Source organism: Bacillus sp. J41TS8, from assembly GCF_018333035.1.
Lineage (GTDB): Bacteria > Bacillota > Bacilli > Bacillales > Bacillaceae > Bacillus > Bacillus paralicheniformis.
Genome location: NZ_BORF01000002.1, coordinates 114,469 through 172,139 on the forward strand (window position 1 = coordinate 114,469; position 57,671 = coordinate 172,139).

Annotated in this window: 58 protein-coding genes (2 of these 58 only partly in view); 48 read left to right on the top strand and 10 right to left on the bottom strand. The window is 47.1% G+C overall.

The genetic code is table 11. The annotated features are described in order from the left end of the window. A protein-coding gene (gene typA / locus KI350_RS04055; protein ID WP_003181446.1) for a translational GTPase TypA crosses the window boundary here: on the top strand, positions 1 to 62 show its final stretch. The gene continues 1,777 nt to the left of window position 1, outside the view; only the last 62 of its 1,839 coding nucleotides appear in the window; the start codon falls outside the window, past its left edge; its stop codon occupies positions 60 to 62. A 57-nt stretch (positions 63 to 119) separates the two neighbouring features. Continuing rightward, positions 120 to 440, top strand: coding sequence for a YlaH-like family protein (locus tag KI350_RS04060; protein WP_003181448.1), 321 nt, complete (start codon positions 120 to 122; stop codon positions 438 to 440). Between the two features lie 21 nt (positions 441 to 461). Here the strand turns inward: KI350_RS04060 and KI350_RS04065 are convergent, their stop codons facing one another. From KI350_RS04065 to KI350_RS04080, 4 genes are all read right to left on the bottom strand, one after another. Further along, positions 462 to 968 (bottom strand): MarR family transcriptional regulator, encoded by a 507-nt coding sequence (locus KI350_RS04065; protein ID WP_016885783.1) that lies wholly within the window; start codon positions 966 to 968, stop codon positions 462 to 464. Between the two features lie 88 nt (positions 969 to 1,056). Then, positions 1,057 to 2,538 (bottom strand): monooxygenase, encoded by a 1,482-nt coding sequence (locus KI350_RS04070; protein ID WP_212930439.1) that lies wholly within the window; start codon positions 2,536 to 2,538, stop codon positions 1,057 to 1,059. 137 nt (positions 2,539 to 2,675) lie between these two features. Further along, positions 2,676 to 2,882 carry a YlaI family protein gene (locus KI350_RS04075; protein WP_003181456.1) on the bottom strand — a complete coding sequence of 69 codons (207 nt, stop codon included), beginning with the start codon at positions 2,880 to 2,882 and terminating at the stop codon, positions 2,676 to 2,678. A gap of 120 nt (positions 2,883 to 3,002) precedes the next feature. Beyond that, complete coding sequence (locus tag KI350_RS04080) at positions 3,003 to 3,617, bottom strand: YhcN/YlaJ family sporulation lipoprotein (protein ID WP_003181458.1); 615 nt, start codon at positions 3,615 to 3,617, stop codon at positions 3,003 to 3,005. Between the two features lie 155 nt (positions 3,618 to 3,772). Between KI350_RS04080 and KI350_RS04085 the strand changes: the two genes are divergently transcribed. After that, positions 3,773 to 5,101: a PhoH family protein gene (locus KI350_RS04085; RefSeq protein WP_212930440.1), complete on the top strand. Its 1,329-nt coding sequence runs from the start codon at positions 3,773 to 3,775 to the stop codon at positions 5,099 to 5,101. 143 nt (positions 5,102 to 5,244) lie between these two features. Here KI350_RS04085 and KI350_RS04090 read toward each other — a convergent pair whose 3' ends face one another. Next, positions 5,245 to 5,727, bottom strand: coding sequence for a hypothetical protein (locus KI350_RS04090; protein WP_003181462.1), 483 nt, complete (start codon positions 5,725 to 5,727; stop codon positions 5,245 to 5,247). A gap of 118 nt (positions 5,728 to 5,845) precedes the next feature. Here KI350_RS04090 and glsA point away from each other — a divergent pair, with 118 nt between their 5' ends. The 4 genes from glsA to pyc all read left to right on the top strand — a co-directional run bounded on the left by glsA (position 5,846) and on the right by pyc (position 12,253). Beyond that, positions 5,846 to 6,775 carry a glutaminase A gene (gene glsA, locus KI350_RS04095; RefSeq protein ID WP_003181464.1) on the top strand — a complete coding sequence of 310 codons (930 nt, stop codon included), beginning with the start codon at positions 5,846 to 5,848 and terminating at the stop codon, positions 6,773 to 6,775. A 132-nt stretch (positions 6,776 to 6,907) separates the two neighbouring features. Further along, positions 6,908 to 7,189: an Fpa/YlaN family protein gene (locus KI350_RS04100; protein ID WP_003181465.1), complete on the top strand. Its 282-nt coding sequence runs from the start codon at positions 6,908 to 6,910 to the stop codon at positions 7,187 to 7,189. A gap of 330 nt (positions 7,190 to 7,519) precedes the next feature. Continuing rightward, complete coding sequence (locus tag KI350_RS04105; protein ID WP_003181467.1) at positions 7,520 to 8,731, top strand: FtsW/RodA/SpoVE family cell cycle protein; 1,212 nt, start codon at positions 7,520 to 7,522, stop codon at positions 8,729 to 8,731. 78 nt (positions 8,732 to 8,809) lie between these two features. Next, on the top strand, positions 8,810 to 12,253 hold the full coding sequence (gene pyc, locus KI350_RS04110) for a pyruvate carboxylase (protein WP_212930441.1): 3,444 nt from the start codon (positions 8,810 to 8,812) through the stop codon (positions 12,251 to 12,253). An 81-nt stretch (positions 12,254 to 12,334) separates the two neighbouring features. Here the strand turns inward: pyc and KI350_RS04115 are convergent, their stop codons facing one another. Further along, on the bottom strand, positions 12,335 to 13,243 hold the full coding sequence (locus tag KI350_RS04115; protein ID WP_020451271.1) for a COX15/CtaA family protein: 909 nt from the start codon (positions 13,241 to 13,243) through the stop codon (positions 12,335 to 12,337). A 402-nt stretch (positions 13,244 to 13,645) separates the two neighbouring features. Here KI350_RS04115 and cyoE point away from each other — a divergent pair, with 402 nt between their 5' ends. From cyoE to ctaG, 6 genes are all read left to right on the top strand, one after another. Continuing rightward, positions 13,646 to 14,572: a heme o synthase gene (cyoE, locus tag KI350_RS04120; RefSeq protein ID WP_020451272.1), complete on the top strand. Its 927-nt coding sequence runs from the start codon at positions 13,646 to 13,648 to the stop codon at positions 14,570 to 14,572. Positions 14,573 to 14,850: 278 nt separating this feature from the next. Then, positions 14,851 to 15,918 carry a cytochrome c oxidase subunit II gene (gene coxB / locus KI350_RS04125; RefSeq protein ID WP_065644062.1) on the top strand — a complete coding sequence of 356 codons (1,068 nt, stop codon included), beginning with the start codon at positions 14,851 to 14,853 and terminating at the stop codon, positions 15,916 to 15,918. A gap of 32 nt (positions 15,919 to 15,950) precedes the next feature. Then, on the top strand, positions 15,951 to 17,819 hold the full coding sequence (ctaD, locus tag KI350_RS04130; RefSeq protein WP_023857264.1) for a cytochrome c oxidase subunit I: 1,869 nt from the start codon (positions 15,951 to 15,953) through the stop codon (positions 17,817 to 17,819). Then, positions 17,819 to 18,442, top strand: a complete 624-nt coding sequence (ctaE, locus tag KI350_RS04135) for a cytochrome c oxidase subunit III (protein ID WP_020451275.1) — start codon at positions 17,819 to 17,821, stop codon at positions 18,440 to 18,442. Before ctaD ends, ctaE begins: the two co-directional genes overlap by 1 nt. A gap of 2 nt (positions 18,443 to 18,444) precedes the next feature. Continuing rightward, positions 18,445 to 18,774, top strand: a complete 330-nt coding sequence (ctaF, locus tag KI350_RS04140) for a cytochrome c oxidase subunit IVB (RefSeq protein ID WP_020451276.1) — start codon at positions 18,445 to 18,447, stop codon at positions 18,772 to 18,774. A gap of 34 nt (positions 18,775 to 18,808) precedes the next feature. Next, the gene (gene ctaG, locus KI350_RS04145; RefSeq protein ID WP_025811368.1) at positions 18,809 to 19,708 is read left to right on the top strand and encodes a cytochrome c oxidase assembly factor CtaG; all 900 of its coding nucleotides are present in this window, start codon (positions 18,809 to 18,811) and stop codon (positions 19,706 to 19,708) included. Positions 19,709 to 19,764: 56 nt separating this feature from the next. On the opposite strand, the gene KI350_RS04150 is transcribed toward ctaG, so the two are convergent. Beyond that, positions 19,765 to 20,124 carry a YugN family protein gene (locus KI350_RS04150; RefSeq protein ID WP_020451278.1) on the bottom strand — a complete coding sequence of 120 codons (360 nt, stop codon included), beginning with the start codon at positions 20,122 to 20,124 and terminating at the stop codon, positions 19,765 to 19,767. A gap of 168 nt (positions 20,125 to 20,292) precedes the next feature. Here KI350_RS04150 and KI350_RS04155 point away from each other — a divergent pair, with 168 nt between their 5' ends. The 10 genes from KI350_RS04155 to coaD all read left to right on the top strand — a co-directional run bounded on the left by KI350_RS04155 (position 20,293) and on the right by coaD (position 25,172). Further along, a complete protein-coding gene (locus KI350_RS04155) occupies positions 20,293 to 20,739 on the top strand; it encodes a CBS domain-containing protein (RefSeq protein WP_023857262.1) in 447 nt (148 codons plus the stop codon). 141 nt (positions 20,740 to 20,880) lie between these two features. Continuing rightward, on the top strand, positions 20,881 to 21,924 hold the full coding sequence (locus KI350_RS04160) for a CAP domain-containing protein (protein WP_020451280.1): 1,044 nt from the start codon (positions 20,881 to 20,883) through the stop codon (positions 21,922 to 21,924). A 178-nt stretch (positions 21,925 to 22,102) separates the two neighbouring features. Next, a complete protein-coding gene (ylbD, locus tag KI350_RS04165) occupies positions 22,103 to 22,501 on the top strand; it encodes a YlbD family protein (protein WP_020451281.1) in 399 nt (132 codons plus the stop codon). 14 nt (positions 22,502 to 22,515) lie between these two features. After that, positions 22,516 to 22,755, top strand: coding sequence for a YlbE-like family protein (locus KI350_RS04170; RefSeq protein WP_020451282.1), 240 nt, complete (start codon positions 22,516 to 22,518; stop codon positions 22,753 to 22,755). Positions 22,756 to 22,833: 78 nt separating this feature from the next. Then, the gene (locus KI350_RS23185; RefSeq protein ID WP_256163750.1) at positions 22,834 to 22,962 is read left to right on the top strand and encodes a hypothetical protein; all 129 of its coding nucleotides are present in this window, start codon (positions 22,834 to 22,836) and stop codon (positions 22,960 to 22,962) included. A gap of 72 nt (positions 22,963 to 23,034) precedes the next feature. Further along, a complete protein-coding gene (gene ricF / locus KI350_RS04175; protein ID WP_020451283.1) occupies positions 23,035 to 23,484 on the top strand; it encodes a regulatory iron-sulfur-containing complex subunit RicF in 450 nt (149 codons plus the stop codon). A 70-nt stretch (positions 23,485 to 23,554) separates the two neighbouring features. Further along, positions 23,555 to 23,827, top strand: a complete 273-nt coding sequence (locus KI350_RS04180) for a YlbG family protein (protein ID WP_009328559.1) — start codon at positions 23,555 to 23,557, stop codon at positions 23,825 to 23,827. Between the two features lie 108 nt (positions 23,828 to 23,935). Beyond that, entirely contained in the window at positions 23,936 to 24,070 is a 135-nt protein-coding gene (locus KI350_RS23190) for a hypothetical protein (RefSeq protein WP_256163752.1), read from the top strand. 48 nt (positions 24,071 to 24,118) lie between these two features. After that, positions 24,119 to 24,685, top strand: coding sequence for a 16S rRNA (guanine(966)-N(2))-methyltransferase RsmD (gene rsmD / locus KI350_RS04185; RefSeq protein WP_020451284.1), 567 nt, complete (start codon positions 24,119 to 24,121; stop codon positions 24,683 to 24,685). After that, entirely contained in the window at positions 24,678 to 25,172 is a 495-nt protein-coding gene (gene coaD / locus KI350_RS04190) for a pantetheine-phosphate adenylyltransferase (RefSeq protein WP_020451285.1), read from the top strand. Before rsmD ends, coaD begins: the two co-directional genes overlap by 8 nt. An 8-nt stretch (positions 25,173 to 25,180) precedes the next feature. Here coaD and ylbJ read toward each other — a convergent pair whose 3' ends face one another. Then, on the bottom strand, positions 25,181 to 26,401 hold the full coding sequence (ylbJ, locus tag KI350_RS04195; protein WP_023857258.1) for a sporulation integral membrane protein YlbJ: 1,221 nt from the start codon (positions 26,399 to 26,401) through the stop codon (positions 25,181 to 25,183). A gap of 322 nt (positions 26,402 to 26,723) precedes the next feature. Here ylbJ and KI350_RS04200 point away from each other — a divergent pair, with 322 nt between their 5' ends. Then, a complete protein-coding gene (locus tag KI350_RS04200) occupies positions 26,724 to 27,746 on the top strand; it encodes a SepM family pheromone-processing serine protease (RefSeq protein WP_020451287.1) in 1,023 nt (340 codons plus the stop codon). Positions 27,747 to 27,765: 19 nt separating this feature from the next. Here KI350_RS04200 and KI350_RS04205 read toward each other — a convergent pair whose 3' ends face one another. Next, entirely contained in the window at positions 27,766 to 29,016 is a 1,251-nt protein-coding gene (locus KI350_RS04205; RefSeq protein ID WP_065644063.1) for a nucleotidyltransferase, read from the bottom strand. A gap of 217 nt (positions 29,017 to 29,233) precedes the next feature. Here KI350_RS04205 and KI350_RS04210 point away from each other — a divergent pair, with 217 nt between their 5' ends. The 3 genes from KI350_RS04210 to gerR all read left to right on the top strand — a co-directional run bounded on the left by KI350_RS04210 (position 29,234) and on the right by gerR (position 30,698). Further along, the gene (locus KI350_RS04210) at positions 29,234 to 29,749 is read left to right on the top strand and encodes a YceD family protein (RefSeq protein ID WP_065644064.1); all 516 of its coding nucleotides are present in this window, start codon (positions 29,234 to 29,236) and stop codon (positions 29,747 to 29,749) included. A 23-nt stretch (positions 29,750 to 29,772) separates the two neighbouring features. After that, positions 29,773 to 29,946 carry a 50S ribosomal protein L32 gene (gene rpmF / locus KI350_RS04215; protein ID WP_003181522.1) on the top strand — a complete coding sequence of 58 codons (174 nt, stop codon included), beginning with the start codon at positions 29,773 to 29,775 and terminating at the stop codon, positions 29,944 to 29,946. 146 nt (positions 29,947 to 30,092) lie between these two features. Next, entirely contained in the window at positions 30,093 to 30,698 is a 606-nt protein-coding gene (gerR, locus tag KI350_RS04220) for a sporulation-specific transcriptional regulator GerR (protein ID WP_020451290.1), read from the top strand. Between the two features lie 36 nt (positions 30,699 to 30,734). Here the strand turns inward: gerR and KI350_RS04225 are convergent, their stop codons facing one another. Continuing rightward, positions 30,735 to 31,214, bottom strand: a complete 480-nt coding sequence (locus KI350_RS04225) for an N-acetyltransferase (protein ID WP_020451291.1) — start codon at positions 31,212 to 31,214, stop codon at positions 30,735 to 30,737. Between the two features lie 182 nt (positions 31,215 to 31,396). On the opposite strand from KI350_RS04225, the gene KI350_RS04230 reads away from it, so the two are divergent. From KI350_RS04230 to KI350_RS04330, 21 genes are all read left to right on the top strand, one after another. Next, a complete protein-coding gene (locus KI350_RS04230; RefSeq protein WP_026579764.1) occupies positions 31,397 to 32,284 on the top strand; it encodes a 2-dehydropantoate 2-reductase in 888 nt (295 codons plus the stop codon). A 78-nt stretch (positions 32,285 to 32,362) separates the two neighbouring features. Continuing rightward, positions 32,363 to 33,979, top strand: a complete 1,617-nt coding sequence (gene bshC / locus KI350_RS04235; RefSeq protein ID WP_020451293.1) for a bacillithiol biosynthesis cysteine-adding enzyme BshC — start codon at positions 32,363 to 32,365, stop codon at positions 33,977 to 33,979. A gap of 125 nt (positions 33,980 to 34,104) precedes the next feature. Further along, positions 34,105 to 34,536, top strand: a complete 432-nt coding sequence (gene mraZ / locus KI350_RS04240) for a division/cell wall cluster transcriptional repressor MraZ (protein WP_009328555.1) — start codon at positions 34,105 to 34,107, stop codon at positions 34,534 to 34,536. Between the two features lie 66 nt (positions 34,537 to 34,602). Continuing rightward, positions 34,603 to 35,541 carry a 16S rRNA (cytosine(1402)-N(4))-methyltransferase RsmH gene (rsmH, locus tag KI350_RS04245; RefSeq protein ID WP_020451294.1) on the top strand — a complete coding sequence of 313 codons (939 nt, stop codon included), beginning with the start codon at positions 34,603 to 34,605 and terminating at the stop codon, positions 35,539 to 35,541. 31 nt (positions 35,542 to 35,572) lie between these two features. Further along, complete coding sequence (ftsL, locus tag KI350_RS04250; RefSeq protein WP_020451295.1) at positions 35,573 to 35,926, top strand: cell division protein FtsL; 354 nt, start codon at positions 35,573 to 35,575, stop codon at positions 35,924 to 35,926. A 6-nt stretch (positions 35,927 to 35,932) separates the two neighbouring features. Beyond that, positions 35,933 to 38,068, top strand: coding sequence for a penicillin-binding protein (locus tag KI350_RS04255; protein WP_020451296.1), 2,136 nt, complete (start codon positions 35,933 to 35,935; stop codon positions 38,066 to 38,068). Between the two features lie 145 nt (positions 38,069 to 38,213). Further along, positions 38,214 to 40,148 carry a stage V sporulation protein D gene (locus tag KI350_RS04260; RefSeq protein ID WP_212930442.1) on the top strand — a complete coding sequence of 645 codons (1,935 nt, stop codon included), beginning with the start codon at positions 38,214 to 38,216 and terminating at the stop codon, positions 40,146 to 40,148. 195 nt (positions 40,149 to 40,343) lie between these two features. Next, positions 40,344 to 41,810 (top strand): UDP-N-acetylmuramoyl-L-alanyl-D-glutamate--2,6-diaminopimelate ligase, encoded by a 1,467-nt coding sequence (locus KI350_RS04265; RefSeq protein ID WP_021837458.1) that lies wholly within the window; start codon positions 40,344 to 40,346, stop codon positions 41,808 to 41,810. A gap of 127 nt (positions 41,811 to 41,937) precedes the next feature. Then, on the top strand, positions 41,938 to 42,912 hold the full coding sequence (mraY, locus tag KI350_RS04270; RefSeq protein ID WP_020451299.1) for a phospho-N-acetylmuramoyl-pentapeptide-transferase: 975 nt from the start codon (positions 41,938 to 41,940) through the stop codon (positions 42,910 to 42,912). Then, entirely contained in the window at positions 42,913 to 44,268 is a 1,356-nt protein-coding gene (murD, locus tag KI350_RS04275; RefSeq protein ID WP_003181544.1) for a UDP-N-acetylmuramoyl-L-alanine--D-glutamate ligase, read from the top strand. A 52-nt stretch (positions 44,269 to 44,320) separates the two neighbouring features. Beyond that, positions 44,321 to 45,421: a stage V sporulation protein E gene (spoVE, locus tag KI350_RS04280; protein WP_003181546.1), complete on the top strand. Its 1,101-nt coding sequence runs from the start codon at positions 44,321 to 44,323 to the stop codon at positions 45,419 to 45,421. Positions 45,422 to 45,492: 71 nt separating this feature from the next. Then, entirely contained in the window at positions 45,493 to 46,593 is a 1,101-nt protein-coding gene (gene murG / locus KI350_RS04285) for an undecaprenyldiphospho-muramoylpentapeptide beta-N-acetylglucosaminyltransferase (protein ID WP_003181548.1), read from the top strand. A 28-nt stretch (positions 46,594 to 46,621) separates the two neighbouring features. Beyond that, positions 46,622 to 47,533, top strand: a complete 912-nt coding sequence (gene murB, locus KI350_RS04290; protein WP_003181550.1) for a UDP-N-acetylmuramate dehydrogenase — start codon at positions 46,622 to 46,624, stop codon at positions 47,531 to 47,533. A 205-nt stretch (positions 47,534 to 47,738) separates the two neighbouring features. Then, positions 47,739 to 48,527, top strand: coding sequence for a cell division protein FtsQ/DivIB (locus KI350_RS04295; RefSeq protein WP_003181552.1), 789 nt, complete (start codon positions 47,739 to 47,741; stop codon positions 48,525 to 48,527). Then, positions 48,524 to 49,216: a DUF881 domain-containing protein gene (locus KI350_RS04300; protein ID WP_003181554.1), complete on the top strand. Its 693-nt coding sequence runs from the start codon at positions 48,524 to 48,526 to the stop codon at positions 49,214 to 49,216. The genes KI350_RS04295 and KI350_RS04300 overlap by 4 nt, the downstream gene beginning before the upstream one ends. A gap of 25 nt (positions 49,217 to 49,241) precedes the next feature. Further along, the gene (locus KI350_RS04305) at positions 49,242 to 49,967 is read left to right on the top strand and encodes a DUF881 domain-containing protein (protein WP_003181557.1); all 726 of its coding nucleotides are present in this window, start codon (positions 49,242 to 49,244) and stop codon (positions 49,965 to 49,967) included. Continuing rightward, positions 49,967 to 50,320 carry a small basic family protein gene (locus KI350_RS04310; RefSeq protein ID WP_003181559.1) on the top strand — a complete coding sequence of 118 codons (354 nt, stop codon included), beginning with the start codon at positions 49,967 to 49,969 and terminating at the stop codon, positions 50,318 to 50,320. The genes KI350_RS04305 and KI350_RS04310 overlap by 1 nt, the downstream gene beginning before the upstream one ends. Positions 50,321 to 50,503: 183 nt before the next feature. Continuing rightward, positions 50,504 to 51,802 carry a cell division protein FtsA gene (ftsA, locus tag KI350_RS04315; protein WP_003181562.1) on the top strand — a complete coding sequence of 433 codons (1,299 nt, stop codon included), beginning with the start codon at positions 50,504 to 50,506 and terminating at the stop codon, positions 51,800 to 51,802. Positions 51,803 to 51,836: 34 nt separating this feature from the next. Further along, positions 51,837 to 52,970, top strand: coding sequence for a cell division protein FtsZ (ftsZ, locus tag KI350_RS04320; RefSeq protein WP_003181563.1), 1,134 nt, complete (start codon positions 51,837 to 51,839; stop codon positions 52,968 to 52,970). A 379-nt stretch (positions 52,971 to 53,349) separates the two neighbouring features. Beyond that, positions 53,350 to 54,858, top strand: coding sequence for a S8 family serine peptidase (locus KI350_RS04325; protein ID WP_003181566.1), 1,509 nt, complete (start codon positions 53,350 to 53,352; stop codon positions 54,856 to 54,858). 190 nt (positions 54,859 to 55,048) lie between these two features. After that, on the top strand, positions 55,049 to 57,671 hold the 5' portion of the coding sequence (locus KI350_RS04330) for a S8 family peptidase (RefSeq protein ID WP_212930443.1). Its footprint extends 1,676 nt past the window's final position; only the first 2,623 of its 4,299 coding nucleotides appear in the window; its start codon is at positions 55,049 to 55,051; its stop codon lies beyond the right edge, outside the window.

Below are 57,671 nucleotides of genomic sequence, written 5' to 3' on the forward strand. Positions count from 1 at the left end.
TTCTCGACAAAAACGAACGCGAAAAAGCAGCGAAAAAGAAAAAGCTGGCAGGATTGTCGTAATATTTGCAGAACCTAAAAAAAGAGCAACCCAACTAAGCAAAGGGGAGGGGAATCTTTTTGACTGATGTAAGTGAACGGCTGTCGTTTTTTGCCGCTCTCTATAAAGTGGACCAGAATCCCGAGGCGGGAATGTGGTGGCTTTATGCCACCATCTTCGTCCTGTCTGCGGTCGTCTTTAAACTGGGTTTCGCCAAACGGCTGCCGCTGTTGAAAACGGCGATCATTTACTTTTTTCTGGCATTAGGCTGTACGTTTTTAACTTTTTTCGGCGTTTTTCTGCCGGTTGGAGAAGGGCTGATCGTAGCTGTTTTAATCCTTTCGATTTATAAAATCCGCCTGCACCGTTCGAAAAAAGAGCAGACGGGGGCGAATACGTAGAAAAGACATAGCCTTCTTCGGCTATGTCTTTTCTGTATCCGCGAGAAAATCCGCCGTTAATAAGTCCCGAAACAAAGCCCTGGCAAAAAGGATCTCATCAGATGAATACCGGCTTAAAAATCGTTTAAATCTTTGTTCGATTTTATCGTGCTCCCGCTGGTGAAGGTGATGGATGCTTCTCCCTTTATGGCTTAAACGGAAGTAGATTTCTTTTTTATTATCGCTGAGCTGTGTTTTGCTGACGAGCCCTTTTTCGGTCAGCTTTGCGGTGATCCTTGAGACCGTCGCTTTTGAAAATTCCATCTTCTCGGAAATCGAGGTGACGTTGATCGGTTCGTGGTCGCCAATGCAGCTGATCGTATGGATGTCAGACATATTGAGTCTCATTTCAGCTCCGAATTCGCGCTCCATCTTTTTCATTTCTGCGGAGATGCGCTCTTTCATGACGGTTTCTTGCTGCTCCTGCTGATGAATGAGCCTGATGTACAGGTCAAATATTTCTTGTTTGGCGTGTGTTAAATGTTCCATGCAGAAAACCGGCTCCTTTAATCGATTATTCTGCTTTGATTATACCATTTTGTTACGCGTGAAACAAAATGGTTAAACAGATTGCAGATTAAGCGTTTCCGCACCAGCGGCGGATTCCATCGGCAATCAATTGCTCCGCGTTTTCCAGGGATTCGTCCACAGCCCAGGCTATGTGGCCGTCGGGGCGGATCAGCGCTGCTTTTACGCCATTCCATTCAGGCCGTCCGTCAATCGCTTTCAGTTGCATAAGCCGGACATGAGGCAGTCTGGAAAATTCCTTCGGTTCTTTTCCGAATGCTGCTAATAAGAAACGTCCATCGCGGTGAAATGTGTAAAGTCGTTTGACAGTACCATCTGAAAGGGTCAGGTCAATATCGGGCAGGCGTTTACCGTTCAGCTCATGTTCAGGCATTTTTTCATCTGCATCATACTGCACGCTGAGCGCTGCAATTTGTTCTGCCAGATAGCGATTGACGTCTGAAAATCCGAGTATGCTGGATAGCAATTCACGGAGGTACAGCCCTTCACGCGTAAAATCAAACAGCTTTGTTTGGATTTGTGTATTGACGATCAGCGCTTTGCCGACAGGGTGTCTTTCATGATGGTAACTGTCAAGCAGCCAGCCGGGACACCGTCCGTTGATCTTTGCTGCGAGCTTCCAGCCAAGGTTCATCGCATCTTGAAGCCCGACATTTAAACCTTGTCCACCTGCGGGAAAATGTATATGCGCGGCATCTCCAGCTAAAAAAATTCTGCCGGAACGGTAATGCTCCGCCAACTTGCTGGCATTTCCGAAGCGGGACATCCAAACCGGGCTGTTAATTCCAAAGTCCGTACCGCAAATGCGGCTGAGTTCTTTTTTTAATTCTTCCAGTGTGACGGGCTCGTGAAGCAAAGCTTGGGGCATATGCGGCGCCGTTATGAGGACGCGGAAAATGCCGCCGTCTAAAGGCACGATCACAACGCCGCCTTCACGGTTCACGCAAGTATAGAAATGCGATTCCGGCGGATTTTCAAGCGACACATCACCAAGCATTGCGGTGATATTCGCATCAGTTCCGGAAAAAGCGATGCGCGCCTGCTTGCGGATGGTACTTCCGGCCCCGTCAGCACCGACGATATAGGAAGCGGTTAGTAAGGACAGGCCGTCCGGACCCTGGACGACAAGCTCGGCGGTGTCTTCATGCTCGCGGACAGCGAGAACTTCATGACCGCGAAGGATGCAGACACCGAGATTCCTCGCGTGTTCCTCAAGCACCTTCTCAGTTTCGTACTGGGGGATGAACAGTGTAAAATTGGCTCGCGTGTCAAGCGCAGAAAAATCCAATCCAGTCTTCAGACCTGCAAAGTGCCCCGAACCGAGCGGCTTGCCAATTTCCTTAAATCGTTCTCCAAGCCCCCTCATTTCAAGTATTTCGATTGAGCGAGGATGCAGTGTGAGCGCTTTTGAGAATGGAGAAGGCTCATTCAGCCGTTCGACAATACAGGTCCGGACGCCGGCCAAAGCCAGCTCGGAAGCCGTCAGCAGACCGACGGGGCCGCCGCCTGCAATCAATACATCAAAATCCATGATCAATCACTCCTTTTTTGTTGCATATGAAACAATTTTAAAATACTACAAATGAAAATTTTTATCAACTATATTCTGTTATTTTGTTACTTATGTAACAAAAAGAGATAAAAAAAGCATGGAGCTTGTCCATGCTTTTATGACTTGATCTGCTCTTTATCTTTTCTGTGCGGATATAACTTAAAACGGCCGGTTTTCATCCGGTTTTCGGTTTTGATTTTAATTCTTTCGCTGCATTCATGGCACATATAGGTATGTATCGGCCGGTTTCGGAGACGTTTGGCAATGAGTGTGTCGTCATCGATTTTTTCGATTTTGTCACACAATGAACACTTTACCCTCACTTGATTCACCTCGCTTACGATCCATTATACCTTAATCGATCTGACAAATAAATTTTCTCTATTAGAAAAAAGGAAAAAGCCTGTACCGTCAAGAAAACAGTGGCACAGGCTTTTTTAAAGTTATTGCTGCCGATTTTTCATATGTTTGTTCGATTGATTATTCTGCTTCTTTTCGAGTTGTTTTTGGTTTCTCTCATTCAGCTGGTCGTTGTTGGATTTTGTAGGATTTGTTTGCTGGTTGTCTGTTGCGTCGTTCGGCACTTCAGGAAGGACGCGCCCGACAATGGCTGCCAGCTCATCGAGAATCCCTTTGACAGGACGTCCCGCTTGAATTTCTCTGCCCATTGCCCGCAGGCGGTTTACAGTGTCGGGATCCGCGACAACGGCGGCGTTTGCTCCATAAGGGTCATTCTGCAGAGCTTCAGCGACCGAATACTTAATGGATTCGACTTTGCTGCGTTCCAAATTGTCTTTCACATCAATTCCGACGACGGAGAGCCTGCCTAGCACGACGGCGGTCGCATCATTGACACCCGGAACGCTTTCGGTGATCTTTACAAGGCGCCGTGAGATGGCTTGTCCGTCTTCGCGGTTCACCGGCTCCTGGGCGCTGTTTTTTACATGAATCGGTCTGTTGCCGGGAAGCTCATTTGCTTCATTTCGGGCATTATTTTGAATGCCGCAGGCTGAAAGCAGCATAACGGTTTGAATTAGGATCAAAAAAAAGATTCGCACTTGAGGTTGCCTCCTTAAAAATGCTTTCATTAATTTTTATTGTTGAATTAACCTTCTATCTTTATTCACAAAAACATATATTTTAGCGGGCGCTCCATCAGCTTTTAACCCAAATGAAAATAAAAGGCTAAAAATCCTGATCAGGAGGCGGAAGATTGAGTAAAATTTATGTGCTAGATACGAATGTGTTATTGCAGGATCCGAATTCAATCTTTTCTTTTGAAGATAACGAGGTCGTCATCCCGGCTGTCGTATTGGAGGAAGTCGATTCAAAGAAACGTTACATGGATGAAATTGGGAGGAATGCAAGGCGCGTATCTAAATTGATAGATGATTTGCGTTTAAAAGGAAAGCTGTATGAAAATGTTCCTCTCCCTAACGGAGGAAGCTTGAGAATGGAGCTTAACCATCGCTCTTTTCAGCAGCTTCAGGAAATCTTTATCGAAAAAACTAGCGACAACCGGATTTTAGCCGTAGCGAAAAACCTCAGCCTTGAAGAAGAAACGAAAGAAGGCGGCAGACCGGTTATTCTTGTCAGCAAAGATATGCTGATCCGCGTCAAAGCCGATGCCATCGGGTTGATGTCAGAGGATTTTTTGCACGACAGGGTTGTCGACAATGATGATATATACAGCGGTTATACGGACGTGTACATTCGCTCGGATCAGATGAATTCATTTTTTGAACATCATTATTTGCAGCTTGACGAAATCAGCGAGGAGCCGCTGTGTCCGAACCAGTTTGTCGTCATGAAGGACGCGCTCGGCGGATCATCTTCTGCGGTTGGAATCGTAGATCAAAGCGGAAAAGCCGTTAAAAAGCTTGTTTTTGACCAGGAGCAGGTTTGGGGCATCCGTTCCCGAAACGTACAGCAGACGATGGCGTTGGAACTTCTATTAAGACAAGATATTCCGCTTGTCACCCTGATCGGAAAAGCCGGCACAGGAAAAACACTGCTTGCGCTGGCAGCCGGATTGCTGCAGACAGAGGATCTGGGGAATTTTAAAAAACTTGTTGTCACAAGGCCGATCGTTCCTGTCGGAAAAGATCTCGGCTATCTTCCGGGTGAAAAAGAAGAAAAACTTCGACCGTGGGTCCAGCCTATTTTTGATAACCTGGAATACTTGTTCAATGCAAAAAAACCGGGGGAACTTGATGATATTTTGGCGGGGATGGGCTCCATTCAAGTCGAAGCCCTTACTTATATAAGGGGCAGAAGCATTCCCGACCAATTCATCATCATTGATGAGGCCCAAAATCTGACCAAGCATGAAGTCAAAACGCTTCTGACACGCGTCGGGGAAGGCAGCAAAATCGTATTGATGGGAGATACCGAACAGATCGATCATCCTTATTTGGATGCGATGAACAACGGCCTGGCCTATGTAGTAGAGCGCTTTAAAGATCAAAAAATTTCCGGAAACGTGAAGCTTTTAAAAGGAGAGCGCTCCCGGCTTGCAAGGCTTGCAGCAGACCTGCTGTAAATAAAAAAACCGGGCTTTTAACCCGGGTTTCAACTTGCATGGCACGCCGGCCGGGTCGTCTGCAAAAGCCGAAAACCCGGCCGGGAAAAGAAGAGGCGGAGTTTTTTCCCCGCCTCCGGCGCACCCGTTACAGTGTTGCCGCTTTAAATAATGTGAATTTCTTTTACTCGTTTCACAGGATTCATCTTGTTAGAACCGTCGGGAAAATAAACGTGTACAGGCCCGTCTTCGCCAAGCGGCTTGCCTTTGTTGCTGAAGCAGAGAATCATGCCGCCCGCTTCTTCAATTGGAACGGAAACGTCTTCACCTTCCGTTTTGAAGAGGCATTTGACGGCGGAGCCTGACACCTCCGCGTTTTTCAAAAAAGGCTCAAGCTTGATTCCGAAAGTGCCGTCAAGCAATTTTTCCTTTTCATACTTTTTCTCTGATTTCAGCGTCGGCGGCGATACAGCACCTTCTCTGATTTGCCGTTCCCGGTCAATCACAAGGTCGTCATCTTCATCCTGTACCTCTCCGAAATGTGAAAAGAACTGCTCGAGATCGAATTTTCGGTCATCAAAAATCCAGACGCTCGGATCGAGCGTAATCGGATACTTTACATTTCCTGTGATCGTTACAATGCTCATGTCTCTACCACTCCCTCACAAAAAATTATAAGCGCTTTCTTTCGAATTGTCACTTCTCATAACAAAAGCCCTCTCCGGGAAAGATAACAGCAATGACGCTCGGATGGAGGGAAAAAACTTGAATTGCCGGCATAATGAGGAGCTCGAATATTTTGTCACAGAAGCGAAAAAAGTGACGGACAAAGGAAAGGTTGCATCTTACATACCGGCTTTGGCCGAATTATCGGAGGACGATTTATCGGCGGCGGTCTACTTTACCGACGGGACTTGTATATCAGCGGGGGATGTGGAAAAAGCATTCACTCTGCAAAGCATATCAAAAGTATTGTCGCTTGCCCTCGTTCTGATCGATCACGGACCGGAAAAAGTGTTTCATTACGTAGGACAAGAGCCGACTGGCGATCCGTTTAACTCCATCATCAAGCTTGAAACCGTCAACCCGGGGAAGCCGCTGAATCCGATGATAAACGCAGGAGCATTGGTGGTCACAAGCATGATTAAAGGAGAGACGAACGCTGATAAGATCGGGAGACTGCTTGATTTTATTAAAAAACTTGCAAACAACCGGAGCATTACCGTTTGCGGGAAGGTCGCCGAATCTGAATTTGAAACCTCGATGGTCAACAGGGCGATGTGCTATTACATGAAAGAGCACGGCATTTTTCAGGCTGAGGTTGAGGATGTTATGGATGTTTATACAAAACAGTGCGCCATTGAAATGAACAGCCTGGACCTGGCAAAAATCGGCTCTGTTTTTGCTTTGAACGGCAAGCATCCCGAAACGGGAGAACAAATCATACCGAAGGATATCGCGAGAATTTGCAAGACATTTATGGTGACATGCGGAATGTATAATGCCAGCGGCGAATTCGCAATCAAAATCGGAATTCCCGCCAAAAGCGGGGTTTCAGGGGGCATCATGGGGCTATCCCCATACCGTTTCGGCATCGGCATCTTCGGGCCTTCGCTCGATGAAAAGGGAAACAGCATTGCCGGAATCCGGCTTTTAGAGCTATTATCTGCGAATTACAGCTTAAGCATTTTTTAAAACGTTAGCGGAAGCTTAAAAAGCGAGTCTTTGAAATACGGCGAAAGGACAGAAATAGCTTGCTTTTTTTCGGCTGAGGCTTTATCATAAATAGAAGAATTAGGTACTCGCCTGGGGAACGGAGGGATACTTTTGGCGTCTGAGATTGTAGTCGACCATCGTGAAAAAGCACTTGCTCTGTTAAAACGTGATGCTGATAAAATCTTAAAGCTGATTCAAGTGCAAATGGACAACTTAACGATGCCTCAATGTCCTCTTTATGAAGAGGTTTTAGATACACAAATGTTCGGACTCTCTAGAGAAATTGATTTTGCTGTCCGCCTTGGATTAGTGGATGAAGAAGAGGGGAAAGAACTGCTTTACAGGCTGGAGCGTGAATTGTCTGCATTACATGATGCATTTACAAAAAAATAAATGAACACCTCAGAAGAATCTTTCTGTCTGAGTCAGCTTGTCGACGACGTTTCGATAGAAACAAACTGCCGGCAGGCTTTTTTTATTATGGAATGAGAAAGAAAACGCCAGTTGATGAAGGAATGGCCGCTGTTCACGCCGAATAAACGAAGACGCATGATTTGCCGATAAAAAAATAGAATGGCAGTCTTGGAACAGACGGACTTTTCTTTCTGAGGAGATTCGAAGTCTTATGAAAAGGGTATCTTTCGTGCTTTTTAAGAAAGTGTAGTAAAATAACGAAGGAACTACCACAAACACATTTTGAAGGCAAGTAAGGAAGAGGATAATATGATAAAAAGAATGCTCAAATCCTATGATTATTCATTAATCTTCGCTGTATTCCTGCTGTGCGGGTTCGGGCTCGTCATGGTGTACAGTTCAAGCATGATCACGGCCGTGACAAGGTACGGACAAAACAGCAGCTACTTTTTTGACAGGCAGCTGATGTTTTTGGCGCTCGGAACCGTCATATTTTTATGCGCGGCGCTTTTTCCGTATAAGGCTTTTGCCAATCAAAAATTCCAAAAGTTTTTGCTGCTCATTTCCGTCGTCGCTTTGTTCGGGCTGTTTGTTGTCGGACATGTGGCCGGGAATGCCCAAAGCTGGTTCAGGGTTTCGAATTACGGCATCCAGCCGGGGGAGTTTGTCAAGCTGACCGTCATCTTGTATCTTTCTTCCGTCTACGCCAAAAAGCAAAGCTATATTGACAACTTGGGAGCCGGAATCGCCCCTCCTGCGATCATCACGCTCTTCATTTGCGCCTTGGTCGCTGCTCAGCCGGATGTGGGAACGGCCTTTATCATCGCTTTAATCGCATTGTGCATCATTTTGTGCTCGGGATTCAGCGGCAAAACGCTGTTAAAGCTCGTGCTTTTGGCCGGGATTGTCCTTGTGCTCGTCAGCCCGCTCATTTATTTCAACTGGGACAGCATTTTAACAGAAGGACGGATGAAGCGGTTTGAAAGCTATCAAAACCCGTTTAAAGATGCGGGAGATTCGGGCTTTCAAGTCGTCAACTCCTACTTGGCGATCGGTTCCGGGGGACTGTTCGGCCTGGGCCTCGGCGAGAGCGTCCAGAAGTATGGGTATCTGCCTGAAACGCACACCGATTTTATTATGGCGATCATCGCCGAGGAGCTCGGTATTTTCGGTGTCCTTTTTGTCGTGCTGCTGCTTTCTTTCATCGTTTTAAAAGGGTTTTATATAGCGAGGAAATGCGATGATCCGTTTGGAAGCCTGCTCGCGATCGGCATATCGAGCATGATCGCCATCCAGTCTTTCGTGAACCTGGGCGGCATATCCGGCTTGATTCCTTTGACAGGGGTGACGCTTCCGTTTATCAGCTACGGAGGGTCATCGCTCATTCTGCTGATGGCAAGCGCGGGGATATTGGTGAACATCAGCATGTTTAATGAATATTTTGATCGGTTCAAACGAAAACAGCCTGTCAATACTACAAAAACGAAAGAAAATCAATATAAAAAAAGTATAAATTTTTAAAAAACTAAGCGTGTACAATGACCATCCGATTCATTTAGAATAGATACATACTTATAACAGCGGATGAGGGGGAACGACATGTCACAACAGTCTATTCAAAAAGTTCTTGTTGCAAACAGAGGGGAAATCGCTATCCGCGTATTTCGGGCCTGCACAGAACTGAATATCCGTACGGTAGCGATCTATTCTAAAGAAGACAGCGGATCTTACCACAGATACAAAGCCGATGAAGCATACCTGGTCGGCGAAGGGAAAAAGCCGATTGACGCTTATCTTGATATTGAAGGCATCATCGAGATTGCAAAACGCAACCATGTGGATGCCATCCATCCAGGCTACGGCTTCCTGTCGGAAAACATTCAGTTTGCTAAGCGGTGTGAAGAGGAAGGCATCATCTTTATCGGACCGACCTCCGAGCACCTCGATATGTTTGGAGACAAAGTAAAAGCCCGCGAACAAGCTGAAAAAGCTGGAATTCCGGTCATACCGGGGAGCGACGGACCAGTGGCGGATATAGCGGAAGTGAAACAATTTGCGGAAAAGTTCGGATATCCGTTTATCATTAAAGCGTCGCTTGGCGGCGGCGGGCGCGGCATGCGGATCGTCAGGGACGAATCGGAGCTGGAGGAGTCCTATAATAGGGCGAAATCAGAGGCGAAAGCGGCCTTTGGCAATGATGAAGTTTATGTCGAAAAGCTGATTGAAAAGCCGAAGCACATTGAAGTTCAAGTCATCGGAGATAAAGAAGGGAACGTGGTTCACCTTTACGACCGCGACTGCTCTGTGCAAAGGCGTCATCAAAAGGTCATCGAAGTGGCGCCGAGCGTTTCGCTTTCTGAATCCCTCCGGGAAAAGATTTGCGATGCTGCCGTTAAGCTTGCGAAGAATGTTGAATATGTCAATGCCGGTACAGTCGAATTTTTAGTTGCGAACGATGAGTTTTTCTTTATTGAAGTGAACCCGCGTGTTCAGGTGGAGCATACCATTACGGAAATGGTAACGGGCGTCGATATCGTTCAGACGCAAATCCTGATCGCTGCCGGTCTCAGTCTGGGCAGCAGCGAAATCAGCATTCCGAACCAGGATGCCATCACGCTGCACGGATATGCGATCCAGTCAAGGGTTACGACTGAAGACCCGTCAAACAATTTCATGCCTGACACAGGCAAAATCATGGCATATCGCTCAGGCGGCGGTTTCGGGGTGAGGCTTGATACCGGAAACAGTTTTCAGGGCGCTGTCATTACGCCTTATTATGACTCGCTGCTTGTTAAGCTTTCAACCTGGGCTCTGACGTTTGAACAGGCGGCGGCCAAAATGGTCCGCAACCTACAGGAATTCAGGATCAGGGGAATCAAAACGAATATTCCTTTCCTTGAAAACGTGGCGAAACACGAAAAATTTCTCACAGGGCAATACGACACGTCTTTTATTGATACAACGCCGGAACTCTTTGTCTTTCCTAAGCAGAGAGACCGCGGAACAAAAATGCTGACGTATATCGGGAACGTAACGGTCAACGGCTTCCCGGGCATTGATAAAAAGAAGAAGCCGGAGTTCGACAAACCCCAGATCGTCAAAACGGATGTCGATCAGCCGATCGCGAGCGGAACAAAACAGATTCTTGATGAACGCGGAGCTGAAGGGCTCGTCAAATGGGTGAAAGATCAAGAGGAAGTGCTTCTCACTGATACGACGTTCCGCGATGCCCATCAGTCACTGCTTGCGACAAGATTCAGAACGCATGATTTGGAGAAAATCGCCAATCCGACAGCTGCGCTCTGGCCTGAGCTTTTCAGCCTTGAAATGTGGGGCGGCGCCACTTTTGATGTCGCTTACCGTTTCTTGAAAGAAGACCCGTGGAAAAGGCTTGAGAAGCTGCGGAAGGAAATTCCGAATACGATGTTTCAAATGCTGTTGAGATCTTCGAATGCCGTCGGGTATACAAACTACCCTGACAACCTGATTAAAAAGTTTGTCAGCGAATCCGCTGCGGCCGGAATCGATGTATTCCGCATTTTTGACAGCTTGAACTGGGTTAAAGGGATGACGCTCGCCATTGATGCAGTGCGCGAGTCGGGCAAACTTGCCGAAGCCGCGATCTGCTATACCGGAGACATTCTCGATCCGAACAGAACAAAATATAACCTTGAATATTATACGTCAATGGCAAAAGAGCTTGAATCAGCGGGGGCGCATATTCTCGGCATTAAAGATATGGCCGGCCTGCTGAGACCTCAAGCAGCATACGAACTGGTGTCAGCTTTGAAAGAGACGATCGATATTCCGATCCACTTGCATACACACGACACGAGCGGCAACGGTATTTTTATGTACGCGAAGGCGATAGAAGCAGGCGTCGACATCGTCGACGTAGCGGTCAGCTCTATGGCGGGCCTGACATCACAGCCAAGCGCAAGCTCGCTTTATCATGCGCTTGAAGGCGATAAACGCCGTCCGCAGCTGAATGTCGATGCGGTAGAGTCGCTGTCTCAATATTGGGAGTCTGTCAGAAAATACTACAGCGAGTTTGAGAGCGGCATGAACGCGCCTCATACCGAAATTTACAAGCATGAAATGCCTGGCGGCCAATACAGCAACCTTCAGCAGCAGGCTAAGGGAGTCGGCCTCGGTGACCGCTGGAATGAAGTGAAAGAAATGTACAGCCGGGTCAACCACCTGTTCGGGGACATCGTAAAGGTTACGCCGTCATCTAAAGTCGTCGGGGATATGGCGCTTTACATGGTGCAAAATAACCTGACGGAAGATGATATTTACGAAAGAGGAGAATCACTCGATTTTCCTGACTCAGTAGTCGAGCTTTTTAAAGGGTATATCGGCCAGCCTCACGGCGGATTCCCTGAGAAATTGCAAAAGCTGATTTTGAAAGGGCAGGAGCCGATTACAGTGCGCCCTGGAGAACTTCTCGAACCCGTTTCGTTTGACGATATAAAAGCGGAGTTTAAGGAAACGCATGATCTGGAGCTTTCCGATCAGGATGCTGTTGCATATGCGCTTTATCCGAAAGTGTTTACCGAGTATGTTAAGACAGCGGAACTGTACGGGGACATCTCAGTGCTTGATACACCGACCTTCTTCTACGGCATGACGCTCGGCGAAGAAATCGAAGTCGAGATCGAAAGAGGGAAAACGCTGATCGTCAAACTTGTCTCTATCGGCGAACCGCGTCCTGATGCAACGAGAGTCGTCTACTTTGAACTGAACGGCCAGCCTCGCGAAGTGGTCATTAAAGACGAAAGCATTAAATCGTCCGTTCATCAAAAGGTGAAAGCCGACCGTTCAAACCCGAATCACATCGCGGCGTCCATGCCGGGAACGGTGATTAAGCTTCTTGTAAGCAAAGGGGACCAAGTGAAGAAGGGCGATCATTTAATGATCAATGAAGCGATGAAAATGGAAACGACCGTCCAGGCTCCGTTTTCAGGAACTGTTGAAAACATTCACGTGACAAACGGAGAAGCCATTCAAACCGGCGACCTCCTCATTGAGCTTAAAAAATAAAAACGCGGCCGCTGACTTTTGTCGGCGGCCTTTTTTTATGAAAAAATCCCCCGCAACAGGCGGGGGATCAACCGTTTATTGTTATTTTTGCGCCTGTCTGCGATAGCGCGCAACAAGCAGCAGGAAGTAGCAAAGGATTCCGAACAGGCAGGAAATGAAGAAAGCGTGGGCGAGTGCAAATCCCAAATCCAGCCTGCTGTAGACAACCGCAATTCCTGAGGCAGCCTGAAGGATAATCAGGATCAGGGAAATCATCCAGCCCCAATAAATGCGTTTTTGATTTTTATACTGTTTGGCCGCATGTATCGCTGCCGCAATGATCCAAGCGAACAGAAGAAGCGCCGCAGCCCTGTGTCCCATCTGCACCCATTCGTGAAACTTCCCTGGGAGCCAGCCGTTTTGTGTGCTGCACATCGGAAAGTCAAGGCACGCAAGGCTTGACTTCGTATGCCGGACATATGCGCCTGTATAAACGACGACATATGTGTATATAATGATTCCTATCATATGAAACTGCATGGTTTTTCCTATATAAAACGATTCGGCTTTCTGCTTGCTGTCAGCTTCAAACACGAGGAGCGTCAACAGCAGAACAGATGCAAAGGAAATAAGCGAGATTCCGAAGTGCAAAGCCATGATCAGGGCCGAAGACCCGAAGACGACCGCCGCAGCGCCCAGGAGCGCCTGAAGAATGAGGAAGACGACCGACATCACCGCGAGAAATTTCGTTTCCCTGATATGGCCGATTTTTTTCCATGTCCAAATGGCGAGAGCCAGCACAAGGACGCCGGATGTGCCGCTGACAAACCTGTGGCTCCATTCGATAATCGATTCAAGGGTTAGAGCCGGGAATATGCTTCCGTTGCAAAGCGGCCAAGATCTGCCGCAGCCCATTCCCGAACCCGTCTTTGTGACGAGGGCGCCGCCGATCAGCACGAAAAGCATGGCGATAGTTGTGATAATTCCCAAGCCTTTTAATGCTTTATTCATAAATTCAATTCTCCTTTTTTAATGCAAACTGACTAATAAAAAGATATTTACCACCTTCAAGTGTAAGCGAATTGATGTTCTGCTGCAATTCATAATGATTATTGTTCACAAAAATGCAATAGAAGGCGTTCACATTTTTATTGGTTTTGAAGACTTGATAATTGTGGCTTCGTTTGATAGAACTATATTAGAATGACAGTGGTTTTCCGCTCTTGTTCACAACTTTTCCTTCATCTGTAAAGAAAGTCATAAAAAGTTCACAAATATAAACCGGTTTGTCGATTAATATTTAATAGGCTGTTTTTTTCCAACCGGTAATCTTGTATGATAGAGTTGTAGGTTTTTTATGAATATACCGCTTCTCTTGACGTGATGAAGGTTTGAGTAAGGGGGGTTAGTATTATGGCTGAAACAAGAATTACAGCTGATACAGCAATGAATGGACAAATAGAAGAGACGACAGCATGGAAAGATTTCCTCGCCCTTATCAAAGTCGGGATTGTTTACTCGAACCTGATAACAACTTTTACGGGCTTGTGGCTCGCTTTTTACTTTTCAAATCTGAGCTTTCTAGGAAACCTTGATATCGTGCTGTTCACTTTAGCGGGATCCTCGCTTATTATCGCAGGATCATGCGTCATCAACAACTATTATGACCGTGATATTGACCAGCTCATGCAGCGGACGAGAACAAGGCCGACGGTGACTGGTAAAATCCAGCCTTCACAGGCATTGTGGTTCGGCATTCTGCTGACTGCGCTCGGTTTTATCATGCTGCTGATGACCAATCTGACAACTGCCGCAGTAGGCTTTGTCGGCGTCTTTACGTACGTGTTTCTATACACGATGTGGTCAAAGCGCCGCTATACCGTTAATACGATTATCGGAAGTGTGTCAGGGGCTGTTCCTCCTTTGATCGGATGGACCGCTGTCCAAGGCTCCATCGGAGTTGAGGCATGGGTGCTGTTTTTAATCATGTTTATTTGGCAGATTCCCCACTTTCTGGCGCTTGCGATTAAGAAAACGGAGGAATACAGAGCTGCAAATATACCGATGCTGCCTGTTGTACACGGTTTTGAAGTGACGAAAAGGCAAATCATCATTTGGATTGCCTGCTTAATGCCGCTGCCGTTTTTCCTGGGCGGACTCGGACTGCCGATCGTCATTTTGGGAACGGTACTCAATATCGGCTGGCTCGTTTGCGGTCTGGTCGGTTACAGAAGCAAAAATATCATGAAGTGGGCAACGCTCATGTTTGTATATTCATTAAATTACTTGACCATATTCTTCGTTGCCATGGTCGTATTCACACTTTTTAAAATTGGATAGAACTCTATAATTCATCACATTGAAGGCTGTCACTTAACACTTCAAACAGACAACAATCATGTAAAAGCCGCCTTATCGATTTTTTTCGATTATGTTTAACAAGGCGGCTTTACGTTCATACATAGATGGTATTTTGAGTAAAAAACCTCATTATTTAAGAAATGAGGAAATGTAAGTGCTTTAATTTAAGTGGGGAGTCAGATGAATGAATAGGTGTCCTATAAACGTTTGAACAGTGAAAGTTTCAAAAGGATTGATTGAAAAGGGGTTGGGAAGAAATGTTAAAGAAATGGCGTCTGATGTCGCTGTTCACTATTTTGGCGCTCGTTTTAGCAGGGTGCGGAGAACCGTTCATATCAACGCTGCAGCCGGCGGGCGAGGTGGCTGATCAGCAGTATTTCCTAATGATTCTCAGCACGCTGATCATGGTTGTTGTTGTAGTGGTGGTAAGTTTCATTTTCGTATTTGTCATCGTCAGGTACAGAAGATCTAAGCTCGGTGATGACCACATCCCGAAACAGGTTGAAGGAAACCGCAATTTAGAAATTTTATGGACTGTTATTCCAATTCTTCTCCTTCTTATCCTGGTTGTTCCTGTTGTCGCACAGACCTTTGATCTTGCTGATACAAAACCGATGGATAAGAAAAACAGGGATCCGGAGAAGGCGCTGGTCGTCAATGTCCGGGCGAACCTTTACTGGTGGGAATTCGAATATCCTGACTACGGCGTGGTGACGAGCCAGGAGCTGGTCGTGCCGACCGATGAACGCGTTTACTTTAAGCTGAAAGCTTCCGATGTCAAACATTCATTCTGGGTTCCTTCAGTCGGGGGTAAGATTGATACGAACACAGACAATGAAAACAAATTCTTCTTAACGTTCGATTCAAAACGCGCTGAAAAAGCCGGAGACTATTTCTACGGGAAATGCGCCGAGCTCTGCGGACCTTCCCATGCTTTAATGGACTTTAAAGTTAAAGCGGTTTCGAAGGATGAGTTCAAGGAATGGATGAGCGATATGGAAAACTATAAAGTGGGGGCGAAAACCGATCTCGCTGTTGAAGGAGAAAAAGTGTTCAAAGAGAAAAACTGCCTGAGCTGTCATGCGACCGATTCAAAAGATCAAAGGGCGGAAGCGGCCAGAACGGCTCCGAACCTCGCGACTTTTGGAGACCGGTCGACGATCGCCGGTGTGAAGGAATTCAGCGATGAAAACTTGAGAGCGTGGCTCAAGGATCCTGAAAGCATAAAACCGGGCAACAAAATGACCGGCACATACCCTGATTTGAGCGACAAGGAACTTGATGCACTGACTGAATATTTAAAGGGGTTAAAAACGGAAGACTAACGCTTCAAAGGGAGAATGAGGGAGGTTACATTGTGAGTACGCTTAAGAAAAAGCAAGGTTTTGGGGCTGTATTATGGGACTATTTAACGACTGTCGATCATAAAAAGATTGCCATCCTTTATTTGCTGGGCGGCGGGTTCTTCTTTGTGCTCGGCGGAATCGAAGCGATGCTGATCAGGGTTCAGCTGATGATACCGAACAATGACATCATGAGCGGCGGAGTCTACAATGAGATCATGACGATGCACGGTACAACGATGATTTTCCTGGCAGCGATGCCGCTTTTGTTCGCACTGATGAACGCCGTCGTTCCGCTGCAGATAGGCGCGAGGGATGTTGCGTTTCCATTTTTGAACTCGCTCGGCTTCTGGCTGTTCCTTTTCGGCGGCATCTTTCTGAATTTAAGCTGGTTTTTGGGAGGGGCACCCGATGCCGGCTGGACGTCTTACGCGTCGCTTTCCCTTCATTCCGAAGGGCACGGGATCGATTTCTATGTTCTCGGTCTGCAAATTGCCGGGATCGGTACGCTGATTGCTGGAATTAACTTTCTCGCGACGATTATCAATATGAGGGCGCCGGGCATGACATACATGAGGCTGCCGCTTTTCACATGGACGACATTCGTCGCTTCGGCTTTGATTTTATTCGCGTTCCCGCCGCTGACCGTAGGCATCGCGCTCTTGATGCTGGACCGGTTGTTCGGAACGAGCTTTTTCAATCCGGAATTAGGCGGTAATACGATCATTTGGGAGCATCTGTTCTGGATCTTCGGACACCCTGAAGTTTATATTCTCGTACTCCCGGCGTTCGGAATCTTTTCGGAAATCATTCCGGTTTTTGCGAGAAAAAGGCTGTTCGGTTATTCTTCAATGGTATTTGCGACCGTATTGATCGGCTTTTTAGGCTTCATGGTTTGGGCCCACCATATGTTTACAACGGGACTCGGGCCTGTGGCGAACGCCATTTTTGCGGTGGCGACGATGGCCATTGCCGTCCCGACCGGAATTAAAATCTTCAACTGGCTGCTCACGGCTTGGGGCGGGAGCATTAAGTTTACAACGCCGATGCTTTATGCGATTTCTTTTATCCCGTCGTTTGTCATGGGCGGGGTGACAGGTGTCATGCTTGCTGCTGCACCGGCTGACTATCAGTTCCACGACACGTACTTTGTCGTGGCTCACTTCCATTACGTCATCATCGGTGGAGTGGTGTTTGCCATCCTCGCCGGCGCTCATTACTGGTGGCCGAAAATGTTCGGGAAAATGCTGAGCGAAGCGTTGGGCAAAATAACATTTGTGCTCTTTTTCATCGGGTTCCATCTGACTTTCTTCATCCAGCATTGGCTCGGGTTGTGGGGAATGCCGAGACGCGTGTTCACATACTTGCCGAATCAGGGATTTGACATGGCGAACTTAATCAGTTCAATCGGAGCTGTGTTTATGGCGGCTGCGGTCATCATACTCGTGATCAATATTATCGTGACGACTGCCAAAGGGGAAAAAGTCGGCAGCGATCCTTGGCATGACGGAAGAACGCTTGAGTGGGCCGTTTCTTCACCGCCTCCTGAATACAACTTTAAACAGCTGCCTCTGGTTAGAGGCCTTGATGCTTTATGGATCGAAAAAAGAGCCGGCAAGCAGTCAATGACCGCCGCGGAGCCGCTTCAGGACGTCCATATGCCAAACGGATCGATTCTCCCGTTCATCATGTCACTCGGGCTGTTTATATCGGCTTTCGGCTTCATGTACCGGACGGAATTTGCCTGGGGGCTGCCTGTCATTCTGATTGGATTAGGAATCACATTATTTATGATGCTTCTCCGGTCTGTAATTGATGACCACGGGTATCATATTCATAAAGAAGATCTGATGGATGATGACGACAAAGGGGTGAAGGCATAATGCATACAGAAGAGAAATTAACGGCTGAAACCTTCCCGGCTTCTCCTGAAAAAGCTACATTAGAAGGAAAAAATAAGTTTATCGGCTTTTGGCTATTTCTCGGAGGAGAGACGGTTCTTTTCGCGTCTCTCTTCGCAACATACCTTGCGCTGAAGAATTCGAATGCAGGAGGGCCGAAAACGACTGAGATGTTTGACATGGGGCTGGTCTTTCTGGCGACAATGCTCCTTTTAACGAGCAGTTTAACGAGCGTATATGCCATGTATCATATGAAGAACTTTGCTTTTAAAAAGATGCAGGTTTGGCTCGGAATCACTGTTCTGCTCGGTGCAGGCTTCCTGGCGCTTGAAATATATGAATTCACCCATTATATTCACGAATATGGGTTCACCATTCAAAGCTCGGCTCTCGGCTCCGCTTTTTATACGCTAGTCGGCACGCACGGTGCGCACGTTACGTTCGGGCTGCTCTGGATTCTTTCTTTGATGATCAGAAATGCGCGCCGCGGATTAAGCCTTTACAACGCGCCGAAGTTTTTTGTCGCAAGCCTCTATTGGCATTTTATCGACGTTGTCTGGGTGTTTATCTTTACCGTTGTATACTTGATGGGGATGGTGGGATAAAAATGGTGAATAACGAAAACAGAGGGAATCCCAAAACAGATCTTGCCTACCGCAAAAAGAAAAACGCGGAGGACATGAGATATCAGGTTATTTCATTCGGTTTGATGATCGGCTTGACCCTTGTCGCTTTTTTAACGGTCGCCTCAGATGCAGGCGTATGGTTTACGGTGCCGTTCATTCTGCTGCTGGCCGTCATTCAGGTTGCATTTCAGCTGTACTACTTCATGCATATGAGTCAGCGGGGGCATGAAGCGCCGACTTTGTTCCTTTATTCGGGCGTTTTGGTCGCTTTTGTTACCGTTTTGGCTTTTGTGACGCTTATCTGGTGGTAATCGAACCGACATACAGAAAGGAGGATGCCTCATGTTGGGCAGCCTTGAAATATTCGGTTTTCGCGCCCTGTGGAGCCCCTATTTCCTAGGGGCTGTCGTTTTCATAACCGTCCTTTACTTTTTTCTGATGAAACGATTTGGATCAGAAGAAGAGCGGGCATCCAGGAAAGAAATCGGTTTATTCGTGACAGCGATGTTTCTTTTATACGCGTCTAAAGGCAGTCCGATTGATTTGCTGGGACATATTATGTTCAGCGCGCATATGGCGCAAATGGCGGTTTTGTATTTGATCGTACCGCCTTTGATCATCCTTGGCATACCGCCTTGGTTTTGGAAAAAGGTCATTTTTCTGCCGGTCGTCAAGCCGCTGTTCCGGTTTTTTTCAAAACCATTGATCGCGATTATCGTGTTTAACGGTTTATTTTCGATGTATCACATTCCTTTGGTGTTTGATTTTATTAAGACAGATGCCGTTTATCATGCCGTCATTACGGTGCTGATCTTCATTGCGGCGTTTTTCATGTGGTGGCCGCTCGTTCACAAGGTCGAGGAGCTTCCGCAAATGAACGGACTTTTGAAACTCGGCTACATTATGGCTGACGGCATTTTGCTGACACCGGCGTGCGCGCTGATCATGTTCAGCGATACGACCCTGTATTCGACATATTCAGATCCTTCCGCATGGGCGGAGGCAATGAAACTGTGCGTTCCTCTCGATACGCTGAGCGGAATGACGCTTACAGGTCCGGAAATGTTCAGCAGCATGCCTGTTCTGGAAGATCAGCAGCTTGGCGCGATCGTCATGAAAATCTTACAGGAAATCGTGTACGGGACATTTTTGGCGATTATCTTTTTCGGATGGGCGAGGAAGGAAAGAGCCAAAGACGAAAAGGAACTGGAAGAAGAACGATACTCGCCGTCTACGGTTCATTAAGATGAAAAAAGGGTACAGCCTCATCAGAGGGGCTGTACCCTTTTTATGTACGTCTGCTACACTTCAAGCGCTGAAACTTTTTCTTTGATTGAATTCAGCACCGTCTTGCTTGTTTTGAGGAGCTGCGGCGGGAAATGTTCGTTTTCACCGTATTCCACTCCATGCGGATAATAATATTTGCCCAGAAGCGGTGTCATCAGTTTGATGACCGCGCGCCGGGCGCCCACATCGCCTTCGACGGCATATCCGAACACGCGGAGGTAGTACCTGCCTTCCACCATATCGAATTTGCGGTCATATGTGACGCGTTCATAATCCCATTGGCCAGCTCTTACGAACCCTTCGTTTTCCATGATGTCGTCTAACCGGTTAAGGTCAGCAGTCAAGCCTTCGATACCGGATTCTTCAAATTTCATCCCGTAAAACCCCCTTTAAAAAATTACCTTTACTGACAATCATAGTATGAAAGCGTTAAACTTTCAATCCTGGCTTTAGCCGATATATAAATATTTTTATGAACAGTATGAATCGCGGGCGGCTTGACGACAATATGAACAAACGAAAGACAAGAGGAGGTCTTCTGATTGACACGTGTGAAAGATATTATGACAAAGGAAATATTATATTGTACAGTTCTTGATAATGTGTACGAGGCTGCCGTGAAAATGAAAGACGGAAATGTCGGAGCGATTCCGGTTGTGCTTGATGACGGTTTGGAACTGGTTGGGATCGTTACTGACCGGGATTTGGTGCTGCGGGGGATCGCCGTTAAAAAACCAAATTCGCAAAAAATTACAAATGTCATGACGACGGATCTCATTACGGTAAGTGAAGACGATTCAATTGAAAAAGCGGTTGATCTCATGGGAGATTATCAGATCAGGAGGGTCCCGGTTACACGGGGAAAGACGCTTGCGGGCATCATTACGCTAGGCGATGTTTCAACCCACAAAAAATCAAACCGGCAGGCTGGCGACGCGCTGACATTTATATCGGAAAACGAAGAGAGGCCTGGAGATTTTCTTCATTAAAACATATTTTGTCGCACATCTTAATAGGCTGTATTATCATTGAAAATTCATGTCAGTTCTGTTTAAATGACACTAAAGGCAAGTTTTTGATGCGGTGCGCCGTTTTATGGATAGATTGATCCGTCAGTCGGAGGTGAAAGTTTGAAAAATATATTAAGAGCGATTGTGATCCTTCTCATCGTTGCGGCTTCATACACCCTGTTTATTCAATACGGTTCAACACCTGAGAAAATTGTGAAGGAAGACAAGCCGCAAGTCTCAAACGAGGATGCGAAAAAAGAGAAATCCTTGAACATTCCCGATTCCGGCTTGCTTTCTTTTATCGGAGAGTCGGCTGAGACGATCGAAAAGAAACTGGGTAAACCGGACAGGGTCGATCCTTCAGCATATGATTATGAATGGTGGGTCTATAGCCAAGGGGCAAAACAGTACGTTCAAATCGGCTTGCTTGGCGGCAAGGCCGTGACATTGTTTGCGACAGGCGACGGGTTGAACACCGCTCCGTTTAAAATTGGACGGCCGTCAAGGGAAGTTTTCAAAACCGCCCAGATCGCCCCGTATGTCAATGTTCAATATAAAGGCAGTTCATACCGTTTCGAATTTTCTGAGGAAGACATGAATACAAGGCCGACGGTGAAAGTCGGAGACATTTATGTTCAGCTGTATATGGATAAATTCGAGGGGACGCTGTCAAGCATCAGGGCATTTGATGCGCCGACTTTCATCAAGCAAAGGCCGTATGAAGTTGTCTACAGAGGCACCCTGATTGAACCTCAAGCATTGACAGAATCGGATTGGAAAAAAATCGAGAAAGCAAATGAGAAGCAGATCTTTGATTTGACGAATGTCATCCGCGCAAGACACGGTCTTTCCCAGCTCTCTTGGGATGAAGGCGTATCAAAAGTGGCATACGGCCACAGCAGCGACATGAAAGAGCACCATTATTTCTCCCATGTGTCAGAAACAGAAGGCACGCTCAAAGACAGGCTGGAAAAAGGGAAAGTGAACTTTGAGCAGGCGGGGGAAAATATCGCGCTCAACTATGTCGACGGGCCTGCGGCGGTTGAAGGCTGGTTAAACAGCGAAGGACACAGAAAAGCGCTGTTAAATGCCGACTATACTCATCTCGGAGTCGGGGTGGACGAGAAATATTATACGCAGAACTTTATTAAAGAATGGCACTAGAGCCCGGGATCATACCCGGGTTTTTAGTTTTTAGAGAAAACCATGAAACTTTTAATGTTTGGTCTGCTGCTCACTCTTCCGCACGGACTCCTATAAAAAGAGGAATTTTTAGGCGAACACATTTTGCCGGGGCGGATTACACTATAGCAGGCATATGTTTTCGGAGGGGGTGTAGACGTTGGCAAATCAAAACGCGCAATCATCCATTGATGAATTTAAGCAATTTATTAAACGGCATCCTAAGTTGATTTCCGAAGTCCGGAAACAAGAAAAAAGCTGGCAGGAAGTATATGAAAACTGGGTTTTGCTCGGGGAAGACGATTCGATTTGGGATCCGTACAGGGAAAAAGAAGCTTCGGCAGAAAAGGAGCCTTCTGCTGGCGGCAAAAACGATTTCATTTCAAAAATGGTGACGGCCGTCCGAAAGATGGATGCCAATCAAATGAATGAGCAGATCAATAAAATGAGCCAGTCTATTTCTTCGCTGCAAAGCTTGCTCAGCCAGTTTTCGGGCGGAAGCCAAAAACAGCAGAATCAAAGCGGCGGCGAGCATCCGTTTTCTTTCCGAAAAGATTAGGGAAGGAGTCAGACATGCGTAAAGAAGTGCAAGAGTATGTGTTCGCTGATGAAGAGCGCCGCCGGTTCATCCGTGAGCAGCCGGTCTGGTACCGCAAGCTTTCGCGGAATCCGAATGACTTGTCAGCCTTTCATCTCGATATGATGAACTTTTATGAAAAAACGATTCCTCACAGGGTCAACCAGCTATCGGGCGGCATTCAGATGGCCCAGATGATGCTTCAAATGTTTCATGCGATGCGCACTCAGGATTAATTTAAAGCCTGAGTCTTTTTTTTATGATGATAAATCGCGTCATTCTGGCAAAGCTAGGTGTAAAGGAGTTGATCTGTGATGAAAAAGTGCTGGCTTGTAATCATGTTGTGCCTCTTGCTGGCCGGCTGCGCCACCCATAAACCAAAACCCAAGGGCGTTTCAGAATGGCGCGATGCAGCTTGTGCAAGCGAAGTTTTTGGAAAATAATAGTTTGGAGGCGGCACAGACATTTTTGAAAACGGCTGTTTTGTGATACACTATAGCTGGAGGTGCATGTCTATGTTTGCCACAATGGAATCGTTGCGGCTACAAAATGAAGCATATGATTTGGCCAACATGATTCTTCAATCAGAGGCGGCTGAACATTACAGAAAATGCTACAAGCGTCTCCGCGAAGATGAAGAGGCCGGACGTATTATCGCTTCGTTTACGAAAATAAAAGAACAGTATGAGGATGTGCAGCGCTTTGGCAAGTATCATCCTGATTATAAAGAGATATCCAAGAAAATGAGGGAAATCAAACGGGAGCTTGACCTTCACGATACAGTAGCCGAATTTAAAAAGGCGGAAACCGAGCTGCAATCTATCCTAGATGAAGTCAGCGTGGAAATCGGTCAGGCTGTATCAAAACATATCAAAGTACCGACTGGAAACCCTTATTTTGATAATCTTTCATCTTGCGGCGGCGGCTGCGGGTCAGGCGGAAGCTGCGGCTGTAAAGTTTCCTGATGAGGCTCGGTCGCCCCGAGTCTCGTTTTTTTTAGAACTTCATGCACAGAGCGACAGGCAGGTGAACAATTTGGAAATCAGGCGTCAAGGCTTAATCGTTTGGCTGCACTCCTTGAAGCAGGCGAAAATGCTCAGGAAATTCGGAAATGTTCATTACGTTTCAAAGCGGCTGAAATATGTAGTGGTTTATTGCAATATGGAAGATGCCGAAAGAATCATCGCTAAAATACGTTCGTACTCTTTTGTCAAACAGGTGGATCTTTCATACAAACCGTTCTTGAAAATGGAGTTTGAATCCAAGCAGGATAAAGCGAAAGAATACGACTATAAAGCCGGGCTCTAACTTGCTTTATTTTAAAAAAATCCCCGCAGAAATACCTCTGCGGGGTCCTTCTATTCCTTAAAAATCAAGGAGAAGGCAAAGGGAGAGGAGAAACCGGAGGAAGAACTTATGGGGAAACGTAAGTCTTCTCCGCGGTTGGCAACAACATCAATCGATGCTGTTGCTATTATTATCACCACTGAGCCTTTTTGCTATACATATGAATTTGTACTTTGGGTGTTTGTGCCAGAAAACACTTTATGATAAGATAGGAATGATTTTTTTCGAGTTTTAAGAAAAAGTGGTGGAAGTATGAGAGTGATTTCTGGGACGTATAAGGGACGTGCCTTAAAAGCGGTTCCCGGCACGTCGACAAGGCCGACGACTGATAAAGTAAAGGAATCCATCTTTAATATGATCGGCCCGTATTTTGAAGGCGGCACGGGTCTTGATCTGTACGCGGGAAGCGGCGGATTGGGGATTGAAGCGCTGTCGCGGGGGTTTGACCGCTTCATTTTTGTCGACCGTGATTTTAAAGCGATTCAAACCGTAAAAGGCAATTTGAAAACACTGGGCTTGGAAAAACGGGCCGAGGTATACAGGAATGACGCTGAACGGGCTCTCCATGCGCTGGTGAAAAGGGGCGCAAGCTTTGACGCCGTCTTTTTGGACCCGCCATATCGAGAACAAAAGCTGGAAGCGCTTTTATCGAAGATTGATGAAGCGGATATGCTGACTGACAGAGGTTTTATTGTAGCTGAGCATGGGAAGGAAGTTATCCTTCCGACCGAGGCGGGCGGACTTCAGCTTGCCCGTCAGGAAATATACGGCTTAACAGGCGTGACCATATACAGAAAGAGAGGGAATGGGGATGGCTAGCATTGCCGTTTGTCCCGGAAGTTTTGATCCGGTGACTTTTGGACATTTGGATATCATCAGGCGCGGGGCGAAAGTGTTTGACAAAGTGTATGTATGCGTCTTGAACAATTCTTCGAAAAAGCCGCTGTTTACGGTGGAAGAACGCTGTGGGCTGCTTCGCGAAGTGACGAAGGATATCCCGAATGTGCAAGTGGAATCTTTCCAGGGGCTATTGATTGATTATGCAAAGAGCAAGCAGGCGAACGTCATCCTGCGAGGGCTTAGAGCGGTATCTGACTTTGAATACGAGATGCAGGGAACCTCGATGAACAAAGTGCTTGATGAAAATATTGAAACGTTTTTTATGATGACGAATAACCAATACTCATTCCTTAGTTCAAGCATTGTCAAAGAAGTGGCAAAATATAAAGGTTCAGTCGCAGAACTCGTGCCGGAAGCGGTCGAGGCTGCACTTGAAAAAAAGTTTGCAAAAAATGAGCGGCCGTAACCGGCTGCTCATTTTTTAGCAGGGGCGTAAGATTTGGCATAAAGAATGCTGTAAATGAGAAGGGTGCCGATCGTAAGGAGCGGACCAATCTCTGCCAACGCGTTCCACATCTGCAGAAAGAAAGATTCCGTTTTCCCGGCCGTCAGAAAGGAGAAGGCCGGCTCCGTCGGAGAATAGAACGATGTATAAAGAGGCTTCCAAAGAATAAGAACAAAGATCGCTGCATAAATTCCCTGAAGGATGCGGGCGATAAAAAACGGCTTAAAGCGAATATCGGTTTCAGCAAGAATGCCTGCAACCTGCGCCTGAACGCAGAAGCCGCTGAAACCCAAAATAAAGCTGACAATCACCGCTTGCTGGAGAAGCGCCGCATCCGTGGAACTGACCAGTTTGCTGCCGAGCGTAATTTCAAACAATCCCGATAATAACGGTTTATCAAAATCACCGGGGAATTGAAGAGCAGTCAAAATCATTCGTGTGGCGTGCGAAAGAATGTCGGTGATGTGCATCACAGAAAGAATGTTATTAAAAACCGAAAAAAGAATGATGAAGCCGCCCACCATTAACAGCGTTTGGACAGAAGAGATGACAGCATCGCTCAAAAGTTTGCCGAGCGGCCGCTTTTCTTCAAGTCTTGCCTGATGGAGCGCTTTTAAGGCTTCTTTAATAGAAGGCAAAGGAAGCTTCTTTCGCACAGCGGTGCGGTTCTCTTCTTTTCTTCCGTAAGTACGCATCGTCAACCCGACTGCGAAATTGCCCAAATAATGGGCTGCCGCAAGCACGACGCCGAGAGAAGGATTATGGAAAAAGCCGACCGCAACGGCTCCGAAAATAAACAGCGGGTTAGATGAGTTGGTGAACGAAGCGAGCCGCTCTGCTTCAACCCGTGAAATCTGCCGCTCTTGTCTCAGCCTTGAAGTCAGTTTTGCACCGGCCGGATTTCCTGATGCCATTCCCATCGCAAGCACGAACCCTCCGACGCCGGGAACGCGGAACACCGGTCTCATGAAAGGCTCGAGCAGCAGCCCGACAAACCTGACGACACCAAATCCGATCAAGAGCTCTGATAAAATAAAAAAAGGCAAAAGGGAAGGGAATACGACCTCCCACCACATGGCAAGTCCACTTTTAGAAGCGTCAAATGATTCTTGCGGATGGGTGATGACGGCGGCTGTAAACGAAAGCAGCAAAACGGCAATCATAAGTGTCTTTACCTTTGACATGTCCATTTCTAACCCCCTTTGCGGCTGTGAATACACATTGGAAACAGGATCATGATAAAATAAACGAAAAGCTTGCCCGATTTGTGCGGAAGCCTTCTCCGTGAAACTTCTTTATCATTATACGAAGGCTGGTCCTCATTTTAGACCACCAGATTGCAGATCGGCGATACAAATGAACCGGAAGCTGCTTGAGACTTGCTGAAGCCCTTCTCCTTAATAAGCATCAATAGAAGGTATGGCATACATCTGTGAATTCATGCAGGCTGAAAATTTGGAACCGGACCGAAGATGTGAGCCGGTGAAAATAAAGATGGAGGGTTACATATACATGCTGAAAAAAAGAATTATACGCATCGCATTACTGATCGTTATCATCACGGCCGCGCTGTCATTTGTGAAGCTGCCTTATTACATCACAGAACCCGGCGAAGCGACTGAGCTGAAACCTTTAATTAAAGTTGATAACGGCTATCCTGAAAAAGGGAGCTTTTCTTTAATGACAGTTAAAGTCGGCCCTGCAAATCCGCTTACTTACATGTGGGCAAAAGTGCGCCCTTACCACGAAATTCTTCCGGAAGAAAATTTCAAACAAGAAGGCGAATCTGATCAGGAATATATGAAGCGCCAGCTGCAAATGATGAGAGATTCCCAGGAAAATGCGATGATCGCCGCTTATAAGCGGGCCGGAAAAGAAGTCAGCTACACGTTTAACGGCGTATATGCCATGACGGTCGTCAGCGGCATGCCTGCAGAAGGAAAAATACAAGTCGGAGACAAAATTAAAAAAGCTGACGGAAAAACGTTCCGTTCAGCGGAGAGCTTCGTCCGCTACATCGAATCAAAAAAAGCCGGAGACCCCGTGAAAATCGTAGTTGAACGGGATAAAGAAGAAAAAACATATGAGATGAAGCTGAAAACATTTAAAGAAGATCCGAAGAGAGCCGGGCTTGGCGTATCCCTCATCACAGACCGCAATGTCAAGGTGAAGCCGGAGGTCGATATGGACATTGAAAACATCGGCGGTCCTTCGGCGGGGCTGATGATGTCAATGGAGATCTATAATCAGCTGACAAAAGAAGACGAGACGAAAGGACACCATATTGCGGGAACCGGAACGATCGATGACGAAGGCAAAGTCGGTCCGATCGGCGGCATCAGCCAGAAAGTCGTTGCCGCAGATAAGGCGGGAGCCGACATCTTTTTTGCTCCGAACGAAGGCGGAAAAAAAGGATCTAACTACGAAGAAGCGGTCAAAACGGCAAAAGATATTAAAACCGATATGAAAATCGTCCCTGTCGACACGATGGATGATGCGATTCATTATTTGGAAGATAAAGTGAAAACCGCCTGATGGACAACATCAGGCGGTTTTATTTGCGCAAAAATATCCGGCTGTCTTCGTCATACCTGATCGGCGAAAGGGAATATTCCTGCTCCGTCAGCATCGTCCGCTCCGGCTCTTTGAGCGGGGCGCTGTATACTTGGCCCGCTTTTATGTCGAGCTGAAGGGAAGGGTGGGAAAAAGATCCCGTCTTTGTAATAAGGGGCACGCTCAGGCTTTTTTTCTTTTCGGCTAAGTAGGCCTGCCCTTTTTTTGTCATGCCGAGAAGTCTGATGTATGCCGGATACGGTTCGCTTAACATGCGCTTGACGTCGGCTTTCTTCGTTTTTGTGAGGATGTGGGTGTTCATGCGCTGCAGCCTTGTCCACGTATAGCGCTTCGTTTTCAAAAGCTCCATGTATTCCTTAAATGAGCCTGCTTTTCGGATCGCTTTTTTGGCGCGGTGCTCAAGTCCTTCTTCCACTTCATAAATCCCTTTCAGCTCTTCTGTATCCATTGTATGGAGGCTGTATTTCAAAAAGGGGAAATAATCTTCGGGCGAGTGCCACATGCCGAAAGTCCGGGCGTATTCATTAAGCTCGTCGATCGATGGCTTCGGAAGATAGAAGCGGCTGTTCGCGAGGCTTCCCGTTTCAAAGATCGATTTGCGTATGCTTGTGGCGCTTGCGATTCGGTCCGCTTCCGGGAAGGCCGAATCGTGATAGCCCGAGGATCGGCGCTTGACGGTTTCGGGCTTCATGCTCAATTGCTTTTGCACGATGGCTTTCACATAATGGAATCCGAGTATGTTGTTCGGCTTTGAAAGGTCAACAATGTTTCTGCCGTCTCCGGTTACAGCCCGGAACGCCTTTGCCATCGCTTGCGGGTAGCTCAGCCCAAACGCTATTTGTTTTTTTGCTTCTTCGTTGAGCCCGTCTTCGTGCTCTATCGTATGTGCAGCTGTATTGAGAAACGCCTCAATATCGCCGTGCTCGCTTCCGAAAAACAAAGAAGCACACCCTAATTCATTTAAAATCGCGACGGCGCCTTCAGCAAACGTTTCCGCTTTTTGAACAGCGAATATGTAAGGAAGTTCAACGACGACATCTGCAAAAGATGCGAGCGCCATCTTCGTTCGCGCCCACTTTGAGACGATGGCGGGTTCGCCGCGCTGCAAAAAGGAGCCGCTCATAACGGCAACCGCCACCTCGCTCCGGGTTTCCGATTTTGCTTCCTTTATATGATATAAATGTCCGTTATGAAAAGGGTTGTATTCCACAACAAGGCCGACCGCTTTCATTTTTTCACCTCTCTTGCATCTCTTGAAATAGTTATGATACATTTACACATGGAATGTCCAGATGCCTAGCGAAAACAGCATTTTTTCTAAGTGTATGAATTGTTGTTCACAATGTCAACGAATGAAAAGCGCAGGCGCATATCTGTAAAGAAAAAATATTGACAAAAAACATGATGAAAGCTATAATCATGTTTGTTGCTCACTTAGAGGTGATACAATGAAATGGACGATACATCAGTTGAATCAAATGCCGAAGAAAGACTTTGAATTTGATGAAACCGTTGATTTAAGCGAACTCTCTCAAAGCTCGGAAATACGCAGCATTTCACCGGTGCGGGTGAAAGGGCGCGCGGAAATCCGCTCAAAGCAGGCTGCATTTGATTTTACCATTTCAGGCGAGATGATCTTGCCTTGCTCAAGAACGCTTGTTGATGTTCGTTATCCATTCAGTATTTCTACAAAAGAACTGTTTATATTTCATAAGACCGAGGAATTGGAAGATGAAGACGTCCATATTGTTGAGGATGACCTCATCGACTTGACACCGGTCGTGAAAGAAGAAATCCTTCTTGAGATCCCTATGCAAATCTTTTGTGAGTCTGTTCAAAAAGAAGAAGGTGCTCCGCAGGAGGGCAAGGATTGGCAGGTCATTACAGAAGATGACCGGAAAGACCGGATTGATCCGAGACTTGCCGGACTCGAGAAGCTCTTAAAACAAGATGATGAATCTTAACGCTCTTTAAGGAGGTGGGAATAATGGCTGTACCTTTTAGAAGAACTTCTAAAACGAAAAAAAGACTTCGTCGTACACACTTTAAATTGCAAGTGCCTGGTATGGTAGAATGCCCAAACTGCGGTGAGATGAAACTTTCACACCGCGTCTGCAAAGCATGTGGATCATACAAAGGAAAAGACGTAAAAAGCAACTAATCGTCAACAATGAAAACACAAGACTTCAGGTCTTGTGTTTTTTTATTCCCTTCATCCTTTTATTTCCTGTAAAGAAAATAGTCTATCTACTCTATCAGCCGCATATGTATGAGGTAAATTCATAAAGTCATGGAGGGGGATAACATTTGACGATTACAAGACAGGATGCATGGACACAGGATGAAGATATATTGCTGGCTGAGGTTGTTTTAAGGCACATTCGGGAAGGCGGCACACAGCTTTCGGCCTTTGAAGAAGTGGGCAAGGCTTTAAGCAGAACGGCCGCTGCCTGCGGATTCCGCTGGAATTCCTTTGTCAGAAAGCAATACCAATCAGGTATTGAACTGGCAAAAAAGCAGCGTAAAGAGCTGCGCAAAAAAATAGGCGTCCATTCTGCGAATCTTCCTGGATCTGTCAAAACGGTTTCCGGGAGCAATGCGGAAAATCTGACGCTCGATGATGTTATTCAATACCTTGAAAAGCTGAAAGAAGCCCCTGTTCAAAAAGACTTTATAGATGAGAAGAAAAAGCTCGCTGAAGAAATCAATGAGCTGAAACAAGAAGTTGAAAAGCTGCGAAGCGAAAATCAATCGCTGAAAAAACGGCTTGAATTGACGGAAGAGGACTATAAAGCCTTGATTGAAATCATGGAGAGAGCCCGAAAAATGGTCGTTCTTCAGGAAGGCGAACGAAACAAAAAGGTGAAGCTCCAGCCGGAGCCGAATGAAAATCTCGAGCCACTTGAAAAATAGAAAACCGGCCATCCGCTTTCGGCCGGCTTTTTTCATTTAGGCTGATTCAGAACTTTGATTTGGTTCGCTCGCAGGATGCCAAACGAGCGGATTTTCCCCTTTATCCCGGGCCATATCGTATTTAACCGGTGTAAAGCCCATCTTGCTCCAAAAATCGGATGATTTGACACGCGGGCTTGTGCGAATCGGGAGTCCGAATGATTTGGCGAACTCCACCAGCATCGTACCGTAGCCGTTGCGCTGATACCCCGGCAAAACTTCAAGCTTCCAGAGCTCGAGGTAATCCTGGCCTTCTTCAAAGTATTGGTTGGTTTTTCCATCCGCTTTATACAGGCTCATTCTTGCGACGAGCCGATCCCCGTAATAGATGCCGTAAAAAGGTGAATTGCTGTCGTTTTCAATCATGTTGCTTTCAAGGTCCTCCAGCATGGAAAGCTCTTGAATCCCGTACTCCCTGAACTTTTTAAATTCTTCAAGCGTTTTGTAATTGATCAGCAAACGTTCGACTTTGACCATTATGTTACCCCCTTGTTTGTGGTCTACTTCTATTGTAAACGCTTTTTTCAAAAAATCCAAATGATAAAAATTTTCTAATATAATGAAGCGAAATGGTTCTGAATATTTGAAACAACTTACAAGTCAACGGCGAACATTTCTGCTATGATATACAGTATATGAAAAAATCAGGGTGTGAGCATGTGAAAATCGGAGTCATCGGAGGAGGCTCGGTCGGCCTCCTTTTTGCATACTATTTTTCATTCGGCCATGAAGTGACGGTGATCGCTCGGAGAAAGGAACAGGCTGAAGCGATTGAAGAAAAGGGAATCCGCCTTCTTGAAGACGAACAAGAGATGATCAGGAACGTCAGAGGCAGGACTGAACTTGATCCTGACTGCGATCTTCTTTTTGTTGCCGTAAAGGAGCATCAGCTCGGAGGCGTTCTGCCGGAACTGGAACAGGCCGCGCCTCGTGATATCATGTTCCTGCAAAATGGAATGGCCCATATTCCCGTGCTTGATAAATGGCAGACGGGCCACCGCATTTATACGGGATCTGTGGAACACGGCGCAGTCAGGGTGGATGACCGCACATTCCGGCACACGGGAAAAGGGGCCGTAAAATGGAGCGCGTTCCGAAGCCCATCCGCCTCCCGGCTGAAAAAAGAGCTCGCTTCAGTTCATGAAGCGTTCCCTTTTATTTGGTGCGAAGACTGGTATAAGACCCTCGCTGGAAAATTGATTGTCAATGCGTGCATCAATCCGCTGACGGCTCTTTTGCGGGTGGAAAACGGCGCACTGCTTGAAGAGCCGATGTATGAGGCCTATATGAAGCTCGTCTTTGAAGAAGCGAGCCGGATTTTGAAACTTGAAGACCGCCAAGCAGCATGGGACCATGTTCTTTCCGTTTGCCGCCGGACAAAAAGCAACACGTCTTCGATGCTTGCCGATGTGCTGGCCGGAAGAAAAACGGAAGCCGATGCGATCATGGGCTATTTGCTGAAGCGGGCAAAAGAGTCAGAGGAGTCTGCTCCGCACCTTACCTTTTTATATCGCAGTATCAAGGCGCTTGAAAACGAATGGAGCTAAATCTTTTGACCGAATCGCGGAACGTGCTATACTCGTTTCGGAAAGCTAACTATTTACTGGAGAAAGGAAGTTCTAAAGATGCAGCTTACTGAACTTTCCATACAAAGTCAAAACCCTTTTGTTCGAGACTATATAAATGGAAAAAAGGAGATAGAGCCGTTTTTCGATTACGGCCTGAGCAATGAAAGTTGGAGTGTCCGTTTGGATGACCTTTCCTCCCGGACGTATGACCGCGATGCTTTAGCTGACTATTTGCTCGACTATCACAGCAAATTTCAATCGGCAAGCATGAATGAAACAATCGAACGGCTTCGCGATCCGAAAAGCGTCGTCGTTGTCGGAGGGCAGCAGGCCGGCCTTTTAACAGGTCCTCTTTACACTATACATAAAATCGTATCGATCCTTGTATTTGCAAAGCAAAAAGAACAAGAGCTGAACGTTCCGGTCATTCCGGTATTCTGGGTTGCGGGGGAAGACCACGATCTGGAAGAAATCAATCACGTCTACATTTCTGACGGGGGCAAGGTGAAAAAGCACAAGCTCCCGCAGTCTCACTGGAAAAAAAGCCAGGCGTCAAAAACGGCGCTCGATGCCGAAAAAGCTGAAAAGTGGCTGGACGGGATTTTTGCCTCATTTGAAGAAACGGAGTATACGAATGATCTTCTCAGCCATTTGCGCCGATGTTTAAGGCAGTCTCTTTCCTTCACCGATTTTTTCGAATATCTTGTTGCCGGCATGTTTGAACAAGACGGACTGATCCTTCTGAATTCCGGCGACCCGGGCATCAGAGCCCTTGAAGCGCGTTTTTTCCGGCAGCTGCTGAACAGAAACGACGAGCTGACCGATTCTGTCAAACGGCAGCAGGAATTCATGCAACAACTGGGCTACACACCGATTATCGAAGGAGCCGCACAGCATGCGAACCTTTTTTATGAGCACGACGGCGAGCGCTTTTTAATCGAAAAAGAAAACGGGGCGTTTTTTATAAAAGAGCTTCACCTTCAGTGGTCTGAAGCAGAGCTTTGCGATTTGATCTGCCAAAAGCCGGAAGCGTTCAGCAATAATGTCGTAACAAGGCCGCTCATGCAGGAATACCTTCTTCCGACATTGGCGTTCATCGCCGGTCCCGGAGAGATCAATTATTGGGGCGAGCTGAAAGGCGCTTTTCAGGTTATGGGCTATAAAATGCCGCCTGTCATACCGAGGCTTCAGGTTACATTCCTTGAGCGGCACATCGAAAAAAAGCTGGGCGAGCGGGGAATCGAACTCCGTGAATCGATTGAAAAGGGAGCCCGCGCCAAAAAAGAGCAGTATTTTGAAGATAAGGTTCCGAGCGGTTTTACCGATTCGGTCAAACAGGCGAAAGAAAAAATCGAAAACATCCATTCCGCTGTGCGCGCTGAAGCCCTCGAAATCGATGGGAGCCTCGGCCCCCTTTTAGAAAAAAACTCAGGCTTCATTCAAGACCAGCTCGAATTTTTGGAGAAAACGGTTATTAAAAGGATTGAAGAAAGAGAAAACTACATTTTGCGTGATTTTGACAAAATTCAAACGAGCATCAAGCCTTTAGACGCTCCGCAGGAGAGAATTTGGAACATCGTGTATTATTTGAACAAATACGGTCCGAATTTCTTGGAAAAATACAAGGATTTGCCATATTCATTTCAAAACATGCATCAAGTTGTCAAACTTTGAAATAATTTTTTAAAAAACCCTGAGTAGTTCAGGGTTTTTTTTTGTTCTAAAACAGTGTAAAATAAATTTGTGGAGAGAAGTGGTGGATAGTGGTGAGTTGAGGAACGAAAGTGGGGGCCGAGATCATGTTTATGGGTGAATACCAGCATACGATTGATTCAAAAGGCCGCATGATCGTTCCGGCGAAATTCAGAGAAGGCCTCGGCGAGCAGTTCGTTCTGACGCGCGGGCTTGATCAGTGCCTGTTTGGCTACCCGATGTCCGAATGGAAACTCATCGAAGAAAAACTGAAGGCTCTTCCTCTTACGAAGAAAGATGCACGCGCTTTTACCCGCTTTTTTTTCTCCGGAGCCACCGAATGCGAATTGGACAAGCAGGGCCGGATCAACATTGCATCACCGCTTTTAAATTATGCAAAGCTTGAGAAGGAATGCGTGGTCATCGGAGTTTCAAATCGAATTGAATTGTGGAGCAAAGAGATTTGGGAACAATACGTAGAAGAGCAGGAAGATTCATTTGCCGAAATAGCTGAAAACATGATCGGATTTGATATATAATGAATCTTTGCGCATGCGGCGCTTCTGCAATCAGTTCATTTGAATAAAGGTGGGACTAGTAAAGAAATGTTTGAGCATACAACAGTATTATTAAAAGAAACAGTTGACGGTTTAAATGTAAAAGAAGACGGTACATATGTAGACTGTACATTAGGCGGTGCCGGTCACAGCGAATATTTGCTTTCACAGCTGTCTGAAAAAGGAAAGCTGGTCGCTTTTGACCAGGATGAAACCGCACTCCGCCACGCGAAGGAAAAACTGGCGGATCATGAAGGACAAGTCGTTTTCATAAAAAGCAATTTTCGGTATTTAAAAGACCGTCTAAACGAAATCGGCATCACGAAAGTGGACGGTGTTTTATTTGATTTAGGCGTCTCATCTCCTCAGCTGGATACACCTGAAAGGGGCTTCAGCTATCATCATGATGCACCTCTTGATATGCGAATGGACCTGTCGGCGGGCCTTTCGGCAAAGGAAGTCATCAATGAATGGCCTTATGAGGATCTCGTGAAAATCTTCTTTAAATACGGAGAAGAGAAGTTCAGCAAGCAAATCGCCAGGAAAATCGAAAAAGCAAGAGAACAATCGGCTATTGAAACAACAGGCCAGCTTGTCGATATCATCAAAGAGGCGATTCCCGCACCGGCAAGAAGAAGCGGCGGGCATCCGGCTAAACGGATCTTCCAGGCGATTCGAATTGCGGTAAACGATGAATTGAGAGTGTTTGAAGAAGCGCTTTTACAGGCGATTGAGGTACTGAAGCCGGGCGGAAGGGTATCGGTCATCACGTTCCACTCGCTGGAAGACCGGATCTGCAAATCGACATTTAAAGAGATGTCATCGCCTCCTGAACTGCCTCACGGACTGCCCGTGATCCCCAAGGAGTTTGAACCGAAATTAAAGTTAGTCAACAGAAAGCCGATCACAGCTTCTGAAGAGGAGCTTGAACACAATAACCGTGCGCGCTCAGCGAAGCTGCGCATCGCGGAAAAAGCACGAGAGTGAGCTGTACGAATTAAAAGGAGGTCATCAGTCTATGAGCAATTTGGCTTATAAAGTAGAAAAACAGCAACGACAGACAAACAGTGCAGAACAATCCGTTATCATCCGGAGAAGAGCATCGATAACGCTTGGGGAAAAGGTACTGATTGTGCTTTTTGCCCTGGCTGTACTCAGCGCTTCACTTTTTATGATTTCAAAGGCTTTTGCCGCGTATCAGACCAATATTGAAATTCAAAAGCTCGAAAAGAAGGTTGAAACGGAAAGCAGCAGAGTTGGTGACCTCGAAAAAGAAGCCGATATGCTGAAAGAGCCGGACCGTATCATGGACATCGCCCGGAAAAAAGGCCTTAAATTAGGTGATAAAAAAGTGAAAGACATACAGGAATGATGCACAATGCCGAAAAAAAATAAATTCATGAACAGAGGAGCGGCAATACTCAGTATTTGTTTTGCCCTCTTTTTCTTTGTTATCGTAGGACGATTTGCGTTTATTCAAGCGACGGGAAAAGTGAACGGCGAAGTTCTTGCACAGAAGGCGAACGAACAGTATGAGAAAAAGCGGACGATCGAAGCCCACCGGGGATCGATCCTTGACCGGAACGGAAAAGTGCTTGCCGAAGACACTTCGACATACAAGCTCGTCGCGATTATGAGCAAAAAGATGGAACCTCAATACGTGAAAAACAAGCAGCTGACGGCTGAGAAGCTTGCGCCGATTCTCGGTATGGATGAGGGGAAAGTGCTCGATATTCTCAATAAAAAAGGAGCGTTTCAGGTTGAATTCGGATCGGCGGGGCGGGATTTGACATATGCCCAAAAAGAAAAAATCGAAAAGCTGAAGCTGCCTGGCATCGTGTTCACCCGCGATACGAAGCGCTACTATCCAAACGGAATCTTCGCTTCCAATCTCATCGGCTATTCGCAGATCAACGCAAAAACAGGTGAAATGCAAGGCATGATGGGCCTTGAAAAAACGCTCAACGATTATTTGAAAGAAACGGACGGATACATGACGTACGACACCGACAGAACGGGCTGGCGCCTGCCGAACAGCAACGAAAATATTAAAGCGCCAAACAACGGAGACAACGTGTATTTGACGATCGATCAAAAAATCCAGGCGTTTTTGGAAGACAGCATGACGACCGTCCAAAAAGAATACAAGCCGAAGAAGATTATGGCGGCGGTCGTTGATCCGAAAACGGGCAAAGTGCTCGCGATGGGGCAAAGGCCGAGCTTCAACCCGAACGTGCGCGATGTCACGAACTATTACAACGACCTTGTCTCCTACAGCTTTGAGCCAGGCTCGACGATGAAGATTTTCACATTGGCGGCAGCCATCCAAGAAGGCGTATATAATGGAGGAGAACAATACAAGTCTGGATCATATTCGGTGTCTAAAAAAGATAAGCCGATTAAAGACCATAATGGCGGCAACGGCTGGGGCCCGATCACATTTAATGAAGGTGTTGAACGCTCCTCAAACGTCGCGTTTGCGATCCTTGCCAATGATAAACTCGGCACAGACCGCTTCAATCAATATTTGCGGAAGTTCCATTTTTACGACAAAACGGGCATCGACCTGCCTGGAGAAGCGAACAGCAAAATCAATTTTGAATATTTGCGTGATAAAGTATCAACTGCCTTTGGTCAAAGTTCAGCGGTCACGCCGATCCAGCAGCTTCAGGCCGCGACAGCGATCGCGAATAACGGAAAAATGATGAAGCCTTATGTCATCGATCATGTCGTTGATTCTGACAAAAACAAAACGATTTATCAAAATAAACCGGAAAAAGTCGGACAGCCGATCTCTGCCAAAACGGCAAAAGAAGTGCGCGACCTGTTGGGAAAAGTCGTCACATCTGATAAAGGGACGGGGAAGCCGTACAAGATCGAAGGATTTGATGTCGCCGGAAAAACCGGTACGGCGCAAATTGCCGGAGAAGACGGCAGATATTTGACCGGCCGCGAAAACTACGTGTTCTCCTTCATGGGCATGGCGCCGAAGGACGATCCGCAGCTTCTCGTTTATGTAGCCGTACAGCAGCCGCAATTAAAGGCTACGGAAACAGGTTCTGCTCCGGTATCAAAAATTTTCAATCCGGTGATGAAAAACAGTCTTCACTATTTAAATATCACACCGACAGAGACCAAAAAAGAAGAAAAGCAGGAAGAAAAACAGCTGGAAATGCCTGATTTCACCGGCAAACGAGCCAAATCCGCCGAAAAAGAGGCGCAAAACAGCAGCCTTGTTCCGGTTACGATCGGCGATGGCTTGGCTGTGAAAGAACAGTACCCGAAAGCGGGAGAAGCCGTCCTGCCGAATCAGAGGGTCTTCCTGAAGGCCGACGGGAAAATCACACTGCCTGATATGACGGGCTGGTCAAAGCGTGACGCTCTCCGCTTCGGCGCCATGGCAGGCATTCATATCGAAACGAGCGGCCAGGGTTATGTGAAAAGCCAAAATGTAAAAGCAGGCAAAGAATTAAAAGCCAACTCGGTCGTAAAAGTCAGATTGAAAAACGAATAGATCCCGTCTAAAAGGCTATCGGCTCAGAGTCGATAGCCTTCCGTTTGGGCGCGGCGCCTCCTGAGCATATAAAAATAAGGGCCGTTCTATCAAAACGCTCCAAGGCATAAAATGAAACAAGCCTAAATAAGGAGTGAACGGTCTCTTGCGCGTTTCCAATGTAACGGTCAGAAAACGTTTAATATTCGTTCTGCTTTTTGGTGTGATCATCTTTTTGATTATTGATACAAGGCTCGGATACGTTCAGTTCGTTCTGGGGGATAAACTGACGACATTAGCTAAAGATTCGTGGAGCCGGAACCTTCCTTTTGAGCCGGAAAGGGGCGAAATATTGGACAGGAACGGCGTCAAGCTGGCGACAAACCAAAGCGCGCCATCGGTTTTGGTTGTACCGAGGCAGGTTGAAAATCCGATCAAAACGAGCAAACTGCTGGCCAGCGTGTTGAATATGTCGGAAGAAAAAGCGTACAAACATGTCACGAAAAAAACGTCAATTGAAAGGATTAATCCCGAGGGCCGGAAAATTTCCCACGAGAAAGCAAAAGAAGTCAGAGATCTCAACTTGAAAGGCGTATACATTGCAGAAGATTCGATCCGCCATTATCCGTTCGGCAGCTATCTGTCCCATGTGCTCGGATTCGCGGGCATTGACAACCAGGGTCTGCTCGGCCTCGAAGCTTTTTATGACAAAGAGTTGAAAGGTGAAAAGGGCTATGTGAAATTTTATTCCGATGCAAAAGGCAAGAGAATGCCGGGGGAGGCGGATGACTATACCCCGCCGAAAGACGGGCTTGATATGAAGCTGACGATCGATTCAAAGGTGCAGACGATCATGGAGCGGGAATTTGATATCGCAGAAGCGAAGTATAATCCGGACGGTATGGTCGGTGTTGCGATGAATCCGAAAAACGGGGAGATATTGGCGATGGTCAGCCGGCCGGACTTTGATCCCGCAAACTACCAATCAATCGATCCCAAAGTCTATAACCGGAACCTGCCTGTATGGAGCACATATGAGCCGGGTTCTACTTTTAAAATCATCACGCTTGCCGCAGCTTTGGAGGAAAACAAAGTCAACCTCCAAAAAGATCAATTCTATGATAAAGGTTCCGTTGAAGTGGACGGCGCGAGGCTGAAGTGCTGGAAGCGCGGCGGACACGGCGCACAATCGTTTCTTGAAGTCGTCCAAAATTCGTGCAACCCGGGATTTGTTGAGCTTGGTCAGCGGCTCGGCAAAGAAAAACTGTTCACCTACATTAAAAATTTCGGCTTCGGACAAAAAACCGGGATCGATCTGCAAGGCGAAGGAACAGGCATCCTATTCCCTCTTGACCGCGTCGGCCCCGTAGAGCAGGCGACAACAGCTTTCGGGCAGGGGGTATCGGTGACGCCGATCCAGCAGGTCGCGGCCGTTTCTGCGGCTGTTAACGGCGGAACGCTGTATACGCCGTATATTGCCAAAGAGTGGATTGATCCCGTGACAAAACAAACAGTGAAAAAACAGACGCCGATCGCCAAAAGAAAAGTGATATCTGAAGAGACATCCAAACAGATCCGCTACGCCCTGGAGAGCGTTGTCGCCCAGGGGACGGGGCGGAACGCTTTTGTCGACGGCTACCGGGTCGGCGGCAAAACCGGTACGGCGCAAAAAGTAAAAGACGGGAAATATTTAAAAAACAACCACATCGTCTCATTTATCGGAACGGCTCCTTCAGATGATCCGAGCATTGTCGTCTACGTCGCCGTCGACAACCCGAAAGGAACGATTCAATTCGGGGGTACGGTTGCAGCGCCGATCGTCGGAAACATCATGAGAGACAGTCTTCCGCAGCTCGGCGTTAAGAAGCGGAAAGATCAGATCGAACGCGAATATCAATGGCTGGACAAAAAGCTGATCGAGGTCCCGAACCTTATAGGGCTTTCCGTGACAGAGCTTGAACCATTGCTGATCAACCTCAGGCTGAAGGCTTCCGGAGAAGGCGATGTCGTCGTTCAGCAGTCCCCTAAGCCGGGCGAAAAAGTAAAAGAAGGATCGACGATTCGCATTTATCTTGACAGCGATGACGGAGCCTCTGATTAATTCGTTTCAATATAGGAGCGGCTGCCTGCTGATGTCCGGGGCCGTTCCTCCTAAAAAATATATCGATTTTAAAGGATTAGCTGGATGTATCCTCTTTTTTACGCTAAAATATGAACTGTATGTCTGCACGAAGCTCGTGCGGCGAATCAATATGACAACGAATGAAGAATGATTAGACTTGAGAGGTTTGATACGATGAAATTGACAAAGCTTCTTACATATTTAAAAAATGCACCTTCCTATGCCGGCCAAGAAGACCCTGATATAACTTCAATTGAGATGGACTCCAGGGAAGTCAAGACAGGGAGTCTTTTTGTTTGTATAAAAGGCTATACAGTCGACGGGCATGACTACGCCCGCCAAGCCGCTGAAAAAGGGGCCGCCGCCATTGTGGCGGAAAGGGAAGTGGACGCCGATGTGCCGGTGATTATCGTCCGTCATACGAAGAGAGCGCTTGCCGTGCTGTCGGACGCTTTTTACGGCCAGCCGACAAAGCAGCTGAGGCTGATCGGAATTACAGGCACGAACGGCAAGACATCGACTTCTCACATGGTGGAGGAGATCTTTAGAAAAGCCGGGAGCCGTACAGGACTGATCGGCACGATGTACACGAAAATCCACGACGAAACGTTCGAGGCGAAAAATACGACGCCGGAAAGCGTCACACTTCAAAAAACGTTTAGAAAAATGGTTGATCAGGGTGTGGATACAGCCGTCATGGAAGTATCTTCACACGCTCTCCACATGGGCCGGGTGCACGGGTGTGATTACGATATCGCCGCATTTACAAACCTGACCCAGGACCACCTCGACTACCACGAGACAATGGAAGAATATAAACATGCGAAAAGTCTGCTTTTCTCGCAGCTCGGCGGATCCTTTAACCACGAAACACCGAAGTGGGCCGTGCTGAATGCGGATGACCCTGCTTCAGCCTATTTCGCCCAAGTGACGTCAGCACATCTTTTGACATACGGAATTCAAAACGATGCCGATGTCATGGCTGAAAATATCAAAATGGCTCCGAAAGGGACAACCTTTGACCTGGTGACGCCAAAAGGTTCTGCACAAGTGACGATTCCGCTTGTCGGCCTGTTTAACGTCTACAATGTTTTAACGGCTGCCGCGATCGCGATTGCAGCGGATATCCCGTTTGCCACGATTACAGAAGGAATTGAAGGGCTGAAAGGGGTCAGAGGAAGATTTGAGCTTGTGGACGCAGGCCAGGACTTCCCGGTGATCGTCGATTATGCCCATACCCCTGACAGCCTCGAAAATGTCTTGAATACGTGCAGAGGCTTAACGGAAGGAAAGCTGTTTGTCGTCGTCGGCTGCGGTGGAGACCGCGATAAGACGAAGCGTCCGAAAATGGCGAAGATCGCCGTTGACCTTGCTGATGAACCCGTCTTTACAGCCGATAACCCGAGAAGCGAAAACCCGCTCGCCATTTTAAACGATATGGAGGAAGGCGTAAAAGGAGCTTACTATCACAGCATCGTCAACCGCGAGCAAGCGATCTTTTTTGCAATTGCAAACGCCAAAAAAGGCGATGTCGTCCTGATTGCAGGCAAAGGCCATGAAACTTACCAGCAGATCGGCGGTCAAACCTTTGATTTTGATGACGCTGAGGTGGCCAAAAGAGCCATTCTTGAGCTGAAATAATCGAAAAAGAACTACAGGAAAGAGTTGTTGAAATGATGGATGAAATAAATCAACATATGAAAAAAAACAGTGAATATGATAAATGCGTATGCTGCTTCTTATATCATGCGGAAAGGAGAGAAGAACGATGCTCGAACAAGTAATTTTATTTACCATTATCATGGGCTTTTTAATCAGCGTTCTTTTATCTCCGATTTTCATTCCGTTTTTAAGAAGGCTGAAATTCGGGCAGAGCATCCGTGAGGAAGGTCCGAAATCCCATCAGAAAAAATCGGGAACGCCGACGATGGGCGGCGTCATGATCATATTGTCGATTATCGCGACGACCATTGTTATGACGATGAAATTTTCCGAAGTCAGCATGAACATGATCCTCCTCTTGTTTGTTACGGTTGGATACGGTCTGCTCGGCTTTCTGGATGATTATATTAAAGTCGTGATGAAGCGCAACCTTGGACTCACATCCAAACAAAAACTGATCGGTCAGATCGTGATTGCTCTCGTATTCTATGCCGTCTACCACTTCCAAGGGCTGCCGACTGACATCCGCATTCCGGGAACAGAGCTGTCGTTTGACTTCGGCTGGATTTATCCAGTGCTCGTCATCTTTATGCTTGTCGGCGGTTCAAATGCCGTCAACCTGACTGACGGGCTTGACGGTCTGTTGTCGGGTACAGCTGCCATCGCGTTCGGTGCGTTTGCGATTTTGGCGTGGAACCAGTCGCAATACGATGTCGCAATTTTCGCGGTTGCCGTTGTCGGAGCGGTGTTAGGATTTCTTGTGTTTAACGCGCACCCCGCGAAAGTCTTTATGGGAGATACAGGGTCGCTTGCCCTCGGCGGCGCGATTGTGACGATCGCGATTTTAACGAAACTGGAAATCCTGCTTGTTATCATCGGCGGTGTATTCGTCATTGAAACGCTGTCCGTCATTTTGCAGGTCATTTCATTTAAAACGACCGGCAAACGAATTTTCAAAATGAGCCCTCTTCACCATCACTACGAGCTTGTCGGATGGTCTGAGTGGAGAGTTGTCGTCACTTTTTGGACAGCGGGGCTTCTGCTTGCCGTCTTAGGAATTTACATCGAGGTGTGGTTATAAGTGGATACTCAAGATTTATTGCAAAATCAAAATGTGCTCGTACTGGGGCTGGCGAAAAGCGGATATGCTGCCGCTTCGATCCTTCATGAGAAAGGCGTAAAGGTTGTCGTGAATGACCAGCTGCCTTTTGAGGAAAATGAACCTGCGCGGATTCTCGCGGAAAAAGGGGTGGAAGTCGTCTGCGGCTCTCATCCGACGGAACTGTTTGATCTTCATTCGATCGACATTCTGATTAAAAATCCGGGCATCCGCTATGAAAACGTGATGGTCGAAGAAGCGCTGAAGCGGGGTATCCCGGTCTGGACGGAGGTTGAACTCGCCTATCATCTGACAGATGCTCCGTTCATCGGCATTACCGGTTCAAACGGAAAGACGACAACGACAACGCTTGTTTATGAAATGCTGAAGGCCGATTCGAAAAAAGCGCTCGTTGCTGGGAATATCGGTACGGCGGCAAGCGAAGTGGCCAATCAGGCCAGCGGAGACGAATGGATCGTGACAGAGCTGTCGAGTTTTCAGCTCATGGGGACTTATCAATTCAGACCGAAGATTGGATTATTATTAAACGTATTTGATGCCCATCTCGATTATCACCATTCGCGCAAAAATTATGAGCTTGCCAAACAGCAGGTCTATCGAAATCAATCGGAAACAGACGTTGCCGTTGTCAATTTGGACGATGAGACAGTCGTCCGGCTCGCGGAGTGTTCAAAAGCGGAGAAGGTGTATTTTTCGGTCCGCCGGACACTTGAGCGCGGAGCGTGCGTGAAAGACGGCGCAATCATGTTTAACGGCGAACCGGTCATGCCGCTGGAAGACGTCGTTTTGCCGGGAGAGCACAATTTGGAGAACATTTTGGCCGCCCTTTGCATCGTTAAAACAGCAGGCGTTTCCGACGCGGCCGTCCGTAAGGTGCTGACGAGCTTTACAGGTGTTAAGCACAGGATGCAATACGTCGCGACGATCAAAAACAGACTGTTTTACAATGACAGCAAAGCGACAAACATTCTTGCGACGAAAAAAGCGCTGTCCGCCTTTCAAAAGCCGGTCATTTTGCTGGCAGGGGGGCTTGACCGCGGAAATGAATTTGATGAACTAAAGCCGCATATGTCTTTTGTAAAAGCGGTGATCACTTTCGGCGAGACCGCGCCGAAGTTTGAGAAGCTGGCCGAAGAAATGGGAATACAACAGGTTAAACGTGTCGATAATGTTGAACAAGCAGCAACTGCGGCGTTCAGCCTGTCAGACGAAGGAGATGTCATTCTTCTGTCCCCGGCCTGCGCAAGCTGGGATCAGTACAAAACATTTGAAGAACGTGGTGACATGTTTGTAAACGCCGTGCATATGCTTAAATAAGGGCTTGTCTCGTAAAGATAGCCCTAAGAATTAGAGCTTGGGGTGTTCGGCTTTGCAAACAAAAAAAACGTCACCGGATTTTTTGCTGGTTATCATTACGCTATTGCTTTTAACAATCGGACTGATTATGGTATACAGCGCCAGTGCAGTATGGGCGACTTACAAATACGACGACTCCTTTTTCTTTGCGAAACGGCAGCTTTTGTTTGCCGGCATCGGGGTCATCGCCATGTTTTTCATCATGAACGTCGACTACTGGACGTGGAGGACTTATGCGAAAATACTGATCATTGTATGTTTCTTTCTGCTCATCATCGTCCTGGTTCCCGGGATCGGCATGGAACGGAACGGGTCGAGGAGCTGGATCGGAGTCGGCGCTTTCAGCATTCAGCCGTCCGAGTTTATGAAACTCGCGATGATCGCATTTTTGGCCAAGTTTTTATCTGAAAAGCAAAAGAATATTACGTCGTTTAGAAAAGGCTTTGTGCCGGCGCTGGGCATTGTCTTTTCAGCTTTTCTGATCATCATGATGCAGCCTGACCTCGGAACAGGAACCGTGATGGTCGGCACATGCATCATTATGATCTTTGTCGCGGGGGCGAGAATTTCGCACTTCGTTTTTCTCGGCCTGATCGGACTGAGCGGTTTTGTCGGCCTTGTGCTGTCGGCGCCGTACCGGATCAAAAGGATCACTTCATACTTGAACCCTTGGGAGGACCCTTTAGGAAGCGGCTTTCAAATCATTCAGTCTCTTTATGCGGTGGGGCCCGGCGGGCTGTTCGGCCTCGGCCTCGGCCAGAGCAGGCAAAAGTTTTTCTATCTGCCTGAGCCGCAGACAGATTTTATTTTTGCGATTTTATCAGAGGAGCTCGGCTTTATCGGCGGATCGCTGATTCTTTTGCTCTTCAGCGTTCTATTATGGAGAGGCATCAGAATCGCGCTCGGTGCGCCCGATTTATACGGCAGTTTTGTCGCCGTCGGCGTCATTTCGATGATAGCGATTCAGGTTATGATCAATATCGGAGTCGTGACTGGCTTGATTCCTGTTACAGGCATTACGCTTCCGTTTTTAAGCTATGGCGGTTCATCACTGACCTTGATGCTCATGGCGGTCGGCGTGCTGCTGAATGTCAGCAGGTATTCTAGATACTAGATTTTGGCGATAACCCTGTTGCGAGATAGCAGGGTTATCGGCGTGTACATAAGGATTAAGGGGGAGAACAGATGCGGATTGTTGTTAGCGGAGGCGGAACGGGCGGCCATATTTACCCCGCCCTTGCGTTTATTAAAGAAGTGAAACGGCATCACGAAGATGTTGAGTTTTTATATATCGGAACCGAAAAAGGCCTGGAGAAAAATATCGTCGAGCGGGAAGGGATCCCTTTCAAAGCGATTGAAATTACGGGTTTTAAAAGAAAACTTTCATTTGAAAACGTCAAAACCGTCATGCGCTTTTTAAAGGGTGTAAAAGAATGCAAAGAAGAATTAAAACGGTTCAAGCCGGATGCCGTGATCGGCACGGGCGGCTACGTGTGCGGCCCCGTCGTATACGCCGCTTCAAAACTGGGGATTCCGACGATTATCCACGAACAAAACAGCCTTCCCGGACTCACCAATAAGTTTTTATCCAAATATGTTGATAAGGTAGCGATTTGTTTTGATGAAGCGAAAACACATTTTCCTGCAGAAAAAGTTGTTTTTACAGGAAACCCGAGGGCGTCTGAAGTCGTCTCTATAAAAGGGGGCCGTTCCCTGACCGCTTTGGGTCTTGCAGAGGGCAAAAAAACGGTCCTTATTTTCGGAGGCAGCCGCGGTGCCGCTCCGATCAATGAAGCGGTCATTGCGATGCAAAACGAATTAAAAAAGCGGGATTACCAGGTTCTTTATGTCACAGGGGAAGTTCACTATGATAAAGTCACAGCTGCGCTTGAAAAAGAAGGCGCCGCTCCGAATATGGTCGTCCAGCCGTTTCTCCATCAAATGCCCGAGTACTTAAAAGCGTTCGATGTCGTCGTGGGCCGCGCAGGGGCAACGACAATAGCGGAAATCACCGCGCTCGGCATTCCAAGCGTTCTGATTCCGAGTCCGTATGTTACGGCCAACCACCAGGAAGTAAACGCACGCTCACTCGGGGAGCAGAACGCCGCTGTCGTTTTAAAAGAATCAGAGCTTAATGGAGACCGCTTAATTCAGGCGATCGATCATATTTTACAAGACGAAAAGACGTTGGAAGAGATGAAGATCCGCGCGAAATCGCTTGGCGTGCCGGACGCTGCGGAACGCTTGTACAATGTGCTGAAAGAATTGAAACATCATGCAAAATGATAAGACAGAAGGATTGTGGAGGTTTTCGATGGATAAGGTGATACAAGAATTAAAAGAACTTGAAGTCGGCAAAGTTCTGGAAAACGAGCCGCTCAGCAACCATACAACGATTAAAATCGGAGGACCGGCTGACGTGCTGGTGATTCCGAAAGACATTCAAGCTGTCAAAGATACGATGAAGGTTGTCAAGAAGCACGGCGTCAAGTGGACGGCCATCGGCAGAGGCTCGAATCTTCTCGTTCTCGATGAAGGGATAAGAGGCGTCGTCATCAAGCTCGGCCAGGGACTCGACCATATGGAAATCGACGGCGAGCAAGTGACGGTCGGCGGCGGCTACTCTGTCGTAAGGCTTGCGACAGGCATCAGCAAAAAAGGGCTTTCCGGCCTTGAATTTGCCGCAGGCATTCCTGGTTCGGTCGGCGGAGCGGTTTACATGAATGCCGGCGCCCACGGCTCAGATATCAGCAAAGTATTGGTGAAAGCATTGATCCTTTTTGAAGACGGAACGATCGAATGGCTGACGAATGAAGAGATGGCGTTCAGCTACCGCACATCCATCCTTCAAAACAAGCGGCCGGGCATTTGTCTTGAAGCCGTTCTCCAATTGGAGCAAAAAGAACGCGATCAGATCGTCGCGCAGATGCAGAAAAACAAAGACTACCGAAAAGAAACGCAGCCTGTGTCCAACCCTTGCGCAGGCAGCATCTTCAGAAACCCGCTGCCTGAACATGCGGGCCGGCTAGTTGAAGAGGCTGGTTTGAAAGGCCATCAGATCGGCGGGGCAAAGGTTTCGGAGATGCACGGCAATTTCATTGTCAACGCAGGCGGCGCAACAGCGAAAGACGTCCTTGATTTGATTGCATTCATTCAGAAAACGATTAAGGAAAAATACGATATCGACATGCACACTGAGGTCGAAATTATCGGAGAAAAACGGTAAACGGCCTCTCTACTTCAGATCGCCTTATGATATAATGTATGAAACAAACAAGCAAACGGCATCCTAGTATGTCGTTTGTTTCGCTAAACGGAAGCTTTTTAGCTTGCCCCCGTGCTTTCATATGTCGAAAAGCGCGTCTTTTTTCGAACAAAAATAAGCAAATAAAAGTCTTTTTGTCTGCTTTATTAACCTGAGGTGAGCCTACGTGAAACCCGGTATTGATAAAGAAAAAGTAGTGAATATAGAAGAACGTATTCCCAAAATTAAAGAACAGCGAAAGCAAAAGGCAAACCGCCGGCTGATCACCTTTATTCTGCTCTTTTTCACGATGATGCTGATCATCATTTACCTGCAGACGCCGATCAGCAAAGTCTCGAAGGTAGAGATCAAAGGAAACAAAAACGTTTCAAAGGAACAGATCATTTCCCTTTCTTCAATCCATAAAGGACAGACGGAATTTTGGAGTCTGAGCAAGCAAAAAGCCGCAGAAAAGATCGAGCAGAATAAACTGATCAAAAAAGCCGAAATTTCTAAACAACTGCCCAACAAAATCGCCATCTCCATCGAAGAGTATAAAAGCATTGCGTTTTTGCAAAAACATAATGTGTACTACTCCGTGCTTGAAAACGGCACGGTGCTTCCTGAAGAGGTGACGCCGACTGACATCGGACCAACCCTTAATAACTGGGAGGAAGACGAAAAGCTCGTTCAAATGGCAAAACAGCTGAACAAGCTTTCCGATTCCGTGAAAAAATCGATTTCCGAGATCAACTATACGCCTCAAAAATCAAACCCTTGGCTGATCAAACTGTATATGAACGACGGCTATATCGTGACAGCTTCGCTGAAAACGTTCGGACAGAAAATGAACAGCTATCCGGCGATCGTAAAAGAGCTGCCGAAAGGGGAAAAAGGCATTATCCATATGGAAGTCGCGACTTATTTTGAACCTCTGAAAAAAACGGATGAAAGCAAAAAGGGAGACGGAAATTGAAGAGGCACACAGTCAATCTTTCACTCGCCATGCTTGTCCTCGGCTTCCTGCTGTCTTTCTCCTATCAATTCGCCAGGGAAAACAAAGACCATGAAGAAACTGCTGAAAATTGGAAAGAGGAATATTCCCTGCGCGACCGGCTGATTTCCCAAGAAAAGCAAAATAAGAAGCTGGAACAGGAGCTTTACAAAAAACAGCAGGAAGTACAGAAAACAGAGACGGCTTTGAAAAAGGAAAAAAAAGAGTACTACAATATTGTGGAAGATGTTGAGAGGTACAGAATGTTCGTCGGGGAAATCGGCGTTCAGGGCGAAGGGATCAAAGTGACGCTGAAAGACGCTTCGTACATCCCAGAGGGTGAGAATGTCAACAACTATATCGTCCATGAAAGCCACATTTTCCGCCTGCTCAATGAGCTGTGGATTTCCGGGGCGGCCGCGGTGTCGATCAACGGACAGCGCGTGACACATCATTCCTACATATCGTGCAACGGCCCTGTCATCACGGTTGACGGCAACCAGTATCCGGCGCCGTTTGTTATTTCGGCCATCGGGGATGCGGATGTGCTGATGCCGGCGCTGAACATTGCAGGAGGGCTTGTGGACCAGCTGAGCCGCGATCATATTTCAGTCAGCATCGAAAAACAAGATAATATCGAGATGGAGCCCCTTTTGAAGCAAGGGGAATGAACGTTGAAAAGTTGGTGGGCGGACATTGAAGAAAAATAATCGTTTCATCAGTTTGAGCATCTTGATGCTCATTTTCGGCATTATGCTGTCCGTGCAGTTCAATTCGCTGAAGGCGCCGAAGGTCCGCGATACGCGGGACATTTGGGACCTCAGGGAGGACTTGAAGGAAGAACAGAAAAAACAGCTTGATCTGATCAGCGAAATTGACAAGTATGAAAAAATGCTGAACACATACAGTCATCAAGAAGAAACCTCGCGGACAAAAGCGTTGAATGAAACGCTTCAAAACTTAAAAAAACAGGCCGGCTTCACAGATGTCACAGGGAACGGAATCATCATCACCATTTCTCAGCTCTTCTCGGAAGAATTGACAGGGGAATCGATTCAAAATCCCCCTCCCGACCTTCTGAAAAAGCTGATTAATGAACTGAATATGTATGAAGCGGAAGAAATATCCATCAACGACAGAAGGGTTGTCAACACGACGGTGATCCGCGATATCAACGGAACAACCAAAATAGACGGTTATCCTTTGGACAACTATCCGATAACGGTAAAAGTCATCGGCAAAAACGCCGATAAACTATATAGCCGAATGAATGCTTCATCCCTGCAGGATCTGTTCGCGGGAGAAAATCTGGATTTGCAAATCAAAAGGCCTGAAAAACAAATCAAAATCAAAGCTTACGAAGGTTCAATGCAAGTTGCGCCATTGAAACCGCTCGAAAAATCAAAAGGAGAGAATTCCTAATGTGGCTTCCGGTTTTAGGGCTTTTGCTCGGAATTACAATCGGGTTCAGCACGAATTTCACCATTCCGGATGAGTACTCAAATTATTTGTCCCTGGCGATTCTGGCATCGCTCGATACGTTGATCGGGGGAATAAGGGCCCATTTGGAAAGTGTATACGATGAACTAGTTTTTGTGACAGGCTTTTTCTTCAATATTATTCTTGCCATAAGTTTGGCTTTTCTGGGCGTTCATCTTGGTGTAGACTTGTATTTAGTCGGTATGTTTGCATTTGGCGTGAGGCTTTTTCAAAACATCGCGGTCATCAGAAGAATACTGCTCGCCAAATGGACGGCATCGAGGAGAAAAAATTAAAAAAAATCGGATTTAAAAGAGGATATACATAGGATATCACGAATATTCACAGTAATCCTAAAACTGAAAACGAAGCGTATTGGTTTGTATTGATTGTTACACACTTGTAAAACCAGATTCATTGTATTGTTGTTCGGCAAATAATAGAATAGAATTGACTGAAATGTGAGGAGGTGCCATAGAATGAACAACAATGAACTTTACGTCAGTCTAGACATCGGTACGTCCAATATTAAAGTGATCGTCGGTGAAATGTCAGACGATTCTCTTAACATTATCGGAGTCGGAAATGTTCCCTCAGAGGGGCTGAAAAAAGGATCAATCGTTGATATAGATGAAACGGTTCATTCTATAAAAAAAGCGTTTGAACAAGCAGAAAGAATGATAGGTTTTCCGCTGACCCACGCGATCGTCGGGGTTAATGGGAACTACATCCATATTCAAGATACGAACGGTGTTGTGGCTGTCTCAAGCGAGAATAAAGAAATCCACGTTGAAGACGTGCGCCGGGTGATGGAGGCCGCTCAAGTCGTTTCCATCCCGCCTGAACAGCTGATCGTCGATGTGATTCCGAGACAGTTTATCGTTGACGGAAGAGGCGATATTACAGATCCGAAAAAGATGCTCGGCGTCCGCCTTGAAGTGGAAGGATCGCTGATCACGGGCTCTAAAACGATTTTACATAACCTGCTCCGCTGTGTGGAAAGAGCGGGAATTGAAATAACGGATATTTGCCTTCAGCCGCTGGCTGCCGGATCTGTCGCTTTATCAAAGGACGAAAAAAACCTCGGAGTGGCTTTAATCGACATCGGGGGAGGATCAACAACGGTTGCCGTATTTGAGGACGGCCACCTTCTTGCGACCCGTGTCATACCACTGGGAGGAGAAAACATCACCAAGGATATTTCAATCGGATTGCGCACCTCCACGGACGAAGCTGAGCGGGTGAAAAAGCAGTTTGGACATGCTTTCTACGAAGAAGCGTCGGAAGAGGAAACATTTGAAGTCGCCGTGATCGGGACGGACCAAAAGCAGACCTTTACTCAGCGGGAAGTGGCAGACATTATAGAAGCCAGGCTTGAAGAAATCTTTTTATTCGTGGCAGAGGAACTGCGGAACATGGGAATAAAAGAATTGCCGGGAGGCTTTGTGCTTACAGGGGGACAGGCTGGAATGCCGGGGGTCCTCAGCCTCGCACAGGATGTTCTTCAAAATAACGTCAGAGTGGCTAGCCCGAATTATATCGGTGTAAGAGAACCTCAATACATGACAGGAGTCGGCCTCATCCAATTCGCTTACCGCAACGCAAAAATCCAAGGCAGAAAAGTAGGGTTTAAGATGCCGGAACAAGCGGTTCAGGAAGTCGCGGCAACTCATCAAAAAGAAGTGCAGCAGCGACCGAAGCCAAAATCCAAGCAGCAGGCTCAAGCTGAGAAAAAGCCGAGCAAAATGAAGAAAATATTTAACTTCTTTTGGGAATAGAGATTAGTCATTCGACGGATTAGGAGGATTTAGCATGTTAGAGTTTGAAACAAATATAGACGGCTTAGCATCGATTAAAGTAATAGGAGTAGGTGGCGGCGGTAACAATGCCGTCAATCGGATGATCGAAAATGACGTTCAGGGAGTCGAGTTTATCGCAGTCAACACGGATGCTCAGGCTCTCAACCTGTCAAAAGCGGAAACGAAAATGCAGATCGGTGCGAAGCTGACGCGCGGGCTCGGCGCCGGAGCCAATCCGGAAGTCGGCAAAAAAGCCGCAGAGGAAAGCAAAGAACAAATTGAAGAAGCGCTGAAAGGTGCAGATATGGTGTTCGTCACAGCCGGAATGGGCGGCGGAACAGGAACGGGCGCGGCACCTGTCATCGCACAAATCGCAAAAGATCTGGGCGCATTGACTGTCGGCGTTGTCACAAGGCCGTTTACCTTTGAAGGAAGAAAAAGACAGCTTCAGGCTGCAGGCGGTATTTCAGCAATGAAGGAAGCCGTCGACACCCTGATCGTCATTCCGAATGACCGTCTTCTTGAAATCGTCGATAAAAACACACCGATGCTTGAAGCGTTCCGTGAAGCGGACAACGTTCTCCGCCAAGGTGTTCAGGGCATTTCAGACCTGATCGCAACGCCTGGACTGATCAACCTTGACTTTGCCGATGTCAAAACGATCATGTCCAACAAAGGTTCTGCACTGATGGGTATCGGTGTAGCGACAGGCGAAAACCGCGCTGCGGAAGCCGCTAAAAAAGCTGTTTCCAGCCCGCTGCTTGAAACGGCGATTGACGGCGCCCAAGGCGTGCTGATGAACATTACAGGCGGCACCAACTTAAGCCTATACGAAGTTCAGGAAGCGGCGGACATCGTTGCAGCTGCATCTGACCAGGACGTCAACATGATCTTTGGATCTGTCATCAATGAAAACTTAAAAGACGAGATCGTCGTTACGGTGATCGCGACTGGATTTATCGAACAGGATCAAGATTCATCAAAGCCGCAGAGACCTTTAAACCAAGGCTTAAAACAGCATCATCAGCCTGCTCCGAAACGGGAGCCGAAGCGCGAGGAGCCAAGCATGCCGCATCGCAGCCCATCACAGCCTGCCGAGGATACGCTTGACATCCCGACTTTCTTAAGAAACCGCAATAAACGCTAAACGTCTACAATACATTGGAAAGCTGCCGACAAGAAGTCGGCGGCTTTTTTTGCGCGCTGGAACAGCAGCCGATGTTCCTTCCCCTCCAAAAGCATCAATTGTCTTCTTGATGGAAGCGGCTCCCTCAAAAGCCTTGCATCTAATCTCTCTCTTTTCTCCCGAATGTACAGATTTTCCTTTTTTCTTGTCATCAGGCCGAACTATGAACGGTGAACAAGTCATATGTAAAAAGAACGAATTTGCAAACTGACAAAGGAAAAATGACAGAATACGACAATATCTATAAACCTTTTCTATTACCATTATTAATAGTTTCTGTTTCTAGACATAGAAACGCAAGAAACGACTATATTTGCTATTGCTTAAAGGAGGATGTCATGTGAAGAAAAAGCCATTATTCCGCACGTTCATGTGCGCTGCACTCATCGGTTCACTTCTCGCTCCGGTTGCTGTGCAGGCTGATACAGGCACGGCAGCGAAGACAAAGGAACAAAGCAAAATATCTAGCGCTCTTTATAAACGTTTTGAGAAAGAAGGTAAAGTGACCTTTTTAATTAAAATGAAAAGCCAGGCGAACCTTCAGCAAGCGGCAACCGCGGCTGAAAAACGGGCGAAAGCAAGCGTTATGACCGTGAAAAAAGCAAAAGAGATCAAACGCTCGGCAGTGCTGACTTCCCTGCGTACAAAAGCTGAAAGAACACAAAAAGATTTGAAATCGTTTTTGGAAAAAGAAGAGAAAAAAGGAACAGCTAAGAAAGTGGAATCTTTCTATATTGTAAACGGCATCGCCGTGACGGCGACAAAAGATGTTATGGAAAAAGCGGCTTCATTTCCTGAGGTTGAAAAGGTGCTGCCCAATCAAAAAATCAAGCTGGGCAATACCGAAAAACCTACAGTAGAATCGAAAACAACCGCGGATCGCACCCCTGCTTCCAACATTGAGCAGGTTCATGCGCCGGATGTCTGGAAAAAGCGCTATAAAGGCAAAGGAGCCGTCGTCGCTTCAATTGACACCGGCGTAGAGTGGGATCATCCGGCGTTGAAAACAAAGTACAGAGGCTACAACCCTTCTAAACCGAACAGTCCAGACAATGAGTTCAACTGGTTTGATGCGGTAAGCAATAAGAAAACGCCATATGATGACTTGGGCCACGGCACACATGTGACAGGCACGATGGTCGGCTCAGAAGCCGGCGGCAAAAACCAGATCGGTGTCGCGCCGACGGCGAAATGGATCGCTGTCAAGGCCTTTTCAGAGGACGGCGGAGATGAAAAATCCCTTTTGGCTGCAGGAGAATGGATTTTGGCCCCGAAAGATGCGAAAGGAAAAGCGCACCCTGAAAAGGCTCCCGATGTCGTCAACAACTCTTGGGCAGGGGAACGCGGACTCGATGAATGGTATTTGGATATTGTCAAAGCTTGGCGGGCAGCTGATATCTTCCCTGCATTTGCAGCGGGCAATGTCAGCGAATTCGAACCGGGCGGACCGGGTTCAGTTGAAAACCCGTCCAACTATCCGCAATCTTTCGCGATTGGCGCAGTTGACAGCTCAAACGCGTTAGCCGACTTTTCATTGCAAGGGCCTTCGCCATATGACGAAATCAAGCCCGATATTTCTGCACCTGGCGTCAGCATCCGCTCTGCTTATCCGGGACATAAGTATGCTGCAATGAACGGGACATCGATGGCGACCCCGCATGTATCCGGCATCGTCGCCTTAATGAGGGAAGCCAATCCGGACCTCACAGTCGATGAAATCGAGCGCATCCTGCTGAAAACGGCGACGCCTCTAACTGACAAAACGTTTAAAAAATCCCCGAACAACGGCTACGGATACGGCTTGGTCAACGCTTTAAAAGCTTTTGACGCAGCTAAAAAAACTAAATGATAAAAAAGGACAAAACCTTTAAGCGTTTTTGTCCTTTTTTTATCTAATTTTAAACAAGGCCTTGACAAATACCGACAAAATAATTAACCAGTTTTTACTATATTTAAGTTACATCAAAGTCAGACAAGGCGTCCACAAGGAGGGGGGACAGGAAAATTCAGCTAATTTCATAAAAAAGGGGGATGTTCATTTGAAAAGAAAGCTGAGAAAAAAGGCGTTTTCCACCATTTTAAGCGGTTTGTTAATCGGCTCGCTGTTCATGCCCGCCGTTTCAGATGCCGCGGCAAAGCCCGCACTTACTTCCATGAAAGAACAAGCAGCCGCAGGGAAGGGGAAAATTTCAAAAACTCTTGTCAAACAGTTCAAAAAAGAAGATCAAGTCACATTTTTGATTAAACTGAAAGATCAAGTCGATACACCAAAAGTGGCCAAACAGGCGGAAAAGAACGCGAAGAAAAAGTCGCTGAGCGCTGCTAAAACAGAATATCAAAAACGCTCGGCTGTTGTTTCCGCTTTAAGAGTCAAAGCGGATGAGTCGCAAAGCGATCTGAAACGTTATTTAAAAAAGCAGGAAAAACAGGGGGACGTAAAAAAAATCAGATCCTATTATATTGTCAACGGCATGGCCGTCCATGCGACGAAAGAGGTCATGGAACAAGTAGCGGCTTTTCCGGAAGTAGAAAAAGTGCTTCCGAACGAAAAAAGGCAGCTGATCAAACCGACTAAACAGTCTGTGAAAAAATCAGCAGCCAAGGATGAAAAAGAAATCGAATGGAATATCAATCGAGTCGACGCACCAAAAGCCTGGAAATTGGGATATGACGGATCGGGCACGGTTGTCGCGTCGATTGATACGGGCGTGCAGTGGGATCATCCGGCCTTGAAAGAAAAATACCGCGGATATGACCCGCAGCATCCCGATCAGCCTAACCACGAATTCAGTTGGTATGATGCGGTTTCAGGCGCTTCTGAACCATTTGACGATCTGGAGCACGGCACGCATGTAACCGGGACGATGGTCGGCTCAGAGCCTGACGGCCAAAACCAAATCGGTGTGGCGCCGGGTGCGAAGTGGATTGCTGTGAAAGCTTTTTCAGATGACGGCGGTACGGACGAAGACCTTATTGCAGCAGGTGAATGGATTTTGGCGCCAAAAGATAAAGACGGCAACCCGCACCCTGAAATGGCGCCGGATGTTGTCAATAACTCATGGTCAGGGGGAGCCGGGATTGATGAGTTTTACAGGGATATCGTAAAAGCGTGGCGAGCTGCCGGCATCTTTCCTGAGTTCTCTGCGGGGAACGTCGATTTCGCCAATCCGGGAGGACCTGCTTCGATTGCCAATCCGGCAAACTACCCTGAAGCGTTCGCAACCGGAGCGACAGACATCGATAATCGCTTAGCCGATTTTTCACTTCAAGGTCCTTCCCCGTATGATGAGACTAAGCCTGAAATATCGGCGCCTGGTGTCAACATTCGCTCATCTGTGCCTGGAAGCGGCTATCAAGACGGCTGGGACGGCACTTCAATGGCTGGCCCGCATGTCGCAGCCGCCGCCGCTCTTATCAAGCAAGCCGATTCGTCGATCACTGTTGATGAGACCGAAAAGATTTTGATGGAAACTGCAACACCGCTCACAGACAGCAAATTTACCGAATCGCCGAACAACGGATACGGCCACGGACTCGTGAACGTGTTTGACGCAGTGTCCGCTGTGACAGGCGGGTTGGGCAGAGCGGAAGGACAAGTCGGAAAAGAAGGCGAAGACAAAAGTCCGCCGGCCTTAAACCATCAAGAGATCACCGAAATTTACTCAGGCTCGGAAACGCCTCTTAAAGCTGATGTAGAAGACGATGTCAGCATCATATCGGTCAAATTGAGCTATAAAACAGATGACGCCGATTGGGAGACGATCGCTGCCAAACAAACTTCCGGCGACTATAAAAAAGGAACGTACGAGGCGGCTGTAACTGTTTCTGAAGGGAAAACCCTTTCCTACAAGTGGATTGTCACCGATTTCGGAGGCAACAAAACGGAATCCAAAGTGTACGAAGTCCCGATTTCCCCGGCTGTGACAACAGGGTATAAACAAGATTTCGAGAATTCCGCCAGCGGCTGGCTCACATCAGGCGTGAAGAATTCATGGGAGCGCGGAATTCCTCAGTCAGGCCCGAACGCCGCAGCATCGGGAAAAAACGTATTCGCAACAAATCTGACAGGGCCGTATGAAAGTTCGGCTAATATGAATCTTCTCATGCCTCCTGTCAGCGTTCCAAAAAATCAAAAGCTTTATCTCACATACAAATATTGGCACGATATTGAAGAGGACTTTGATTACGGCTTCGTTTACGTACAGCCTGAAGGAAAAGGTGAATGGATCCCGGCTGCCGAGTACAGCGGCAAGACATCAGAATGGAAAGACGGACAGATCGATTTGTCGGAATACGGGGGACAGACGATTAAGGTCATGTTCAACCTTCAATCTGACGACAGCATTGAAGGTGACGGGCTGTACATCGATGATGTAGCGCTTGTCAAGGAAGTGAAGAGCGCCGGTACGAAAAAACGATTGGGCGTTGAAAAACAGCCGGCCAAAATGAAGGATAAGAAAACAAAGAAACGAATGATTGATCCGAAAAAAGCAAAACCGGCAGAAGCCCTTCAGGAAAAAACCGAAACGAAAAAAGCAGCTCCTGCGGTTCTTCCGGTGCGCGCTCAGGTCAGCGTGCTGGAAACGGGCAAATCGACATATTCCAACCAGGCAACAGGCGCATACAGCTTGGCTCATGCACCTGGAACCTATACGCTGAAAG

Bases quoted from the DNA above. Each gene is read 5' to 3' on its own strand.
- KI350_RS04065 (WP_016885783.1), bottom strand. From the start codon at position 968: ATGGAACATTTAACACACGCCAAACAAGAAATATTTGACCTGTACATC.
- KI350_RS04070 (WP_212930439.1), bottom strand. From the start codon at position 2,538: ATGGATTTTGATGTATTGATTGCAGGCGGCGGCCCCGTCGGTCTGCTG.
- KI350_RS04090 (WP_003181462.1), bottom strand. From the start codon at position 5,727: ATGAGCATTGTAACGATCACAGGAAATGTAAAGTATCCGATTACGCTC.
- KI350_RS04105 (WP_003181467.1), top strand. From the start codon at position 7,520: ATGATAAAAAGAATGCTCAAATCCTATGATTATTCATTAATCTTCGCT.
- pyc (WP_212930441.1), top strand. From the start codon at position 8,810: ATGTCACAACAGTCTATTCAAAAAGTTCTTGTTGCAAACAGAGGGGAA.
- KI350_RS04115 (WP_020451271.1), bottom strand. From the start codon at position 13,243: ATGAATAAAGCATTAAAAGGCTTGGGAATTATCACAACTATCGCCATG.
- cyoE (WP_020451272.1), top strand. From the start codon at position 13,646: ATGGCTGAAACAAGAATTACAGCTGATACAGCAATGAATGGACAAATA.
- coxB (WP_065644062.1), top strand. From the start codon at position 14,851: ATGTTAAAGAAATGGCGTCTGATGTCGCTGTTCACTATTTTGGCGCTC.
- ctaE (WP_020451275.1), top strand. From the start codon at position 17,819: ATGCATACAGAAGAGAAATTAACGGCTGAAACCTTCCCGGCTTCTCCT.
- ctaF (WP_020451276.1), top strand. From the start codon at position 18,445: ATGGTGAATAACGAAAACAGAGGGAATCCCAAAACAGATCTTGCCTAC.
- KI350_RS04150 (WP_020451278.1), bottom strand. From the start codon at position 20,124: ATGAAATTTGAAGAATCCGGTATCGAAGGCTTGACTGCTGACCTTAAC.
- KI350_RS04170 (WP_020451282.1), top strand. From the start codon at position 22,516: ATGCGTAAAGAAGTGCAAGAGTATGTGTTCGCTGATGAAGAGCGCCGC.
- KI350_RS23185 (WP_256163750.1), top strand. From the start codon at position 22,834: ATGAAAAAGTGCTGGCTTGTAATCATGTTGTGCCTCTTGCTGGCCGGC.
- ricF (WP_020451283.1), top strand. From the start codon at position 23,035: ATGTTTGCCACAATGGAATCGTTGCGGCTACAAAATGAAGCATATGAT.
- KI350_RS23190 (WP_256163752.1), top strand. From the start codon at position 23,936: ATGGGGAAACGTAAGTCTTCTCCGCGGTTGGCAACAACATCAATCGAT.
- rsmD (WP_020451284.1), top strand. From the start codon at position 24,119: ATGAGAGTGATTTCTGGGACGTATAAGGGACGTGCCTTAAAAGCGGTT.
- coaD (WP_020451285.1), top strand. From the start codon at position 24,678: ATGGCTAGCATTGCCGTTTGTCCCGGAAGTTTTGATCCGGTGACTTTT.
- ylbJ (WP_023857258.1), bottom strand. From the start codon at position 26,401: ATGGACATGTCAAAGGTAAAGACACTTATGATTGCCGTTTTGCTGCTT.
- KI350_RS04200 (WP_020451287.1), top strand. From the start codon at position 26,724: ATGCTGAAAAAAAGAATTATACGCATCGCATTACTGATCGTTATCATC.
- KI350_RS04205 (WP_065644063.1), bottom strand. From the start codon at position 29,016: ATGAAAGCGGTCGGCCTTGTTGTGGAATACAACCCTTTTCATAACGGA.
- KI350_RS04210 (WP_065644064.1), top strand. From the start codon at position 29,234: ATGAAATGGACGATACATCAGTTGAATCAAATGCCGAAGAAAGACTTT.
- rpmF (WP_003181522.1), top strand. From the start codon at position 29,773: ATGGCTGTACCTTTTAGAAGAACTTCTAAAACGAAAAAAAGACTTCGT.
- KI350_RS04225 (WP_020451291.1), bottom strand. From the start codon at position 31,214: ATGGTCAAAGTCGAACGTTTGCTGATCAATTACAAAACGCTTGAAGAA.
- bshC (WP_020451293.1), top strand. From the start codon at position 32,363: ATGCAGCTTACTGAACTTTCCATACAAAGTCAAAACCCTTTTGTTCGA.
- mraZ (WP_009328555.1), top strand. From the start codon at position 34,105: ATGTTTATGGGTGAATACCAGCATACGATTGATTCAAAAGGCCGCATG.
- rsmH (WP_020451294.1), top strand. From the start codon at position 34,603: ATGTTTGAGCATACAACAGTATTATTAAAAGAAACAGTTGACGGTTTA.
- ftsL (WP_020451295.1), top strand. From the start codon at position 35,573: ATGAGCAATTTGGCTTATAAAGTAGAAAAACAGCAACGACAGACAAAC.
- KI350_RS04255 (WP_020451296.1), top strand. From the start codon at position 35,933: ATGCCGAAAAAAAATAAATTCATGAACAGAGGAGCGGCAATACTCAGT.
- KI350_RS04265 (WP_021837458.1), top strand. From the start codon at position 40,344: ATGAAATTGACAAAGCTTCTTACATATTTAAAAAATGCACCTTCCTAT.
- mraY (WP_020451299.1), top strand. From the start codon at position 41,938: ATGCTCGAACAAGTAATTTTATTTACCATTATCATGGGCTTTTTAATC.
- murG (WP_003181548.1), top strand. From the start codon at position 45,493: ATGCGGATTGTTGTTAGCGGAGGCGGAACGGGCGGCCATATTTACCCC.
- murB (WP_003181550.1), top strand. From the start codon at position 46,622: ATGGATAAGGTGATACAAGAATTAAAAGAACTTGAAGTCGGCAAAGTT.
- KI350_RS04310 (WP_003181559.1), top strand. From the start codon at position 49,967: ATGTGGCTTCCGGTTTTAGGGCTTTTGCTCGGAATTACAATCGGGTTC.
- ftsA (WP_003181562.1), top strand. From the start codon at position 50,504: ATGAACAACAATGAACTTTACGTCAGTCTAGACATCGGTACGTCCAAT.
- ftsZ (WP_003181563.1), top strand. From the start codon at position 51,837: ATGTTAGAGTTTGAAACAAATATAGACGGCTTAGCATCGATTAAAGTA.